Annotated in this window: 47 protein-coding genes and 4 tRNA genes (1 of these 51 running past the window's edge); 25 read left to right on the top strand and 26 right to left on the bottom strand. The window is 71.3% G+C overall.

The genetic code is table 11. The features are described 5' to 3' along the window. The coding region (locus tag IEX31_RS09050) for a hypothetical protein (protein WP_229662217.1) at window positions 1-607 on the top strand (607 nt) is incomplete at its 5' end. Window position 608: 1 nt separating this feature from the next. Here IEX31_RS09050 and IEX31_RS09045 read toward each other — a convergent pair. The 5 genes from IEX31_RS09045 to IEX31_RS09025 all read right to left on the bottom strand — a co-directional run bounded on the left by IEX31_RS09045 (window position 609) and on the right by IEX31_RS09025 (window position 3343). After that, window positions 609-1253: a hypothetical protein gene (locus IEX31_RS09045; protein WP_188743096.1), complete on the bottom strand. Its 645-nt coding sequence runs from the start codon at window positions 1251-1253 to the stop codon at window positions 609-611. A gap of 1 nt (window position 1254) precedes the next feature. After that, window positions 1255-1620 carry a helix-turn-helix domain-containing protein gene (locus IEX31_RS09040; protein ID WP_188743095.1) on the bottom strand — a complete coding sequence of 122 codons (366 nt, stop codon included), beginning with the start codon at window positions 1618-1620 and terminating at the stop codon, window positions 1255-1257. Between the two features lie 48 nt (window positions 1621-1668). After that, entirely contained in the window at window positions 1669-2853 is a 1185-nt protein-coding gene (locus IEX31_RS09035; protein WP_188743094.1) for a tyrosine-type recombinase/integrase, read from the bottom strand. A 4-nt stretch (window positions 2854-2857) separates the two neighbouring features. Continuing rightward, complete coding sequence (locus IEX31_RS09030; protein WP_229662216.1) at window positions 2858-3037, bottom strand: helix-turn-helix transcriptional regulator; 180 nt, start codon at window positions 3035-3037, stop codon at window positions 2858-2860. A gap of 229 nt (window positions 3038-3266) precedes the next feature. Continuing rightward, window positions 3267-3343 (bottom strand) — tRNA-Pro (locus IEX31_RS09025). 192 nt (window positions 3344-3535) lie between these two features. Between IEX31_RS09025 and IEX31_RS09020 the strand changes: the two genes are divergently transcribed. Further along, window positions 3536-7270, top strand: a complete 3735-nt coding sequence (locus IEX31_RS09020; protein WP_188743093.1) for an SCO7613 C-terminal domain-containing membrane protein — start codon at window positions 3536-3538, stop codon at window positions 7268-7270. A gap of 34 nt (window positions 7271-7304) precedes the next feature. Here IEX31_RS09020 and IEX31_RS09015 read toward each other — a convergent pair whose 3' ends face one another. Next, window positions 7305-7646, bottom strand: a complete 342-nt coding sequence (locus tag IEX31_RS09015) for a nuclear transport factor 2 family protein (protein ID WP_268236973.1) — start codon at window positions 7644-7646, stop codon at window positions 7305-7307. A 124-nt stretch (window positions 7647-7770) separates the two neighbouring features. Between IEX31_RS09015 and IEX31_RS09010 the strand changes: the two genes are divergently transcribed. From IEX31_RS09010 to IEX31_RS08995, 4 genes are all read left to right on the top strand, one after another. Further along, window positions 7771-7844, top strand: a tRNA-Gly gene (locus IEX31_RS09010). A gap of 233 nt (window positions 7845-8077) precedes the next feature. Continuing rightward, window positions 8078-8275, top strand: a complete 198-nt coding sequence (locus tag IEX31_RS09005) for a hypothetical protein (RefSeq protein ID WP_188743091.1) — start codon at window positions 8078-8080, stop codon at window positions 8273-8275. A gap of 116 nt (window positions 8276-8391) precedes the next feature. Further along, window positions 8392-8916, top strand: coding sequence for a Dps family protein (locus IEX31_RS09000; protein ID WP_188743090.1), 525 nt, complete (start codon window positions 8392-8394; stop codon window positions 8914-8916). 36 nt (window positions 8917-8952) lie between these two features. Beyond that, a complete protein-coding gene (locus tag IEX31_RS08995) occupies window positions 8953-9198 on the top strand; it encodes a hypothetical protein (RefSeq protein WP_188743089.1) in 246 nt (81 codons plus the stop codon). 53 nt (window positions 9199-9251) lie between these two features. On the opposite strand, the gene IEX31_RS08990 is transcribed toward IEX31_RS08995, so the two are convergent. From IEX31_RS08990 to IEX31_RS08970, 5 genes are all read right to left on the bottom strand, one after another. Beyond that, window positions 9252-9914: a response regulator transcription factor gene (locus tag IEX31_RS08990; protein ID WP_188743088.1), complete on the bottom strand. Its 663-nt coding sequence runs from the start codon at window positions 9912-9914 to the stop codon at window positions 9252-9254. Between the two features lie 23 nt (window positions 9915-9937). Then, on the bottom strand, window positions 9938-11320 hold the full coding sequence (locus IEX31_RS08985) for a sensor histidine kinase (RefSeq protein ID WP_188743087.1): 1383 nt from the start codon (window positions 11318-11320) through the stop codon (window positions 9938-9940). Between the two features lie 19 nt (window positions 11321-11339). Beyond that, window positions 11340-12776: a multicopper oxidase family protein gene (locus tag IEX31_RS08980; RefSeq protein ID WP_229662221.1), complete on the bottom strand. Its 1437-nt coding sequence runs from the start codon at window positions 12774-12776 to the stop codon at window positions 11340-11342. Window positions 12777-13007: 231 nt separating this feature from the next. Next, window positions 13008-14540, bottom strand: coding sequence for an amidohydrolase (locus IEX31_RS08975; protein WP_188743086.1), 1533 nt, complete (start codon window positions 14538-14540; stop codon window positions 13008-13010). Next, window positions 14537-15181 carry an FMN-binding negative transcriptional regulator gene (locus IEX31_RS08970; protein ID WP_188743085.1) on the bottom strand — a complete coding sequence of 215 codons (645 nt, stop codon included), beginning with the start codon at window positions 15179-15181 and terminating at the stop codon, window positions 14537-14539. Before IEX31_RS08970 ends, IEX31_RS08975 begins: the two co-directional genes overlap by 4 nt. Before the next feature lie 74 nt (window positions 15182-15255). Here IEX31_RS08970 and IEX31_RS08965 point away from each other — a divergent pair, with 74 nt between their 5' ends. Then, window positions 15256-16710: an MFS transporter gene (locus tag IEX31_RS08965; protein ID WP_188743084.1), complete on the top strand. Its 1455-nt coding sequence runs from the start codon at window positions 15256-15258 to the stop codon at window positions 16708-16710. 39 nt (window positions 16711-16749) lie between these two features. Here the strand turns inward: IEX31_RS08965 and IEX31_RS08960 are convergent, their stop codons facing one another. The 3 genes from IEX31_RS08960 to IEX31_RS08950 are packed head-to-tail and all read right to left on the bottom strand — an operon-like array spanning window position 16750 to window position 19271. After that, window positions 16750-17754 carry an Fpg/Nei family DNA glycosylase gene (locus tag IEX31_RS08960; protein ID WP_188743083.1) on the bottom strand — a complete coding sequence of 335 codons (1005 nt, stop codon included), beginning with the start codon at window positions 17752-17754 and terminating at the stop codon, window positions 16750-16752. An 8-nt stretch (window positions 17755-17762) separates the two neighbouring features. Further along, window positions 17763-18275, bottom strand: coding sequence for a ribose-5-phosphate isomerase (locus IEX31_RS08955; RefSeq protein WP_188743082.1), 513 nt, complete (start codon window positions 18273-18275; stop codon window positions 17763-17765). Between the two features lie 9 nt (window positions 18276-18284). Beyond that, entirely contained in the window at window positions 18285-19271 is a 987-nt protein-coding gene (locus tag IEX31_RS08950; RefSeq protein ID WP_229662215.1) for a DUF2332 domain-containing protein, read from the bottom strand. Window positions 19272-19360: 89 nt separating this feature from the next. Here IEX31_RS08950 and pepN (IEX31_RS08945) point away from each other — a divergent pair, with 89 nt between their 5' ends. The 5 genes from pepN (IEX31_RS08945) to IEX31_RS08925 all read left to right on the top strand — a co-directional run bounded on the left by pepN (IEX31_RS08945) (window position 19361) and on the right by IEX31_RS08925 (window position 27995). Continuing rightward, a complete protein-coding gene (gene pepN / locus IEX31_RS08945) occupies window positions 19361-21925 on the top strand; it encodes an aminopeptidase N (protein WP_188743081.1) in 2565 nt (854 codons plus the stop codon). Between the two features lie 273 nt (window positions 21926-22198). Next, entirely contained in the window at window positions 22199-24769 is a 2571-nt protein-coding gene (gene pepN, locus IEX31_RS08940) for an aminopeptidase N (protein ID WP_188743080.1), read from the top strand. An 11-nt stretch (window positions 24770-24780) separates the two neighbouring features. Beyond that, window positions 24781-25854, top strand: a complete 1074-nt coding sequence (locus IEX31_RS08935; protein ID WP_188743079.1) for a mechanosensitive ion channel family protein — start codon at window positions 24781-24783, stop codon at window positions 25852-25854. Next, complete coding sequence (locus IEX31_RS08930) at window positions 25851-26246, top strand: globin (protein WP_188743078.1); 396 nt, start codon at window positions 25851-25853, stop codon at window positions 26244-26246. Before IEX31_RS08935 ends, IEX31_RS08930 begins: the two co-directional genes overlap by 4 nt. A gap of 81 nt (window positions 26247-26327) precedes the next feature. Further along, a complete protein-coding gene (locus IEX31_RS08925; protein ID WP_188743077.1) occupies window positions 26328-27995 on the top strand; it encodes an FAD-binding dehydrogenase in 1668 nt (555 codons plus the stop codon). Window positions 27996-28019: 24 nt separating this feature from the next. On the opposite strand, the gene IEX31_RS08920 is transcribed toward IEX31_RS08925, so the two are convergent. Next, window positions 28020-28700, bottom strand: coding sequence for a DUF8185 domain-containing protein (locus IEX31_RS08920; protein ID WP_188743076.1), 681 nt, complete (start codon window positions 28698-28700; stop codon window positions 28020-28022). Window positions 28701-28793: 93 nt separating this feature from the next. Here IEX31_RS08920 and IEX31_RS08915 point away from each other — a divergent pair, with 93 nt between their 5' ends. The 3 genes from IEX31_RS08915 (at window position 28794) to IEX31_RS08905 (ending at window position 30789) form a co-directional block, all read left to right on the top strand. Continuing rightward, complete coding sequence (locus IEX31_RS08915; protein ID WP_188743075.1) at window positions 28794-29675, top strand: acyl-CoA thioesterase; 882 nt, start codon at window positions 28794-28796, stop codon at window positions 29673-29675. A gap of 98 nt (window positions 29676-29773) precedes the next feature. After that, the gene (locus IEX31_RS08910; RefSeq protein ID WP_188743074.1) at window positions 29774-30262 is read left to right on the top strand and encodes a QcrA and Rieske domain-containing protein; all 489 of its coding nucleotides are present in this window, start codon (window positions 29774-29776) and stop codon (window positions 30260-30262) included. Between the two features lie 2 nt (window positions 30263-30264). Next, window positions 30265-30789 carry a hypothetical protein gene (locus tag IEX31_RS08905; protein ID WP_188743073.1) on the top strand — a complete coding sequence of 175 codons (525 nt, stop codon included), beginning with the start codon at window positions 30265-30267 and terminating at the stop codon, window positions 30787-30789. Between the two features lie 9 nt (window positions 30790-30798). Here the strand turns inward: IEX31_RS08905 and IEX31_RS08900 are convergent, their stop codons facing one another. The 5 genes from IEX31_RS08900 to msrA all read right to left on the bottom strand — a co-directional run bounded on the left by IEX31_RS08900 (window position 30799) and on the right by msrA (window position 34854). Further along, the gene (locus IEX31_RS08900; protein ID WP_188743072.1) at window positions 30799-31275 is read right to left on the bottom strand and encodes an acyl-CoA thioesterase; all 477 of its coding nucleotides are present in this window, start codon (window positions 31273-31275) and stop codon (window positions 30799-30801) included. 1 nt (window position 31276) lies between these two features. Further along, complete coding sequence (gene ettA / locus IEX31_RS08895; protein ID WP_188743071.1) at window positions 31277-32959, bottom strand: energy-dependent translational throttle protein EttA; 1683 nt, start codon at window positions 32957-32959, stop codon at window positions 31277-31279. Window positions 32960-33027: 68 nt separating this feature from the next. Then, on the bottom strand, window positions 33028-33540 hold the full coding sequence (locus IEX31_RS08890; RefSeq protein WP_188743070.1) for a DUF6993 domain-containing protein: 513 nt from the start codon (window positions 33538-33540) through the stop codon (window positions 33028-33030). 85 nt (window positions 33541-33625) lie between these two features. Beyond that, window positions 33626-34147, bottom strand: a complete 522-nt coding sequence (ssb, locus tag IEX31_RS08885; protein ID WP_188743069.1) for a single-stranded DNA-binding protein — start codon at window positions 34145-34147, stop codon at window positions 33626-33628. Window positions 34148-34329: 182 nt separating this feature from the next. After that, entirely contained in the window at window positions 34330-34854 is a 525-nt protein-coding gene (msrA, locus tag IEX31_RS08880; protein ID WP_188743068.1) for a peptide-methionine (S)-S-oxide reductase MsrA, read from the bottom strand. Between the two features lie 17 nt (window positions 34855-34871). Here msrA and IEX31_RS08875 point away from each other — a divergent pair, with 17 nt between their 5' ends. The 4 genes from IEX31_RS08875 to IEX31_RS08860 all read left to right on the top strand — a co-directional run bounded on the left by IEX31_RS08875 (window position 34872) and on the right by IEX31_RS08860 (window position 37934). After that, on the top strand, window positions 34872-35879 hold the full coding sequence (locus IEX31_RS08875; RefSeq protein ID WP_188743067.1) for an aldo/keto reductase: 1008 nt from the start codon (window positions 34872-34874) through the stop codon (window positions 35877-35879). After that, window positions 35880-36836, top strand: coding sequence for an EamA family transporter (locus tag IEX31_RS08870; RefSeq protein ID WP_188743066.1), 957 nt, complete (start codon window positions 35880-35882; stop codon window positions 36834-36836). Between the two features lie 98 nt (window positions 36837-36934). Beyond that, a complete protein-coding gene (locus IEX31_RS08865; RefSeq protein WP_188743065.1) occupies window positions 36935-37186 on the top strand; it encodes a hypothetical protein in 252 nt (83 codons plus the stop codon). A gap of 79 nt (window positions 37187-37265) precedes the next feature. Then, on the top strand, window positions 37266-37934 hold the full coding sequence (locus IEX31_RS08860) for a hypothetical protein (RefSeq protein ID WP_188743064.1): 669 nt from the start codon (window positions 37266-37268) through the stop codon (window positions 37932-37934). A 29-nt stretch (window positions 37935-37963) separates the two neighbouring features. Here the strand turns inward: IEX31_RS08860 and nadE are convergent, their stop codons facing one another. After that, window positions 37964-38785 (bottom strand): NAD(+) synthase, encoded by an 822-nt coding sequence (nadE, locus tag IEX31_RS08855; RefSeq protein ID WP_188743063.1) that lies wholly within the window; start codon window positions 38783-38785, stop codon window positions 37964-37966. A 128-nt stretch (window positions 38786-38913) separates the two neighbouring features. Here nadE and IEX31_RS08850 point away from each other — a divergent pair, with 128 nt between their 5' ends. The 6 genes from IEX31_RS08850 to IEX31_RS08825 all read left to right on the top strand — a co-directional run bounded on the left by IEX31_RS08850 (window position 38914) and on the right by IEX31_RS08825 (window position 42703). Further along, window positions 38914-40131, top strand: a complete 1218-nt coding sequence (locus IEX31_RS08850; RefSeq protein ID WP_229662214.1) for a cation:proton antiporter — start codon at window positions 38914-38916, stop codon at window positions 40129-40131. Window positions 40132-40183: 52 nt separating this feature from the next. After that, window positions 40184-40256: transfer RNA gene (locus IEX31_RS08845), tRNA-Arg, on the top strand. 55 nt (window positions 40257-40311) lie between these two features. After that, window positions 40312-40932, top strand: coding sequence for an oligoribonuclease (gene orn / locus IEX31_RS08840; protein WP_188743061.1), 621 nt, complete (start codon window positions 40312-40314; stop codon window positions 40930-40932). A 43-nt stretch (window positions 40933-40975) separates the two neighbouring features. Further along, window positions 40976-41051: transfer RNA gene (locus IEX31_RS08835), tRNA-His, on the top strand. Window positions 41052-41074: 23 nt separating this feature from the next. After that, window positions 41075-41422, top strand: a complete 348-nt coding sequence (locus IEX31_RS08830) for a metallopeptidase family protein (protein ID WP_188743060.1) — start codon at window positions 41075-41077, stop codon at window positions 41420-41422. Between the two features lie 24 nt (window positions 41423-41446). Continuing rightward, window positions 41447-42703 (top strand): serine hydrolase family protein, encoded by a 1257-nt coding sequence (locus IEX31_RS08825; RefSeq protein ID WP_188743059.1) that lies wholly within the window; start codon window positions 41447-41449, stop codon window positions 42701-42703. 42 nt (window positions 42704-42745) lie between these two features. On the opposite strand, the gene IEX31_RS08820 is transcribed toward IEX31_RS08825, so the two are convergent. The 5 genes in view from IEX31_RS08820 to IEX31_RS08800 are tightly spaced (at most 9 nt apart) and all read right to left on the bottom strand, a layout consistent with a single transcriptional unit that may run on beyond the window. Beyond that, window positions 42746-43006, bottom strand: a complete 261-nt coding sequence (locus IEX31_RS08820; protein ID WP_188743058.1) for a hypothetical protein — start codon at window positions 43004-43006, stop codon at window positions 42746-42748. A 9-nt stretch (window positions 43007-43015) separates the two neighbouring features. Further along, window positions 43016-43603: a nucleoside/nucleotide kinase family protein gene (locus IEX31_RS08815; RefSeq protein WP_229662213.1), complete on the bottom strand. Its 588-nt coding sequence runs from the start codon at window positions 43601-43603 to the stop codon at window positions 43016-43018. Next, a complete protein-coding gene (locus IEX31_RS08810) occupies window positions 43590-44369 on the bottom strand; it encodes an energy-coupling factor transporter transmembrane component T family protein (RefSeq protein ID WP_188743057.1) in 780 nt (259 codons plus the stop codon). Before IEX31_RS08810 ends, IEX31_RS08815 begins: the two co-directional genes overlap by 14 nt. After that, the gene (locus tag IEX31_RS08805) at window positions 44366-45886 is read right to left on the bottom strand and encodes an ABC transporter ATP-binding protein (RefSeq protein WP_229662212.1); all 1521 of its coding nucleotides are present in this window, start codon (window positions 45884-45886) and stop codon (window positions 44366-44368) included. Before IEX31_RS08805 ends, IEX31_RS08810 begins: the two co-directional genes overlap by 4 nt. 1 nt (window position 45887) lies before the next feature. After that, window positions 45888-46141, bottom strand: partial view of an ECF transporter S component gene (locus IEX31_RS08800; RefSeq protein WP_229662211.1) — the 3' end only. The gene runs 373 nt beyond the window's last position; 254 of the gene's 627 nt are visible here — the last part of the coding sequence; its start codon lies off the right edge, out of view — the gene reads right to left on this strand; its stop codon occupies window positions 45888-45890.

Here is a 46141-nt window from a genome sequence, read left to right as displayed (position 1 = left end):
CGCCGCCGAGATCAGAAGACCAGAACAAGCGCGGGAGTACCAACTAGCCAGAACCTCGGTACCAGGTCGCTGGACTATCGGTACCGAGAAGCGCTACGCGCCATCCGGCTTCGACATCCACGTCGAGGCCCGCTCCGGGCTCGCCGCCCTCGATGTGACCGTCTCTCTGCCCGAGGTGCCCCGCTCGGGCTTCACGATGCCGAAGGAGTCGTTCCTGGAAGCAGGTCTCGGGCTCGTCCAGCGCATCGAGAACCGCGTCAGCGGCATCCCCTCCCTCCTCGACCAGGCCCGCACCGACCTGGAGGAAGCCGAGCAGACCGTCGCCGACACCCAGCAGCGCCTCGGCCAGCCCTTCCGCCACGCCCAGGCCCTTTCCGACGCGGAGGAAGACCTCGCCCGCGTCGAATCCCAGCTCGCCTCGATGCAGGACGAACCTGGCCCTGAGCCTGCGGCGCCGGAGTCGGAGCGGGTCGAGCTGACCATCGAGGCCGTGCGGGCCTACGAGCCGAACCTGGGATCGCGGGAGACCGCGGGGCGAGAGCTCGCAGCGCCGTTCATCCCCGCAACGCCCGCGCCTACGTCGCCGAGCAACGCCCCGAGGCTGTAGCTCAGCGGCACTCCGGGCCGAGCCCGTCGATGATCGCAGTCGGGTCGGCGACGATCCGCTCACAGCGCAGGCAGCGCGTGCCGCGGAAGATGACAGCGGGTTCCGAATGCACGCCCCGCTCGGGCGCGATGTCGTAGAGGTCGGCGTGCGCGGCGAACAGGCGCGGGTGCTGCTTGGCGATGGCGGCATGGAACTGCGCGGGCGTCGTCGGTGGATTCACCTGGAGTTCCACGAACCGCAGGATGACCACGCCGTATGCCTCGCGCGTCAGCCGCTCGGCGAGGAACAGATCAGGGTTCACCGCCGAGATGCCGCCGCTGGCAAGGTCTGCCAGTCCGTAGTCGTCCACGTCCTCGGTGATGAGGAACCGTGCACCGGCGGCTTCGGCGTCGGCGAGGAGCTGCCGGTCCTTGGGCTCGGTGGCCTCGAACCGTCCGGCCATTTCCCCGGTCGGCGTGAGTTCACCGCCGTAGCGCCTGCGCACGTCCGCGGGCGTGGTCGCCCGCTGACGCATGTGGCGTGCGGCTTCCGCCTCGGCTGTCGCGCTCCATCCGACGGAGAGCCCGCTGCGGGCCGCGCCGACCATCAGGATGGTGCGGGTGACGGGCTTGGCGACAACGTTGGCGTCGAGGAAGACGAAGGTCACGTCAGCGCGTGCCGAAGAGGTCTTCCCGGAGGTCATCGCGCACCAGTTCCACAACGTCGCCCATCGCCTGATCCCACCACCGCATGTACTCGTCGAACGGGATTCGGTTGCGGTTGCCGACCTTGACGGCGTGGATCTCGCCCGCCTTGATCTTGCGGGAGATGGTCGAGCGCGACACCCCGGTGAGCGCGGCGACCTGCTCGGGCGTGAGCATCCGCTGCTTCGCGGTAAGCGTGACCGTCTCGCCCTCGGAGGCGGCGCGCTGGACGTACTCCGCGACCTTCTCCAGCCAGGCCGGGCGCGCCGAGGCGTCGCGCGCGCTGGCGCGCACGTCCTCGGGGTCGATGGTCAGGGTTGCCGGTGTCATGGTCACATTCTACCTCCCCTTGCACAGTCATCCAAGCGTATCTGTGCATCACGATCCTTCCTTGGCCAGCACTCGGTCGAGCAGCTCGGCCGTGGCGGGATTCACCATCTCGTTGCGGCGGATGTAGTGCTGGATCGTGATCTTCGTGTTGGTGTGCCCCAGCAGCTCCGCGGCGAGGTCAACGCCCGCCTGCTCATTGATGACCGTGGCGACGGTGCGGCGGAACATGTGCGGGGTGACCCCGGTGATGCCCGCGAGCTTCAAGACGTGTCGGAGCTGGCGGCGCACGCTGTTGGTCGTCAGCGGGTTTCCCTCGCGCGTGGTGAAAAGTAGCGCGTCGAGGGAGGGGTTATTCACGCACACCAGGCGCTTGCGAACAGCCTCTGCGGTGAAGGTCGGGATTGCCACCGTGCGCCGGGACTTCGCGGTCTTGGGGTGATCCTGCCGCGAGGTCGCCTCGCCCTTGTGACTGACGATGGTGCCCGCGATGCGGATCGACGGGGTGGCGCTGGTGATATCGATGTCGCGGCGGCGGATCGCCAGCACCTCCCCGATGCGCGCGGACGTGCCGAGCATGACCTCCACGATCACGCCGAGCTGCCCGTCTGGCTTCGGCCCCGAGACGGCACGCCCCGCCTCCCACGCGGCGATGGCAAGGCGGATCGCGTTCACCTCCACGGGCGTGAGCGCATCCGGCGTGTGCGGAGGACGGTGAAGGCGCGACACCGAATCGACCGGGTTACGCGGCAGCACCTCATGCCGCACTGCGAGGGCCAGCGCCAGGCGCAGCACGAGCCGCGCCTGCCGCGCCCGACTGTAGCTCTTCTTCGCCATCTGCTTCAGGAAGTGGTCGCAGCGCGCGACGCCGATCTCGCGGAGCGTGAGATTCTCGAACGCGGGCAGCACGAGCGTGCGCATGTTCCGCTCGTACAGCAGCCTCGTCGTCCGCGAGAGCCGGTCTTCCAGGTCGAGGTCTTCCAGCCAGTACGCGACCAGCTCACCGAACGGGCTGTCGGGGCTCAGCGCGGTCGAGGAAGGCTGGAACAGGGCTCGGCTCGTGAGCTTCTGCTTGAGCGCCTGAGTCGCGGCCTTGCTCGCGTCCGCGGTCGCCTCGACGAGCCGGGTCTTGCCGTCCCAGTCACGGTAGCGAGCGCGGGCGGTGTGCCTCCCGCCGGGCGTGCGCACGACGCCGATGTCGCCGAACGTGCCGATAGCCAGGCGCGGGCGGCTCATCGGGTCACCTCCCCGCCTGCTCGGGCGTGTCGAATTCGCGCTGCTGCTCGATCCAGATGCGCACATCCGAGACCGCGAACTTCAGGTGCTTCCCGAAACGGTACGCCCGCGGCCCGAGGCCGCGGGTGCGCCAGTCGTAGACGGTCGAGACCGGCACGCCGCGGTACGCGGCCAGCTCGCCCACGTCGAGCAGCGGCTCCAGCCCCCAGGGGTTCGATGCGGTGTCGGCTCCCTACCGAACAGGTACGACGGCACCGCCGGGGCAACGAGAGCTATCCCGAAACAACCTGGCGCTGCCGGAGCGCCGGGTTGCCAACGCGGTCCGGCAGCAGCCATTGAGATGGGTTTTCGATGACTGGATCAAGATCCACGACCTTTCGAGTCATGGAAACCCTTGATATTCCGGGTGAAACTGGTCGGGGCGACAGGATTCGAACCTGCGGCCTCCCGCTCCCAAAGCGGGCGCTCTACCAAGCTGAGCTACGCCCCGAGTCGCTGACTCAACTCGTCGAACCATCCCGCACGGGCACGCCGAAGCAGACCGAAGCACGGATGGACCCCCGAAAGTCTACTGCACGGCCGACCCCGCCGATGCGGCAGGACGCCGACAACAGCGATGGCCCCCGAATCGGCACGGTGGATGATGCGTCACGGCGACACCCGCACGTGGGAGAGTGTGCCCATGACCAACCGTCTCCCTCGCGACGGGGCCGGGGACCTCCGTCGCTGGCCGTCCGATCCGGCGTGGTTCGTAGACACCACGCGCTGCCCCGCGTGCTTCGCCACCCTGTACTCCTCGCGCTGCATCGAGTGCGGACTCGACCTCCGAGTGCCCGAGTCGGCGGACCTGCTCGCGGCGTCCAGGAGGGTCTTCGAGGCGGAGGCGGCGAGGCAGCAGCTCATCACGCGCATGCGCGAGGCGCAGGCGGAACGTGAGTCGCGCCAGGTGCCGACATCCGAGTCGATCGCTGCCATGGCCATGGCCGTGGCAGCGGCCGCGCCGGCCTCGAGCGCCGATCCGGCCGTCGCTCCAGCGCGCCCCGGTGCCGTCACCCCGCCTCCGGCGCCGGCTGCCGAAGTCGGCACGCCACAGACGCCGCCGGAGACGCCGCAGCCGATGACACCGCCGGCACGACGCCGCTCGGGCGTGCAGGTCTTCCTCCTCACGCTCGGCGTGGTGCTCATCTCGGTGGCGGCGATCGTATTCCTCTTCGTCGCATACCTCGTGGCCACCCTCGAGGTGCGGTCGGCGATCATCGCGGTCGCCAGCGTGGTGGTGCTCGGCGTCGCATGGCTCCTTCGCGCACGCCGTCTCCCGGGCACCGCCGAGGGCGTGGCCTCCGTCGCCGTCGTGCTGCTCCTGCTCGACGTGTGGATCGTGCGCGCGAACCGGCTCTTCGGCACCGAGGCACTCGACCCAGCTGCGTATACCGGCTTGTCGTTCGCGATCGTCGCCGCCGTGCTGGCCGCGACGCGCGTGGCGAGCGACATCCGTGTTCCGGGCCTCGCGGCAGCGGCGCTCGCGCCGACCGCAGCGTTCCTGCTGGGGTACGCGATCGACCCCCAGACCGCGACGGGCGTGTGGCTCGGCGGGTTGGCGGCGCTGGTCGTCGGTGCGGCGGCGATCGCCACGGCGCCGCGGTCGCTCGAGCGCGCGATCATGGCATCGGCCGGGTTCGCCGGCGGGGTCGCCTCGCTCGGGGCCGCCTTCTGGGCCCTACCCGATCTGCGATGGGGCGAATCCTGGACCCTCCTCGCGGTCGCCGCGGGGGGCATCCTCGTGATCGTCACGACGCGCCTCGCTCGGGAGGAGATCCCGCCCGAATGGGGTGCCGCTGCGGCGATCGGCGTCGGGATCGCCGCGACCCTCGTCCCGGCGGCAGGCATCGCCGCGGAGCTCGACCGAGGGCTCGCGATCTGGCTCGCTCCCGCCGCATCCGGCGTGATCGCGGCGCTTGCGGCGGGCGTCGTGCGTCGTCCCGCCCCGCTCCGCGCCGAAGCCCGCGCCGCGTTCATCTCGTCGGCGGCGGTGGCCGCGGTCGCGGCGGTGCCGGGCCTGCTCGCCGGCGTCGCCTCGATCGGCTGGCGGGTGATGGCGAGCGTCCCCGCCTGGCACGTGGAGCCGGATGCTCGCGTGGCGCGGATGCCCGCGGAGCTCGACCTCGGCACGATGCTGGTGCCGTTCGTCGTCGCGGCGGGCACGTGCGTGGTGTCCCTCATCCTGGGTCGGGTGCGTCGGTTCGCCGCCGTCGAGATCGCCGCCGTGATGGCCGGGATGCTCGTGATCGGGGCGACGCTTCCCGGTGCGGCGGCGCCGGCAGCGATCTTCATCGCGATTACGCTGTGCGGCCTTCTGGTGGCGTCGACGCGGTTTCCCGCGCACCTGCCGGGACTGACGCCGACCCTCGCCGTGCTCGGCGTCGGCGGCGCCGCCCTGGCGGTGCTGGCCGCGTATTCGAACGCGATGGTCTGGCCGTGGGCGTTCGCTGCGGTCCTCGCCGTCACCGTCACCGGCCGGCTGCTCGCGCCGCGCCTCCCGACGGCCGGCGCGGCCCAGGGCTTGGGCGTGGCTCACCTCGTCGTGGCGGTGCTCATGGTGGCCGCGGCGTCACTCAGCCTTCCGAGCTGGTTCGTCGCGTCGGGGACGCCCGTCGCGCCGCCGTGGGACTCCCCGTGGATGTGGCTCGGCACGGTCGGCGCGGCGCTGCTCGCGGTTCCACTGTTCGCCCCCCGACTCTCCGACGTGGATCGCCTCGGGCTGTTCCTGCCGGCCCTTGCCGCGACGATGACCGGTGCGGGCGCCGTGGCGCTCGTCGGGTCCGATTCGCTGCGGTGGCTGCCCGCCGCCGCCGCGACCGTGGTCATCCTGCCCGCGCTGCGCCGGCCGCTCCCCACGCTCGTCCGCGTGCTGTCGGCCGCGGCCGGTCCGATCCTGCTCGTCATCGCGCTGGAACGCATCGTCGCCGACATTCCCGAGGCGCCGCCCTCGATCCTCGGTGCGGCGGCCGCCGTGCTGGTCGCCGCCGCCATCACCCCGGTCGTGATCGGCCGCGGTGAGCGCGCCGCGCGACTCGCGTGGTGCGCCGCTCTCGGCATCGCCGGTCTCATCACCCTGATGGCCGCCCCCGCCGCCGGCGACCAGGTGTGGCTGCTCCTCCTGATGCTCACCCCGGTGCCGTTGCTCGTCGCCGCACTCGACGGGGACCCCATCGGCGGCTCGTCGCCCGGCCGGCATCTGTCCTGGCTGAGCCTGGTGCTCGCGATCGCGACCGTCTGGACCCGGCTCGTGGGCGATGGCGTGGACGACATCGAGGCCTACACGCTGCCCCTTGCGGTGGGACTCGCCGCCACGGCCGCGCTCATCACCTGGCGCCGCACCGCACCTGCAGCGGCGGCCGGCGGACGCACCGCGCTCGTCGCGTCCGCGGCGGCTGCCGCCGTGCTGCCGAGCGTCGGGTCGAGCGCCGACTCCGAGCTGCGCACGCTCGTGCTCGTGGCGACGGGCGCGGTGATCGCGATCGCGTCGGTCTTCCTCCCCGAGGCGGCACGCGGTGTGCCCATCCGCGTCCTCGGCGTGGCGACCGGCTGGGTCGCGTTCACCGGCGCCGCGCTGGTGCGCGGGTCGGCCGTCGCGGCGGGCGAGCGCAGCGCGCTGCCCATCGAGTTCTGGCCGGTGCTCGCGCTGGGAGCCGGAGTCGTGACCGCCGTGGCATGGGCTCAGACCGGGTCGCGGCCCGCCGTCGTCGCGGAGACGATGCTCGCGGCATCCGTCGTCTCGGTCTCGATCCCCACGACCATCGCGATCGTCCTCGGCGACGAGCCGACACTGCGCGCCGCTGTGCTCTTCCCGTTGCTGGCGGTCCTGCACGTGGCCGCGGTGGCGCTCAGCGTGCGGCCGATCGCCGGGCCGATCCTCGGATGGAGCACCCTCGGCGTGCTCGTGCTCGGCGGCATCATCGTGCTCGTGGCGAGCAGCGTCGAGCCGTTCGACGTCGTGACCGTGCCGGTCGGTGCCGCCCTCATCGGCGCTGGGGCGTTCCGGATGCTGCGGTCCCCCGCCCTGCCGAGTTGGCCGGCGCTGGGACCTGGTCTCGCGGTGCTCCTCCTGCCCGCCCTCATCGCGGACTTCACCGATCCCGTGCTGTGGCGGCTCATCGCGCTCGGGATCGTCGCCGCGGCGGCCGTGGTGGTGGGTGCGGTACGCCGCCTGCAGGCCCCGTTGCTCCTCGGCGGCGTCGTGCTGCTCGTGCACGCGGTCGACCAGCTCTGGCCGTGGATCACGGGGCTCTACGAGGCGGTGTGGTGGTGGCTGTGGCTCGGGATCGCGGGCGTCATCCTCGTGGCGCTCGCGGCGACCTACGAGCGACAGCTGCGCCTGGCGCGCAGGGTTGCGCGCTCGATCGCCGAGCTGCGGTAGCGACTCGATCAGCGCGGTTGCCTCACCGCACCCGTCAGGTGCGCTCGACCCACTGGGCACGCCAGTCGGGCGCCGGGAACGGTTGCGACCAGTACGCCGTCTCCTTGGCGATCTCCCCGTCGCGCATCTCGAAGATGAACACGGTCTGGTAGATCGCGCCGTCACCGTAGTCGAGGTCCGCCTCCGCGACCCAGAGGTCGCCTTCTGCGATCACACGATGCGGCGTGATCTTCGGCAGCCGCGGAAAGGCGTGACAGACACCTCGCCGGTTGTCGCCGCCGACGATGCGTTCGCCCGACTGGGGCCATTCCATGACGGCGTCCTCGTGGAACACGGCATCCATGCCGTCGATGTCTCCGGCGTTCAGCGTTGCGATCAGCGCCTCGACCGTCTCCCCCCGTTCATGTGGCTGGTCCTTCGAAGGGACGCCGCGTACGTACCGTGACGGGACCGACCCCTGCCGTGTACTACGATGATCCAGTGCCCGAACGCGGGCGCTCGCGGATGTAGCTCAATGGTAGAGCCTCAGTCTTCCAAACTGATTACGCGGGTTCGATTCCCGTCATCCGCTCCACGTGAACCCGCCCCGTTCTCGATCGGGAGTGTCCAACGAGTGCCGAGGCATGCGTTCCCGGTGAGAGACCCGCTACGGTGCAGGTGTGACGTCATCCGTGAGCAGCCACGCGAACATGCTCACCGAGCTCCGAGCTCCCGGCCCGCATCCCGACCACCACGCGGCGGTCATGCAGTTCGGCCAGTTCGTGGGCACCTGGGTGGGCTGCGCCGCTGGCCGGCAACTTCATCGTCATGGAATCGGAATCCGCGGTCGGCGACATCCGGATCACGGGGCTCGACATGGACGGCAGCCACCTCGAGTGGGCGTTCACCGACGTCACTGCCGACTCGTTCACCTGGACGGGACGAACATCGACCGATGGAGTCTCGCACTGGCGGGTCGAACAGCGGATGCAGGGCCGGCGCCGCATTCCCGAGCCCGACGCCTGAGGCATCCGTACGTCGTCGCTGTCAACCCCGACCCAGTCGACCCTTCCCTTCCTTGAAATATGCAGGCGCCCGCGTAGCGTTACCAGAGGACAGACGCTCCGGGGAAGGTGGACAGGATGACCGACACGAAGACCGCACCGAAGAAGACCACGAAGGCGGCCGACGCGCCCAAGGCCACCAAGGGCTCGAGCGCGGATGTCGCGGCCGGCGTCGCCCAGTACCTCACGCCCGTCGTGCAGGAGCTCGTCGCGCTCGCCGTGAACGGCAAGCAGGCGCACTGGCACGTGCGGGGCGTCAACTTCATCGCCGTGCACGAGCTGCTCGACGAGGTCGTGGCCCACGCACAGGGATGGGCCGACGAAGCCGCCGAGCGGGTCGTCGCCCTCGGGCTGCCCGTCGACGGCCGACTGAAGTCGGTTGCCGACAGGAGCGGCGCCGTGAACCCGAAGCTCGGCTTCCAGCCGTACGACGAGGCGATCGCCGACGTGATCGCGCAGATGGACGTCGCCACCGAGAAGGTCAACGACGCGATCGAGGGCCTCGAGGAGCTCGACCCCGCCAGCCAGGACGTCGCGATCGAGATCCGTCGCGGCCTCGACAAGGACCGGTGGTTCCTCTTCTCGCACGTCGCGGTGAAGTAGTCGCCGAGACCGGCGATTCGACGCCGCACGGGGGTCATGCCAGAATCGCGGCACGACCCCGCCGCGTTCCTCGCCTTCTGCGGATTGGCGCTCATGACGACGCTGCCTGGCGCGACGCTGACGGCGGTCGGCGGAATGTACCTGGTGCTGCTCGCCCTGGTCGCCGCGAAGGCCAACGCGTGGTTGAACCGGCCGCGCGTGAGCCGCAACCTCGAACGCACGTCGGGCGGCGTCCTCGCGGCCCTCGGCGTCGGCACGATCGCGTCCGCGGCGCAGCTCTGACGCCGCACGACCACCGGCGCCGCCGTCAGGCCGAGGCCCGACACCGCCGGCGCCTACCGCTGCAGCCAGGTGAGCACCGCCAGCACGCGCCGGTGGTCGGTGCCCGAGTCCTCGAGTCCGAGCTTCTGGAAGATCGACGTCACGTTCTTCTCCACGGCGCCGACGCCGATGTAGAGCTGCTTCGCGATGCCCGCGTTGGTGCGCCCTTCGGCCATGAGCGCCATGACCTCGCGCTCGCGCGGCGTCAGGGTCGCGAGCGGGTCGCTGCGGCGTGACAGGAGCTCAGCGACCACCTGCGGGTCGAGCACCGTGCCGCCCTGGCTCACCCGCTCCACGGCGTCCTCGAGCTCGTCGAGCGAGGCCACGCGATCCTTCAGGAGGTAGCCCATGCCGCCGTCGCCCGACGAGAGCAGCTCCTGCGCGTAGGTGCCCTCGACGTACTGGCTGAGCAGGAGCACGCCGAGCCGCGGCATCCGACGTCGCAGTTCGATCGCCGCACGCACGCCCTCGTCGCGGAACGTCGGCGACATGCGCACGTCGAGCACCGCGACGTCGGGCCTCCCCGCGTCGATACCGGCGAGCAGCGACTCGGCGTCGCCGTACGAGCCGACCGTCTCGAACCCGGCCTCGTCGAACAGCCGCACGAGCCCCTCGCGCAGCAGCACCGAGTCCTCGGCGAGCACGATGCGCAAGGGGCGGCGCGCGGCATCCGTCATGCCGTCCAGACTATCGACGGACGTCAGGCGGTGCCGGGTGTCGCGAGCGGCACGAACGGCACGTGCGCGCCGATGGAGGTCGGCCCGCCGGCCGGGCTGTCGATCACGAGCATGCCGCGCAGGCCGCGGACGCGTTCGTCGAGCCCGGCGAGTCCGTGACCCGGCACGGCGGATGCCCCGCCGCGTCCGTTGTCGGTGACCCACACGTCGATCCAGTGACCCGCGGCGCCCTCGTCGCGCGTGCCCACCCGCAGCCGGATCGCGCTCGCCTCGGCGTGCCTGGTCGCGTTGGTGAGGAGCTCGGCGGCGATGAAGTACACGTTGCGCTCGATGGGCGCGGGCAGCGTGACGTCGTCGAGGTCGACCTCGACCGTCACGGGGACGGGGCTGCGCAGCGCGAGCGACTCGAGCGCGACGGCGAGGCCGCGATCCTGCAGGATCGGTGGCGCGAAGCCGCGCGACAGTGCACGCAGCTCGTCGAGGGTCTCGCGGGCCTGGTCTCGGGCTTCGCCGAGGAGTTCGCGCGCTGCCTCGGGGTCGCGCTCGAGCTTGCGCTCGATGGCGGCGAGGTCCATCTGCAGACGTACGAGCCGCTGCTGCGGGCCGTCGTGGATGTCGCGCTCGAGTCGGCGCAGCGAAGCGTCCTCGGCCTGCACGGCGGCGCCTCGGGAGGCGGCGAGCTGGGCCACCTCGACCTCGAGGGCCTCCGATCGCCACGAACCGAGCAGGCCCCGGGCGATGACGTCGTGCAGGAGCGTGAGGCCGCGGAACACGAACGGCAGCAGCACGAGGAAGAGGAGGCCGAGGACGAACTCGAACACGCGCTCGCCGACGATCGGGTCGATCTCGAACGTGTTGCCGGGGAATACCCAGTCGAGGACGACCTCGTGAAGCCAGAAGTCGCGGTCGTTCTCGGGGATGAAGCGCTGCCAGATCCAGCCGGTCATGCCGCCGAGCGCGACCGACGTCCAGGCGACGGTGACGGCCCACGTGACGATGCTCACGATCGGATTGATGACCATGCCGTGCAGGAGGTACAGCCAGTAGTGGCCGTCGACGAACGGCGCGAGCACCGTGCGCCAGAAGCCCTGCTCGCCGCCGGCTCGCTGCCAGCGCGGCGGGGTGATCGCCGGCCGGCCGGCCCACCGCAGCCGCACGAGCTCGAGCGTGCCGAACCCGCGGGCCGCGAAGAGCGCCCCCACGATGAAGAAGACGCCGAAGACGATGAAGATGCCGCCGAGGCCCGTGAAGAACACGGTCGACAACACCGCCAGCGAGATGATCGCGATCGGCATCGTGAGGATGAGGAACCCGAACTCGCGTGGCACGCTCGCCCAGAGGGCGCCGTAGCCGCGACGCCGCGGCGGGGCATCCGCTCGCTCGGTGGTGGTGGTGTCGCCGGTCATGCGATCGATGCTCGAGCTCTCAGTGCTCATGGTGGGTGGTACCTTCTGTCATGGTGGCAGACGAACCCGGTTCGACGACGGCGAACTGGCCCATCATGCCCTGGTCCTCGTGCCACAGCAGGTGGCAGTGGTACATGTACGGGCTGTCGGGATCGGCGTAGTCCTCGAAGCGGAGGATCAGCTCGAACTCGGTCTCGGGAGCGGCGAAGATGGTGTCCTTCCAGCCCGCGAGGTGCGGCGGCGGCGGGGAGCCGTCGATCGACGCGATGCGGAACTGCACGTCGTGCACGTGGAAGCTGTGCGGCATCTGGCTCGTGTTCTCGACGACCCAGCGCTCGGTCGTGTCGACCGTGACGGTCTCGTCTATGCGACCCATCTCCATCTGGTGGCCGTTGACCTCGAAGCCGTCGAGCGTGAACCGGCGCGTCGCGGCGACCTCGCCGGCATCCACCGGCGGCAGCTCGGCGAGCTGGTCCGGCACCTCGGCCGACGCGTCGAGCTCGTCGGCGGCACGCAGCTCGAGCACGTCGAACGAGTCGGTTCTGCCGTTCATCGCGGCGATCGAGCCGATCATGCCCGCGGCCTCGGCGGTCATCTCGGAGCGAAGCACGAGCCGCTCGCCCGGCGTCACCCGTACGAGCACCTCGGCGCGCTCACCGGGCGACAGCATGACGAGGTCGAGTTCGACGGATGCCTCGAGCATCCCGCCATCGGTGGCGATGAGCTCGACCGGCCGGCCGTCGCTCCACGTGAAGGCGTAGCTGCGGGCGGTCGACGCGTTGAGGAGGCGAAGTCGCACCACCTCGTCGGAGACCTCGAGGTACGGGCCGCGCATTCCGTTCACGAGGAGCTCGTCGCCGAGCCGGCCCGCGAACCCGCGCTGCGAGCCGTCGCGCACGCCGCCGTCCGAGAACCCCGTGTCCTGCACGATGACGGGCACGTCGTCGACGCCGTACTCCCGCGGCAGCGGCAGCGCCTGCTCGACGTCGTCCTGGATGAGGAACATGCCAGCGAGGCCGCGCGCCACGTGCGACTCGGTCTCGCCGTGCAGGTGCGGGTGGTACCAGAGCGTGGCCGCCTGCTGGTCGATGTCCCACTCGGGCGACCACGTGGCATCCGGGTCGACCATCTGGTGCGGTCCGCCATCCATCTCGGCCGGCAGGTGCATGCCGTGCCAGTGCACCGTCGTCGGCACCTCGAGCGCGTTCGTGACGTCGACGCGCACGTGTTCGCCGAGCTTCGCGACGAGGGTCGGGCCGAGGTACGAACCGTTGAAGCCCCAGGTGTCGCTCGGAGCGCCGGGCGTGAACTCGGTCGTGCCCGACTGCGCCTCGAGCGCGAGACGCGCGTGCCGTCGGGGTCGACCGTCGACTCGGCGAGCGGCGGAATCCTGAGCGGCGTCTCGAAGTCGACCTTGTCGACCGTGGAGACCGGCGTCGGGCCGGCGAGGCCGCAGCCGGCGAAGGACACCGACACCAGGGCTCCCGCGGCGAGCGCGGTGGCGACGGCGCGTGGCCGGCGGATCGGACTTGGGATCGATCCTATGGAAGGCATGGTTCCAGCGTCGCGATGCCGGCGCCGGCGTCCCAGCCGGTGTGCGCCCGGATCGCGGCGGGGGTTTTCCCCCGCCCCGTCCCCCGCCCGTTCGTTGCCCGTTCCCCGGTTGTCCCCCGCGCGTCAGCGCCCGTCAGCGCGTGTCGTGCGTGAGGCGCCCGCCCAGGAGCGTCACCGCGACCGGCATCCTGCGGAGTTCGTCGGCGGATGCCGCGAGCGGATCCCGCTCGATGACGGCGAGGTCGGCCGGACCGCCGACGACGATCGCGGCGCCGTGCCCGCCCGTCGACGCGGCGAGCGCGATCCTCGCCTCGATCGCCTGCTCGGGATGCCACGGCTCGCGCCCGTCGCGGGTGCGCCCCACGGCGGCGGCGATGGCGACCCACGGGTCGAGCGGCGCGACGGGTGCGTCGGAGCCGAGGGCGAGCTCGACGCCGGCCGCGGTGAGCTCGGCGAGCATGAATGCTCGGTCGGTGCGTCCGGCCCAGTACCGGTCGGCGACGTCGCGGTCGTCCATGGCGTGCTCGGGCTGCACACTGGCGACGATCCCGAGCCGGGCGAACCGCGCGACGTCCTCGTGGCGGAGCAGCTGCGCATGCTCGATCGAGCCGCGCCCGTTCCAGCCGGCGGGGGCGACGGCCTCGAAGGCGTCGAGCACCGCGGCGTTGGCACGGTCGCCGATCGCGTGCACCGCGGGCGCGATGCCGGCCCGGTGCGCGCGGCGCATGAGGGGCACGAGCTCGTCGTAGGCCACGGTCGCGAGCCCATACGGGTGCTCGGCCTCGTCGAGGCCCGGATACGGGTCGAAGCACCACGCGGTACGGGTGTTGAGCGACCCGTCGGTGATGACCTTGCAGCCGCCGACGGTGACGAGCCCCTCGGTCCCCGGCACCTCGTCGCCCGTTCGCATGCCCTCGTCGACCGCACGGTCGAGGTGCTGGGTGTACACGCCGAAGGACGCGCGCAGCGTGTCGAGGCCCGAGCCGGCGCGGCGCGCCCAGTCGTCGCGGTTCCAGCGCATCTCGTAGTCGGTGATGCCAACCACGCCCCGCGCGGCCGCCGCGGATGCCGCCTCGGCGACCCACGCGTCGAGCACGTCGTCGGCGACGTCGTCGAGCTCACGCGTGAGCCGGAAGCAGTCGTCTTCGCGCAGCACGCCGCTGTCGCCGGCGAGGTACTCGACCCCGTGGCGGCGGGCCGCGGCGGTGTTCAGCCAGCACGCATGCAGGTCGCCCGCGATGAGCACGACCGGCACGTCGCCCGACACCGCGTCGAGCAGCGCCCTGCTCGGGGCATCCGGCCAGAGTCCGTCGCGGTAGCCGCCGCCCACGACCTCGGCGTCGCCCCGGCCGACGGCCGCCGCGACGAGCCCCGCGGCCGCGGCGGCCGACTCGACGCCGGCGAGATCGAGGCGGCGCGACCACATCGCCCACTGCGAGAAGTGCACGTGCCGGTCGTGGAGGCCGGGCACGATGAAGCGGCCGTCGAGCTCGATGCGCTCCGCGCCTCCCGATGCCGCCGTGCCGGCCGGCGTGATCGAGGCGATCGTGCCGTGCGCCACGTGCACGTCGACGCGCCCGTCTCGCCCTGGGATCCGCGCGCCGGCGAGGACCATCGGCGCCGCGGCATCCGTCACCCGATCGCCGTCGTGTGCCTTGCCGCTCATGCCCGAGCGGCCCGCAGCGCCTCGTGCGTGCGACGCATCTCGGCGGCGAGCGCGGGGCTTGCGTACGGGCCGTCGCCCTCGAGCTCGGCGATGATGCGGTCGACCGTCTCGGCGGGCCGGTTCTGGCTCATCTTGTTCTTCGCGACGAACCGGGTGATCGGGATGCGGAGGCCGACCGTGCCCACCGCGATGCGGTCGGCGTAGGCCGAGTCCTCGGGTGTGCCGCGCATGCGCCGCGGTTCGGGCATGCGGTCTTCGAAGTGGTCGACGAGCCCCTCGAGCACCCGGAGGTTCTCGGCGTCGGAGAGGAGCTCGGGAGTGCCGTACAGGTGCGCGGTGACGAAGTTCCACGTGGGCACGGCGGGGTTCGCGTCGTACCACCCGGGCGAGATGTAGCCGTGCGGACCCTGCACGATGACCATGAGTTCGTGGCGGCCGAGCTCGTGCACGACCTCGTCGGGGCGGCCCACGTGCGTGAGCAGCACGATGCCGGAGGCATCCTCGTCGAGGAGCACCGGGTAGTGGGATGCCACGAGGCCCGCGGCATCCGCCCGGCTCACGATCGTCGCCCACGGGTGCTCGCGGATCAGGCGCTTCACGCCCTCCTCGCTCGCCATGGAGAAGCTCGGGTTCTGCCGCATCGGCGTCCTTCCGGTCGGATGCCTCCACGCTACCTTCGGCGGGCATGGCACCGGGTGCCGATAGGCTGGCGCCGATGAGCACGCGTGGCGGGGACGAACGGGCGAGCCTCAGCAGAACCCCGCCGACGTGGCCGATCGTCGCCGTGCTCGCGTTCGCGGGCGCGTGCTCGTCGTTCATGTTCACGATCGTCGTGCCGATCCAGGCCGAACTGCCCGAGCTGCTCGGCGAGAGCCGCGAGGCGACCGCCTGGGTCTTGACGGTCACACTGCTGACGGCCGCGGTCACCACCCCGATCGCGGGCCGGCTCGGCGACCTCTACGGCAAGCGGCGCATCGTGCTGGCGCTCATCGCCGTGCTCGTGGTCGGCAGCGTGATCGCCGGCGCGTCGCAGTCGCTCCCGGTGCTGCTCGTCGGCCGGGCGCTGCAGGGCGCCGTGGTCGGCGTCATCCCGCTCGGCATCGCCATCCTCCGTGACCACCTGCACGAGGACCAGATCGGCGGCGCGGTCGCCCTCGTGAGCGCGACGCTGGGGTTCGGCGGCGCGCTCGGGCTGCCCGTGAGCGCACTCATCGCCGGCAACTCCGACTGGCACCTGCTGTTCTGGATGGCGGCCGCCCTCGGCGTCGTGCTCTTCGCGCTCGTCTCGTGGCTCGTGCCGGTCAGCACTCTCCGTGCGCCCGGCCGGTTCGACCTCCCCGGGGCGATCGGACTGGCGATCGGCCTGTCGGGCCTCCTCGTCGCGCTGTCGCAGGGCGACGCATGGGGGTGGACCTCGGCAGGCACGCTCGGGTTCGGTCTCGGCGGCATCGTCGTGCTCGTCGTGTGGGGGTTGTTCGAGCTCCGGCTCGACGATCCCCTCGTCGACCTGCGCGTCGCGGCCAGGCCGCCCGTGCTCATCACGAACCTCGCGTCGATCGCGATGGGGTTCGCGTTCTTCTCGTCGAACATCACGCTGCCCCAGCTGCTCGAGCTCCCCGCCGGGACCGGCGTTGGGCTCGGCCTCTCACTCCTGGCGGCGAGCCTCGTGGTCATGCCGGCCGGGCTCGTGATGATGGCGATGTCGCCCGTGGCCGCGCGCCTCACCCGTCGCTTCGGCGCGAAGGCGCTCCTCGTCTCGGGCGCGGGCGCCATGGTCGTGGCCTACACCGTCGCGGTCGTCGCCTCGTCGGAGGTGTGGCAGATCGCGCTCGTCAACGCCCTGATCGGCGTGGGCATCGGGCTCGGCTACGCCGCCATGCCGATCCTCATCATGCACGCGGTGCCCGCCACCGAGACCGGCGCGGCCAACGGGCTCAACGCCCTCATGCGCTCGCTCGGCACGAGCATGGCCGCGGCCGTAATGGGCGCCGTGCTCGCGGCCACCGCCGTCGACGTCGACGGCGTGCTGGTGCCGACCCGGGCGGCCTTCGACCTCACGTTCCTGATCGGCCTGGCCGCCGCGATCGTGGCGGGCGGGCTCGGCCTCGCCATCCCGAAGCCGCGACGCCTCCCCGGCGAGCACCCGTCACTGCCCGACGACGTCGCCTGACTCGCCGGCCTCGGTACGCCTGCTCCTCGGCGGACGAGTTCAGGCTTGGCAGTACGGGCACCAGTACAGCTTCCGGCCGCCCAGTTCCTCGACCACGATGTTCGTACCGCACACCCGGCACGGCAGCCCCTCGCGCTTGTACACCCAGTGCCGGTCGGCGCGGTTCGCCATCGCGGCCCTCCACGCGTCGTCGTCGAGATCGTCCATGGTCATCATCTGGCCGGTCTCGACGCCGATGCGCAGCAGCTTCGCCCAGTCCCGCCACAGATGCCGCGCGTGCTCCTCTGGCACCAGCCGACCGGGCGTGTGCGGGTTCTGCCGGGCGCGGAACAGCAGCTCGGCGCGATAGACGTTCCCGATGCCGGCCACGACGCCCTGGTCCATGAGCAGCAGTCCGATCGGGGTGGACTTCCTCCCGACGGATGCCGCGAAGCGGTCTTCCGCCCCCTGTCCGGGGTCGATGAGCGGGTCGGGACCGAGCTTCGAGACGACGGCCTCGACCTGGGCGGGGTCGAGCACCTCGCACGCCGTCGGACCGCGCAGGTCGGCGACGACCGCGTCGGTGAGCAGGCGCACGCGCACCTGCCCGATCGGCTCGGGCGGAAACGTGTCGATCCCGCCGCCCTCCTTCTCGGACTCGGACATGCGCAGCCGGGTGCGCCGGGGCGCGCCGATCGAGGCGAGCGAGTTCTCGTCCGCCGAGTCGAAGACCACGGCGTCGGGGTTCGGCCCCTCGAGGAAGGTGCCGCGCTGGTTCGTCTGGCCCATGCGGCCGTTCGCCGAGGCGATCGTGGCATCCATCAGGATGTCTCCCGCGAAGTCCCACGCGCCGTACATGCCGAGGTGCACCCGCAGCCAGCGGTCGCCTTCGAAGCCGAGGAACATCTGCTTGCCCACGGCGCGGGCGTCCGTCATCCGTCGCCCGTCGAGGTCGGCCGCACCCGCGGCAAACCGGCCCTGGGGGCTGGAGGCACGCACGACGTGCCCGACGAAGTTGCGTTCGAACTGCCGGGTGATGCGGTGGACGGAGTGACCCTCGGGCACCGCGGCTCCTACGCCTGGTCGGCCGCGGGCGGCTCGACGTCGACGCCCCTGCCCGCGATGTCGCCCGTGGTCTCGTATTCGCCGAGCTGGGCGATGCGCCGCACGTGCCGCTCGTCGCCCGAGAACGGCTCGGCGATGAACGCGTCGATGTAGCGGATCGCCTCCTCGACGGTGTGCTGGCGCGCGCCGATAGAGATGACGTTGGCGTCGTTGTGCTGCCGGGCGAGGATCGCGGTGTCCATGCTCCAGACCAGGGCCGCGCGGATGCCGCGCACCTTGTTCGCGGCGATCTGCTCGCCGTTGCCCGAGCCGCCGAACACCACGCCGAGCGTCTTCACGCCCGCGGCGTGGTCGCGCGCGACGCCGAGCGCCGCGTTGATGCAGAACGCCGGGTAGTCGTCGAGCGGGTCGTACTCGACGGGTCCGTGGTCGACGACCTCGTGACCGCCGTTGGTCAGGTGGCCTGCGAGCGTGCGGCTGAACTCGAGGCCGGCGTGGTCGGTCGCGATGTGGATGCGCATGCGCCAAGTCTAGGGATCCGGCACCCACCGGATGGCGCGTCCGTGCGGCTGCGCCCACGCGAGCTGTACCCCGTCGAGCGCGAGCACGAGGTCGGAGCCGTCGTTCGGCACGTCGTCGCGCACCCGGATCGCCGGGAGCACCGAGCGCGGTTCGACCGACAGCCAGTGACCCGGAAGCGCCTGCACCGTCTCGGCGAACCGGTCGCGCTCGGGCTGGTCGAGGTACATCAGCACGACGGTGTGGAAGACCACGAGGGTCGCGCCGTCGGGAAGCTCGGCGGTGAGCGCGACGAGCCGGTCGTTCAGGTCGCCCGTCACGATGCGCGGCGGGTCCGCCGCGACGATGGCGGCCGCCGCTCGAAGGCGAGCCCTGCGGTCGTCGTGCTCTGGCCACACGAGCGCGTCGAGCCACGCCAGGTCGTCGGGATGGCGCACGTCGAGCGGGTTCAGGTCGATGCCGCCGCGCCAGACGACCTCGGGCAGGCGGTCGGGCACCGGCACCGGTCCGCTCGCCGTGCAGTCGATCACCACCGGGCTGGGACCGGTGGCGGGGTCGAGCTGCGGGTGCCCGCCATAGCGGTAGCTGTACCGATCGGGGTAGAGGCACAGACCCGCGGATGCCCCGACCTCGAGCAGCGCGATCGGGCCCTCGGGTCCCGCGAGCGCGGGCACGTGCAACGCGCACCTTGCCGCCTCGTTGGTCTGCGTGGCGTGCGTGAGAGCCGTCGCCCGCACCTCGACCCAGTGCGCGCGCAGCCACTCGCGGAACACGTGATATGGCCCCATCGGCGCGCCCTGGCACCGGGCGGCCGAGAACACGAGGTTCGGCTGGCGCTTCGGCGACGGCAGCTCGTCGATGAGCGCGATCGTGCCGGGATCGCCGGCGACGCCGAGCGCCCACGTCTCATAGGCGGCCGACATGCCGTGCGCCTCGACGTCGGCGAACACCCGGTACCGTTCGGCGGTCGGGGCACCGGAATCGACGCTCATACTCATGTCGTCACGGTAGGCCCGAGGACTAGGCTGGTCAATCGTGCGACGCGCCACGAGCGCCCACCCAACGCTCACTTGAGAGGAAGACCAAGTTGCCAGGAGAGAACCTCACGAGGCTCGAAGCCGAGGAGCGCGCCGCGCTCGTCACGGTGCACGACTACGACGTCGTGCTCGACGTGACGGCCGGCCCCGACGTGTTCCGGAGCACCTCCACGGTGCGGTTCGCCGCAGCCGAGGGCGCCTCCACGTTCATCGATGCGATCATCGCCGCGGTGCACTCGGTCACGCTGAACGGCGTGGCCCTCGACCCGGCCGAGGTGAGCGACGGCGTGCGCATCCAGCTGCCGAACCTCGCCGCCGAGAACGAGCTCGTCGTCGTCGCCGACGGCCGCTACATGCATACCGGTGAGGGCCTGCACCGGTTCGTCGATCCCGTCGACGGCGAGGCGTACCTCTACACTCAGTTCGAGGTGCCCGACTCGCGCCGCATGTTCGCGGTGTTCGAGCAGCCCGACCTCAAAGCCTCGTTCCGGTTCACGGTGACCGCCCCCGCGCACTGGGAGGTGGTCTCCAACTCGCCCACGCCCGAGCCGGTCGACGCCGTCGCCGGTGACGGCAGTGACGCCCCCGCGAAGACCTGGGCGTTCGAGCCGACGCCCCGCATCTCGAGCTATATCACGGCCCTGATCGCGGGCCCCTACGCCGTGGTGCGCGACGAGCTCACGTCGGCCGACGGCCGCGTCATCCCGCTCGGCGTGTTCAGCCGCAAGACCCTCTCCGAGTTCCTCGACGCCGACTACGTCTTCGAGAAGACGAAGCAGGGCTTCGAGTACTTCGAGCGCAAGTTCGGCGTGCCCTACCCGTTCGCGAAGTACGACCAGCTGTTCGTGCCCGAGTACAACGCCGGCGCCATGGAGAACGCGGGCGCGGTGACGTTCACCGAGTCCTACGTGTTCCGGTCGAAGGTGGCCGACGCCGTGCGCGAGCGCCGCGTCGTCACGATCCTCCACGAACTCGCCCACATGTGGTTCGGCGACCTCGTCACCATGAAGTGGTGGAACGACCTGTGGCTCAACGAGTCGTTCGCCGAGTGGGCATCCACCATCGCCGCGGCCGAGGCCACCGAGTGGACGGAGGCGTGGACGACCTTCAACGCGATGGAGAAGAGCTGGGCGTACCGTCAGGACCAGCTCCCGTCCACGCATCCGGTGGTCGCCACCATCAACGACCTCGAGGACGTGCAGGTCAACTTCGACGGCATCACCTACGCGAAGGGCGGCTCGGTGCTGAAGCAGCTGGTCGCCTGGGTGGGCGTCGATGCGTTCTTCGCGGGCGTGTCCGCGTACTTCCAGAAGCACGCGTGGGGCAACACGACCCTCGCCGACCTGCTCGCCGAGCTCGAGGTCGCGAGCGGACGCGACCTCTCCGACTGGTCGGGCCTGTGGCTCGAGACCGCAGGCGTCAACACGCTGCGCCCCGAGCTCGAGTCGGATGACACGGGCACGATCACCTCGTTCTCGGTGCTGCAGTCCGCCATCGAGGAGCACCCGACGATCCGCCCGCACCGCCTAGCCATCGGGTTCTACAACCTGCACGACGGCAAGCTCATGCGCGACCACCGGGTCGAGCTCGACGTGGCCGACGAGCGCACCTCCGTGCCCGAGCTGATCGGCCTCGCGCGGCCCGACCTCGTGCTGCTCAACGACGACGACCTCGCCTACGCCAAGATCCGGCTCGACGAGCCCTCGCACGGCGTCGCCCTCGCCAACCTCTCCGAGATCGCCGACCCGCTCGCGCGAGCCCTCGTGTGGAGTTCGGTCTGGGATGCCACGCGCGACGCCGAGACCCGCGCAAGCGACTACCTCGCCCTCGTGCTCGGCAACATCGCGAGCGAGACCGAGTCGACGACGCTGCGCATCGTGCTCGCGAACGCCGTGCTCGCCGCGAGCGCCTACACCGCCCCCGAGCGCCGCGCCGAGGCGCGCCGCAGCCTCTCCGACGGGTTCTGGCGACTCGCCCAGGAGGCCGAGCCCGGCAGCGACGCGCAGTTCCAGTTCGTCACGAACTTCGCGGGTCTCGCCGAGGCCGGCAGCCACGTCGACGAGCTCGAGGCGCTGCATGACGGGTCGCTCCGCCTCGAGGGCCTCGAGATCGACACCGACCTCGGCTGGGAGCTGCTCATCGCGCTCGTCGCCGCGGGCCGAGCGGGCGATGCCGAGATCGATGCACGCCTCGCCACCGACAACACCGCCACCGGGCAGCAGTCGGCCGCGAATGCCCGCGCCGCCATCCAGACGCTGGAGGCGAAGGAACGGGCCTGGTCGTCGCTCGTCGACGTCGACACGGCGACGAACACGATCGTGCGCGAGACCGCCGAGGGCTTCCTTCGGGCGAGCGACCCCGCCCTCCTCGAGGCATTCGTCGACCGATACTTCGCGATGCTCGAGCGCGTGTGGGACGAGCGCAGCTACGCCATCGCCGAGAAGCTCGTCGACGGTCTCTACCCGTCGCCGCTCGCGAACCGCGCCCTCGCCGACGCCAGCCGCGCCTGGCTCGACTCGCACCCCGACGTCCCGGCCCTGCGTCGCCTCGTGGTCGAGCGGCTGGCGGGCATCGACCGGGCGCTCGCCGCGCAGGAGCGCGACGCGCAGCAGTAGCCCGACCGGCCTTCACGGGGCAACCATGCCACCGTCCGATTCGCGGCGGACGCGGCATCCGTGGCGTCGAAGACATGATCACCGCAGAAGGACTCGCCAAGCGCTACGGCGCCAAGACCGCCGTCGACGGACTCGGCTTCACCGTGCACCCGGGACGCGTCACCTGATCGCGTGCATCTCGAGATCCTCGCCAACGAGCACGGCCTCATGTCGGCGGGTCCGACCGGCGACCGTCGGTAGGCTGGCCGGGCACATCACTCGAAGGGTTCCTCCATGCCTGCTGCCAACCTCACGCGCCTCGAGGCGGTGGAGCGCGCCGCCGTCGTGCGCGCCCCGTCGTACGAGGTCGCCCTCGACCTCGCCCGAGGCGGGGAGACGTTCCGCAGCGAGACGGTCGCGCGGTTCACCGCGGTCGCGGGCGGCTCGACCTTCATCGAGGCGTGCACGGACGCCATCCACGAACTGACCCTGAACGGCCGGCCGCTCGACCCGGCCGCCGTGAGCGACGGCACGCGCATCCGGCTCGACGACCTCGCCGCCGAGAACGAGGTGCACGTCGTCGCCGACGCCCGGTACACGAACACGGGCGAGGGCCTGCATCGTTTCGTCGACCCCGTCGACGGCGAGACCTACCTGTACACCGAGTTCGCCGTGGCGGAGGCGAATCGCGTCTTCGCAGTGTTCGACCAGCCCGACCTCAAGGCGTCGGTGCGCTTCACGGTGACCGCACCGGCGCACTGGAGCGTGCTGAGCAACGCGCCCGCCCCCGACCCCGAGCGCGCGCCAGGCGCGGCATCCGCCACCTGGTCGTTCGAGCCCGGACCCGTGATCTCGAGCTACATCGTCGCCATCATCGCCGGGCCGTACGCGGCCTGGCACGGCTCGGCGCGCAGCGTCGACGGACGCGACGTGCCGCTCGGGCTCTTCACGCGTGCCTCGCTCGCGCAGTACGCCGAGCCCGACGTCATGTTCGAGACGGTACAGTCCGGACTCGAGTTCTACGAGACCACGTTCGGCGTGCCCTACCCGTACGGAAAGTACGACCAGGTCTTCGTGCCCGAGTACAACTGGGGCGCCATGGAGAACGTCGGCGCGGTCACCTTCAACGAGAGCTACCTGTTCCGGGCGCGCGTCTCGGACGCCCGCCGCGAGCAGCGCACGATCGTCGTGCTGCACGAGCTCAGCCACATGTGGTTCGGCAACTCCGTGACGATGAAGTGGTGGAACGACCTCTGGCTCAACGAGTCGTTCGCCACGTGGGCGTCGACCCTCGCCACGGCCGCGGTCACCGAGTTCACGGGCGTGTGGGCCACGTTCGCGAGCGACGAGAAGACGCACGCGGCTGAGCAGGACCAGCTGCCCTCGACGCACCCCGTCGTCGCCGAGATCCGCGACCTCGCCGACGTCGAGGTGAACTTCGACAAGATCACCTACGACAAGGGCGCGTCGGTGCTGAAGCAGTTGGTCGCGTGGGTGGGGCTGGACGCCTTCCAGCGCGGCGTGGGCGCGTACCTCACGGCGTACGCGGGCGGCAACGCCACGCTGCGCGATCTCCTCGACGAACTCGAGCGGGCGAGCGGGCGCGACCTCACCCGCTGGTCGGAGCTGTGGCTCGAGGCCGCGGGCGTGAACACCCTGCGGGCGATCGTGGAGACGGATGCCTCGGGCACGATCACCGCGACTCGCGTCGAGCAGTCGGCGGCCCCGACGCATCCGATCCTCCGCCCCCATCGGCTCGCGATCGGCTGCTACTCGGGTGACGAGCACGGCGCGCTCGTGCGCACGCACCGCATCGAGCTCGACGTGGCCGGCGCGTCGACCGACGTGCGCGAGCTCGTCGGGCTCGCCCGCCCCGACCTGCTGCTCGTCAACGACGACGACCTCACCTATGCGAAGGTGCGGCTCGACGACCCGTCGTTCGCCACGGCCGTGGCGCAGCTCGCGGACCTCCCCGACCCCGTCGCGCGGGCGGTCGTGCTCGGCTCGGCGTGGGACGCCGTGCGCGACGCGGAGCTGCCCGCAGGCGACTTCGTGCGGCTGGTGCTCGGCAGCATCGGCCACGAGACGCAATCGGCGGCGCGTGGCCTCACGCTCGGCCGGCTCGAGCTCGCCCTCTCGCGCTACCTCGCCGTCGATCATCGCGACGCGCTCTCGGTCGAGGCCGGTGATGCCGTGTGGGCGCTCGCCGAGCTGGCGGGCACCGGATCCGACGCGCAGCTGCAGTTCGTCAAGGCGTTCACGCGCATCGCCGCGAGCCAGGCGCACGCCGATGTGCTCGGGAGCCTCCTCGACGGCTCGATCAAGCTGGCCGGACTCGAGGTCGACCTCGACCTGCGGTGGGAGCTCGTGATCGCGCGCGCCGCCCTCGGTGCGGCATCCGACGCCGAGATCGACGGCGCGCTCGAACTCGACGACACCGCGAAGGGGCGCCAGCTGGCCGAGACCGCGCGCGCCGCGCGCCCCGACCAGGCGGTGAAGGATGCCGCGTGGCGGCGCGTCGCGACCGACACGGGCCTCCCGAACGACCTGGCCCGTGCGATCGCCGAGGGCTGGCGGCGCACGACGCTGCCCGAGCTGCTCGCCTCGACGGCGACGGACTACTTCGCGATGCTGCAGGACGTGTGGGCGACCCGGAGCTTCACCATGGCCTCCCTCGTCGTGTCGCGACTCTTCCCGTCGCCGCTCGTCGACGAGGAGCTCGCGGCCATGGCGCGTTCGTGGCTCGACGCGAACCCCGGGCCGGCACCGCTGCACCGCCTCGTGTCGGAGCAGCTCGACGAGCTCGAGCGGGCCCTGGCGGCGCGTGAGCGGGATGCCGACGACCTCACGGGCGCCGCTGAGTAGACTGTCGAACCATGCTCCGATTCGAGCCCGCCCCCGACGAGACCACCCTGTGGGAGCAACTCGACGCATTCTGGGCGACCCCGTGGGGCTCGATCGTCGGCAAGCTGGTGGCGATCGCCCTGATCATCGCGGTCGCGTTCCTCGTCAGCTGGGTGCTGCACTTCGTGATCGAGCGCGTCGTCACGCGCATCGTGACCGGCGTGAAGCAGAAGCAGCAGGTAACCGACACGCAGGCTCTGCAGGCCTCACCGCTCGCGGCGGTGCGGATCGTGCAGCGCACCCGCACGCTCGGTTCGCTGCTGCGGAACGTCGTGAACGTGACGCTCGTCATCATCTTGACGCTCCTGATCGTGAACGTCATCGATCCGAGCATCCTCGGCTCCTTCGCGCTCCTGTCGGCCGCGATCGGCGCCGGCCTCGGCTTCGGCGCGCAGAACATCGTGAAGGACGTGCTGAACGGCCTGTTCATGGTGGGCGAGGACCAGCTCGGCGTCGGCGACGTCGTCGACCTCGGCCCGGCGACGGGCATCGTCGAAGACGTGCAGATCCGCATCACCAAGGTTCGCGACGTGAACGGCACGCTGTGGTTCGTGCGCAACGGCGAGATCCTGCGCGTCGGCAACATGTCGCAGGGCTGGGCCCGCGTCATCCTCGACCTCGCGGTACCCTACGACGCCGACGTCGACGCCGTCGAGGCCGAGATGTTGCGCACGGCCGTCGAGCTCTCGCAGTCGGGCAAGTGGCGCTCGCGCATCCTCGAGAAGCCCGAGGTGTGGGGGCTGGAATCGATCTCGAACGACGCGATGGTGATCCGCATCGTCATGAAGGTGCGCACCTCGTCGAAGGACGACGTCGCGCGCGAGTTGCGCATGCGCCTGAAGCGTACGCTCGACGCCATGGACGTGAAGCTGCCGAGCCTGTCGAGCGTCGTGCTCTCCGGGTTCGACGGCGCCACCCGCGTCAAGGGCGCGAAACCGCCGAAGACCGCGCCCAACCCGACGGTCGAGGACGCCTCGGCACGCGCCGCGAAGAAGAACCGGGCGCCTCGCGCGCCCACACCACCCACCACGGGAGACACACCATGACGGATGCCGCATTCGGGCCCTCGTTCTACGAGACCGTCGGCGGGCGCGCCACGTTCGAACGGCTCGTGGCCGAGTTCTACCGCGGTGTCGCCGACGACCCGGTGCTGCGCCCCATGTACCCCGAGGAGGACCTCGGGCCCGCCGCCGAGCGTCTCACGGGGTTCCTCGAGCAGTACTGGGGCGGACCGGGCACCTACAGCGAGCAGCGCGGGCACCCGCGGCTGCGCCTGCGTCATCAGCCGTTCAAGGTGAACCCCGACGCCCGCGACCGCTGGCTCGCACACATGCGCCGGGCCCTCGACTCGCTCGAGCTCCCGCCGCTCGCCGAGGAGACCCTCTGGGACTACCTGCAGCGGGCCGCGTTCGCGATGGTCAACACGTTCGAGGACTGAACTCCGACCCCGCAGCATCCGCTGCCGCTGCACCACCCGCCTGCCCCGCCCCGCCGCCCCACCCGAGACGAAGGAGTCCACGTGGCCGCCTCCCCCGCACCCCGCACCGAATCCGACGCGATCATCGTCGGGGCCGGCCTCTCCGGCCTCGTCGCGGCCGCCGAGCTCGTCGACGCCGGAAAGCACGTCGTGATCGTCGACCAGGAGCCCGAGGCGAGCCTCGGCGGGCAGGCCTGGTGGTCGTTCGGCGGCCTGTTCCTCGTCGACTCGCCCGAGCAGCGGCGCATGGGTGTGCACGACTCGCTGGAACTCGCCCGGCAGGACTGGGCCGGCACCGCCGGCTTCGACCGCGACGAGGACGAGTGGGGTCGCCGCTGGGCAGAGGCCTACCTCGAGTTCGCCGCCGGCGAGAAGCGCGCCTGGCTGCGCGAGAAGGGCGTGCGTCTCTTCCCCGTCGTGGGCTGGGCCGAACGCGGGGGCTACGGTGCGATCGGCCACGGCAACTCGGTGCCGCGTTTCCACATCACGTGGGGCACCGGGCCCGGCGTGCTCGCCCCGTTCATCGCGCGCGTGCAGGCCGGCGCCGCCGCGGGGCTCGTCGAGCTCCGGCACCGGCACCGCGTCGACGAGCTCGTCGTCGATTCGGGCGCCGTGGTCGGCGTGCGCGGCACGGTGCTCGCCGACGACCCGGCGAAGCGCGGCGAGCCCAGCAACCGCGACGCCGCGGGCGAGTTCGAGCTGCGCGCCGCGGCGGTGGTCGTGGCCTCCGGTGGCATCGGCGGTGACCACGACCTCGTTCGGCAGTACTGGCCCGAGCGCATGGGGACGGCACCGACGGCGATGCTCTCGGGGGTGCCGGCGCATGTCGACGGGCGGATGCTCGGCATCGCGGAGCAGGCCGGCGCGCGGCTCGTGAACCTCGACCGCATGTGGCACTACACCGAGGGCATCGCGAACTGGGACTCCGTGTGGCCCCTGCACGGCATCCGCATCCTGCCCGGCCCGTCGTCGCTGTGGTTCGACGCCGAGGGACGTCGGCTGCCCGCGCCGCTCTTCCCCGGGTTCGACACGCTGGGAACGCTCGAGCACATCGTCGCGACCGGCCACGCACACTCGTGGTTCGTGCTCACCCAGAAGATCATCGAGAAGGAGTTCGCGCTCTCGGGCAGCGAGCAGAACCCCGACCTCACCGGCAGGGACCTCAAGCTCCTCGCCGACCGCCTCGGCTCCGGGGCGCCCGGCCCTGTCGAGGCGTTCAAGGAGCACGGGGTCGACTTCGTGGTCGCCGACACCCTGCCTGAGCTCTTCGACGGCATGCGCGCCCTCTCCCCCGACGTGCCGCTCGACACCGAGAACATCGAGCGCGAGATCGTCGCCCGCGACCGCGAGCTCGACAACGAGTTCTCGAAGGACCTCCAGCTCATCGCCGTGCGCGGTGCGCGCAGGTACCGCGGCGACAAGCTCATCCGGGTCGCGACGCCGCACCGAATCCTCGATCCGAAGGCGGGTCCGCTCATCGCCGTGAAGCTGCACCTCCTCACGCGCAAGACCCTCGGCGGCATCCAGACCGACCTCGCCTCTCGTGCTCTGGGCGCCGAGGGCACTCCGGTGCCCGGCCTCTACGCGGTCGGCGAGGCCGCGGGCTTCGGCGGCGGCGGCATGCACGGGTATCGCTCGCTCGAGGGCACCTTCCTCGGCGGATGCCTCTTCACCGGCCGTGCGGCCGGACGCGCCATCGCCCGGGGCTGACGGCGGCGGGCGACGCCGGGGCGACTACGCCTTGAGGGTCCAGGGCTTCCGCCGCACGAGCACGTGGCCGCGTCTCGACGAGAGCCGCGTCCAGGGGCCTGTCTCGAAGAGCCGGATGGGGTCGTCGCCGAGGAAGCCGAGGCTGAAGGCCGCGAACGCGGCGCCCGCGGGCACGTACTCGAGCCCCTCGATGCCGCGGCCCCACACCTCGGAGCGCACGCGCTGCACGAGCTGCTCGCCGGTGCCCTCGGGGATCGCGGCGGCGACCTCCTCGATGCCGCCGCGGGCCGCGCGCTCGAGGGTCGCCGAGTCCGTCTCGCCGAGCGGTCGCCATCCGCCGCGCGGCGGCGAGATGCCCGCCCAGGTCACGGTGTTCACCTCGGGCGGCCGGGTCATGGTGACCGGACGCGACTCGTCGTCCTCTCCGAGTTGCCCCCTTGCCCGCACGATCCGGTCGACGACCGAGCGCATGGGCACCACGACATCGAAGTCGTCGGTCTCCCACAACTGGAAGGTGCGCAGGCCCAGCACGGTTGGGCTCTCGTCGAGGATGCCACGCGGGTACAGGATCGCCGTGTACACCGCGAGGATGCCCGAGCCCGCCACGAGCCGCACGGAACCGTCCTCGACGCGCCCGGCGCGCTGCAGGTAGGTGTGCAGGTCGCCGAGCGAAAGGCTGTCCGCGAGCGTGAATTGCTGAACCATCTACTGTCTAAACTACCAAGGGAGCGCCGCCGCCCCGGCGGACCGCCCTTCCGCCGGTGTCGGGCGGCCTCGCCCCACTGACTCGGAGGAACGATGAACGGTCCCATCGACGGCCTGCTCAGCACCCTGCACCTCACCGACACTGGTGCACGCACGACCGAGGACATCTTCACGGGGCCGTCGCAGTGGATGCCCCACGGTCGCGTGTTCGGCGGCCAGGTGCTCGCCCAGTCGCTCATCGCCGCGATGCACACGGTGCCGAGCGACCGCACCATCCACTCGGCGCACGGCTACTTCCTGCGCCCGGGCGACGTAACGCATCCGATCACCTTCTCGGTCGACCGGCTCTACGACGGGCGCTCGTTCTCGACGCGGCGCACGCACGCCTTCCAGAACGGGGTGCCGATCCTCTCGCTCATCGCGTCGTTCCAGCACGGCGACGACGGACTCGAGCACCAGGTCGACATGCCCGACGGCATCCCCGATCCCGAAGGGCTGCCGACCGCCGCCGAGGTGCTCGGCGAGGTCGATCACGACGTCGCACGCCACATGTCGAACGAGCGCGCGTTCGACATGCGGCACATCCCGTCCGCGATCTACCTGTCCGCCGACGGCGACCGCGAACCGCGGCAGGCCGTATGGATGAAGGCCTTCGGGCGGTTGCCCGACGACCCCAAGCAGCACCGCGCGGCCCTCGCCTACGCGAGCGACTACGCGATCCTCGAGCCGGTGCTTCGGGCGCACGGCGTGGCGTGGGCGACCCCGGGCCTGAGGGTCGCGAGCCTCGACCACGCGATGTGGTGGCACCGCGACGCGCGGGTCGACGAGTGGCTGCTGTACGTGCAGGAGTCGCCCTCGGCGAGCGGCGGCCGCGGGCTCTCTCTGGGGCGCATCTACACCCGTGACGGCGTGCTCGTGGCGAGCGTCGCCCAGGAGGGCATGATCCGCGTTCCCCACGTCGATGCATTCGACTGAATGAATTCTGTGGGTTCGCGCCCACGCGGCTCGGCGTCCTCCAGGACGGGGCTGGACGCGCACGGGGCGCGAGCGAGGCGAACGAAGGAGCTCAGGGTGTGACGGATCCCACGGGCCTCACGAGGCGCACGATGCTGGCGCTCGGGTCGGTCGGCGTCGTGGGCGGCGCGCTGACCCTGGCGGGCTGTGCTACGGATGCCCCGTCCGGAACGGATTCCCCCGGTTCGCCCACCCCCTCCCTCACCGACGAGCCTGGCACCGGTCCCGGTGCCGCTCCCGACGCGCCCGCCGTCGGCGGCGACATCGCGGCACTCGCCGACGTCCCCGTCGGCGGCAGCATCGACGCGACCATCAACGGTGAGCCGGCGCTCATCGCGCAGCCGACCGCCGGCCAGGTCGTCGCGTTCAGCGCGATCTGCACCCACCAGCAGTGCGTCGTCGCGGCGGCGGGCGACGAGTTCCACTGCCCGTGCCACGCGTCGAGGTTCGACGCGGCGACGGGCGACGTGATCCGGGGACCCGCGCTCGAGGCGCTCGCCGAGATCCCCGTCGCCATCTCGGGCGACCGCATCGTCGCGGCATCCTGACGATGGACTACACGTTCGCCGGCCTGCCGCTGCACGTCCTCCTCGTGCACGCAGTGCTCGTCCTCACGCCCCTCGTGACCCTGGCGCTCGTCCTCGTCGCGGGGTGGCCCGCTGCCCGCCGCATCCTCTGGATTCCGGCGTTCACTGCGGCGGCGCTCCTGCTCCCGCTCGGACTCGTCACGATCGAGGCCGGCAAGTGGCTCGAGCAGCGCGTGCCGCCGGCACCGCTCATCCAGGAGCACACGGCGCAGGGCGAGGACATCGTGCCGTGGCTCTACGGGATCGTCGTGCTGGCCGTCGTGATCGCCGCCTGGGCGGTCGTCGAGCTCGTCGCGGCGCGACGCGACGCGGGGGCCGGCGCCACCGCACGCCCAGGCCGCGCGGTGCGCATCGTCGTGGGCATGGTGCTCACGCTCGCCGCGCTCGGCGTCGCCGCGGGCACGACCTGGACGCTCGTGCAGATCGGCGAGGCGGGCAGCCGGGCGGTCTGGGAGGGTTCCTTCAGCGACGAGCCCCTGGAGCGCTGAGCGGGCGCGTCAGCGCCGGCGGAAGGCGAGCCGCTCGCCGAGGTACGGCTCCCACGCGGCCCGCTCGGCGTCGCTGATGCGGCGCGGGCGCTCGGATGCCGCGTCGACCAGCACGATGGTCGTGGTCGCGCGCGTGTACAGGGTGCGCGGTTCGACGCCGGCCGGCGAGAACACCTCGTAGCAGACGTCGAGGCTGGCCCCGCCCATGCGGCCGATCCACAGCTCGATGTCGAGCGGCTGACGATGGTACGGGATCGGCGCGAGGTACTCGATCTCCTGCCGTGCGATCAGCGTGATGGTGTCGGAGCCCGACGTCGCATCGATCACGGCGGTCGTGGCGCCGACCGCATGCTCCGACGTGTCGTCGCTGGCCCAGAACGCCTGGATGCGAGCCTCCTCGAGGAGGCTCAGCATCCGGGCGTTGTTCACGTGACCGTAGGCGTCGAGGTCGGACCACCGAAGCGGCGTTGGCACGTGCAGGCGCATGTCAGTCCCTCGTGAGCTTGCGGTACGCGGAACGATGCGGCTTCGCCGCCTCGGGACCGAGACGCTCGATCTTGTTCGCCTCGTACGCCTCGAAGTTGCCCTCGAACCAGTGCCAGTACGACGGGTTCTCGTCGGTGCCCTCGTAGGCGAGGATGTGCGTCGCGATGCGGTCGAGGAACCACCGGTCGTGCGTGATGACCACGGCGCAACCGGGGAACTCGAGGAGCGCGTTCTCGAGGCTCGAGAGTGTCTCCACATCGAGGTCGTTGGTCGGCTCGTCGAGGAGCAGCAGGTTGCCGCCCTGCTTGAGGGTGAGCGCGAGGTTGAGCCGGTTGCGCTCGCCGCCGGAGAGCACGCCGGCGGGCTTCTGCTGGTCGGGACCCTTGAAGCCGAACGTGGACACGTAGGCGCGGCTCGGCACCTCGGTCCTGCCGACCTGGATGTAGTCGAGCCCGTCGGACACGACCTCCCACAGCGTCTTCTTGGGGTCGATGCCGCCGCGGGACTGGTCGACGTACGAGATCTTCACGGTCTCGCCGATCTTCAGGTCGCCGTCGTCGAGCGGCTCCATGCCGACGATCGTCTTGAAGAGCGTGGTCTTCCCGACGCCGTTCGGCCCGATGATGCCGACGATGCCGTTGCGAGGCAGCGTGAAGCTGAGGCCGTCGATGAGCGTGCGGTCGCCGAACCCCTTCTCGAGCTTCTTCGCCTCGAGCACGACGTTGCCGAGTCGAGGCCCGGGCGGGATCTGGATCTCCTCGAAGTCGAGCTTCCTCGTACGCTCGGCCTCGGCGGCCATCTCCTCGTACCGCGCGAGGCGGGCCTTCGACTTGGCCTGACGCCCCTTCGCGTTGGACCGCACCCAGTCGAGCTCGTCGGCGAGTCGCTTGGCGAGCTTGGCGTCCTTCCTGCCCTGAACGGTGAGCCGCTCCTGCTTCTTCTCGAGGTAGGTCGAGTAGTTGCCCTCGTATGGGTAGAGGCGACCTCGGTCCACCTCGCAGATCCACTCCGCGACGTGGTCGAGGAAGTACCGGTCGTGGGTCACGGCGAGCACGGCGCCGTGGTACTTGGCGAGGTGCTGTTCGAGCCACAGCACGCTCTCGGCATCGAGGTGGTTGGTGGGCTCGTCGAGCAGGAGCAGGTCGGGCTTCTGGAGCAGCAGCTTGCAGAGCGCGACGCGACGCTTCTCACCGCCCGAGAGCACCGACACCTTCTCGTCGCCGGGCGGGCAGCGCAGGGCGTCCATGGCCTGCTCGACCTGGGAGTCGAGATCCCACGCGTCGGCCGCGTCGATGTCCTCCTGGAGGCTGCCCATCTCGGCGAGGAGCGCATCGAAGTCGGCGTCGGGCTCGGCCATGGCCAACGAGATCTCGTTGAACCGGTCGACCTTCGCCTTGATCGGGCCGACACCCTCCTGCACGTTCTCGAGCACCGTCTTCGTCTCGTCGAGCTCGGGCTCCTGCATGAGGATACCGACCGAGTATCCGGGCGTGAGTCTGGCATCGCCGTTGGACGGCTGGTCGAGGCCGGCCATGATCTTCAGGATCGTCGACTTTCCGGCGCCGTTCGGGCCGACGACGCCGATCTTCGCGCCGGGGAGGAACGCCATCGTCACGTCGTCGAGAATGACCTTGTCGCCGACCGCCTTGCGGGCGCGGACCATCGAGTAAATGTAGTCAGCCATATCCGTACCAGTCTATGGGCGTCCCGGATGCCTCCCTCACCGCCGGGCGCCTCACCACGCGGCACGCCCTAGCTGTCGATGGGCCGCGTCTGGCCGATGAGGTATCCACCCGTTCCGAGCGGCGGCCGGACCGCGCTCTGGTATCCGTCGGAGCCGGAACCGTGCTGCCCGATCAGGCACTCGCCCTGGAAGAATACGGCGAACTGCACGGAGTCGGGCTGCAGGGCGACGGTCGTGCGATCGTGCGTGACCTGCATCTGGGACTTGTCGAAGCCGGCGGCCACGCGCGCGTCGATGAAGTCGCGTCCGCCGGCCGAGGAGCTCGCCGCCACCACGGCCAGGTTCACGGCGGAGAAGTAGGCGAGGCTCTCCTCGGCCGACAGCGTGGGTCGCAGGATCGGCGGTGCGCTCGGTGCGGGCGTGGCCGACCCCGACGCCGGCGCCGAGGACGGCGATGCGGACGCCGTGAGCTCGGGATGGCGGGTGGGAACCGGCGATGTGGCGGTGCATCCGGCGGTGCCGAAGCCGATCGCGGCGCCGGCGAGCGCCAGGACCGCGGTGCTGCCGAGACGGCTGGTCATCACTCCCCTTTCGGCGGGTGGCGACCGCCCGAGGCGAGTCCATGCCGCAGCGCAGGCCGGGTCGGGCGGTCGACCCGCGGTCCGATCAGAGGACGACCTCGAGCCTCGCCTCTTCGAGGTCGGCCCCCTCCTGGGCAGTCGTCGAGTCGACGCCGGGCCAGTCGCCGATGCCGGCCGCACCGTTGCCCTCGTGGCTCACCAGGTCGCCGTCGCGCGCCGGCTGGCCCTCGCTCCCCGACGACTCGCGCGCGAGGCGCACCTTGGTGAGCTCCGTGGTGCCCCAGGTGAGGTCGTGGCCGATCGCGTCGGCCTCGATCTCGACGGCCGTGCCGGACTTCTCGCCGTTCTCCCACGCGCGGAGCCGCAGCCGGCCGTGCACCACGACCCGTTCGCCCTTCTTGATGGACGCCAGTGTGTTGTGCGCGAGCTGCCGGAACGTCGAGACGGTGTACCAGTTGGTCTCGCCGTCCTCCCAGCTGCCCTTGGCCCGGTCGAAGTACCGCTTCGTCGATGCGAGACGGAACGAGGTGATCGCAAGTCCTTGCGTGGTCACGTGCAGACTGGGGTCGGTGCCCACCACGCCCGTGACGGTGATGCTGTCGGTCATTTCCACTCCTCGGCTCGTGCGCCGCCGCGGATCGGCGGCTCGCGGCATCCGGAGCTGCTCGTGCCGGACCAGGCCCCGGATGCCGCGTCGCACCAGCATCCCGAGCGAGGGTGGCGCAGCGGATGGCAGAGTGCATCACTGTGCACGATCCGCGCCACGAGGCCGTTGGCGAGGACGAGTCGTCAGGCGAGCACGTAGTCGGCGTACGAGCGCCGGATCTTGTTCACCTTCGGCAGCGCCACCGCGAGGCAGTACCCCTGGCCGGGATTCTTCGCGAAGAAGTCCTGGTGGTACTCCTCGGCGCGGAAGAAGTCTCCGAGCGGATCGATCGCAGTCACGATCTCACCCGGCCACCAGTCGGCCGCGCGAGCGCGAGCGGCCTCGAAGGCCTCGCGCTGCGCGTCGTCGGCGTAGAACATCGCCGAGCGGTACTGGGTGCCGACATCCGCGCCCTGGCGGTTCAACTGCGTCGGATCGTGCAGCGTGAAGAACACGTCGAGGATGACCTCGCGCGGGATCACGTCGGGGTCGAAGTCGACGCGAACCGCCTCGGCGTGGCCGGTGAGGCCGGTGCAGACGGCCTCGTAGCTCGGATTCGCCACCGACCCGCCCGTGTAGCCCGAGACGACGTCGGCGACCCCTCGGAGGGTTCGATACACGGCGTCCAGGCACCAGAAGCAGCCGCCGGCCAGAACGTAGCTTTCCATCGCCATAGAGTAGCCGCATGACCTTCGTCGCCTCTCAGGATCGCTATGACCGCATGCGCTTCAACCGGGTCGGACGCAGTGGCCTGAAGCTCCCGGCGCTCGCGCTCGGCCTCTGGCACAACTTCGGGCACGGGCGCCCGCTCGACACGCAGCGCGCGATCGTACGGCGAGCATTCGACCTCGGCGTCACGCACTTCGACCTTGCGAACAACTACGGCCCGCCCGCCGGAAGCGCCGAGGAGAACTTCGGCCGGCTGCTCGCCGCCGACCTCGCGCCGTACCGCGACGAGCTCATCATCTCGTCGAAGGCCGGGTACGGGATGTGGTCCGGCCCGTACGGAGACTTCGGGTCGCGCAAGCACCTGCTCGCCTCGCTCGACCAGAGCCTCGGCCGGCTCGGACTCGACTACGTGGACGTCTTCTACTCGCACCGACCCGACCCCGAGACGCCCGTCGAGGAGACCATGGGCGCGCTCGCGCACGCGGTGCGCCAGGGCAAGGCGCGCTACGTCGGCATCTCCAACTACGACCCCCAGCAGACCCGCGCGGCCGCTGCGGCGCTCGAGGCCGAGGGCCTGCCGCTCACGATCCACCAGCCGCGCTACTCGATGTTCGACCGCCACATCGAGGACGGCCTGTTCCCGGTGCTCGAGGAGGCCGGCGCGGCGAGCATCGTCTTCTCGCCGCTCGCGCAGGGCCTGCTCACCGATCGCTACCTCTCGGGCGACGTGCCCGCGGATTCGCGTGCGGCGACCAGCCGGTTCCTCTCGGCGGATCGCATCAGCCCCGACTACCTCGAGCGCGTGCGCGGCCTCGACGCGATCGCGAAGGAGCGCGGGCAGACGATCGCCCAGCTCGCCCTCTCGTGGGTGCTGCGCGAGCCGCTCGTCGTGAGTGCGCTCATCGGCGCCTCGAGCGTCGCCCAGCTCGAGCAGAACGTCGCCGCCCTCGACGCGCCGGCTCTCACCGACGACGAGATCTCACGCATCGAACCGTTCGCCGCGCGTGACGCAGTGCTCGTCTGAGTGGGCTACCTCTTCGCGCTCCTCGCCGCGCTCCTGTTCGGCACGAACGGGAGCGTCACGAAGGTCATCATCGAGGCGGGGCTGACGCCCACGCAGCTGACCTTCTTCCGCGTGGTCTCGGTATGCCTGATCGCGGGCGTGTGGCTGGCGATCGGCAACCGGGCCGCGTTCCGCATCTCGGGGCGCCAGCTGGCGGTCATGGCGCTCCTCGGCGTCGCGGGCGTCGCGCTCCTGCAGTGGACGTATGCCGTCGCGATCAGCCTGCTGCCCGTCGGGATCGCCCTGCTCCTCGAGTACCTGGCCGTGCTCGCGGTGGCGGTGATCGCGCGCGTCTTCTTCGCGGAACGCGTGAAGCCCCGCCTCTGGGTCGCGATCGGGCTCGTGCTCGTGGGACTCGCGCTGGTCGCCCAACTGGGCGCCGGCGGCGACCTCTCGGTGCCGGGCGTGCTCTTCGGGCTGGCCGCAGCGGCCACCCTGACGATCTACTTCATCGTCGGCGAGCGGCAGGTCACGGCGACGTCGCCGATGGCCGTCGCGTTCTGGTCGATGGGGTTCGCCGCGCTCTTCTGGGCGATGTCCAGCGGCTGGTGGCAGGTCGACCCGGTCCTCCTCGTCGAGCCCGTCTCCCTCGGCGGCTCGCTCGAGGCGATCGTCGTGCCGTTGTGGGTGCTCCTCGCGTGGAACGGCGTGCTCGGTTCGTTCGCACCGTTCCTGCTCTCCTTCCTCGCGCTCAAGCACCTGCGCGCCACCGCGGCGGGCATCGCGGCGTCGGCCGAGGTGCTCTTCGCTTTCGCGGTCGCCTGGTTGTGGCTCGGCGAGGGGCTCGACGCACTCCAGCTGGCGGGCGCGGCCCTCGTGCTCGTCGCGATCGTGCTGGCGCAGACCGCTCGGCCGGCCGGCGCCGTCGACGCCGACCTCGCGAGCCAGGAGATGGCCAGGCGCGAGTCGCTCCCGTGAATCGGCTGCACTTCGGTGCCTTGGACAGCGTCGGATGTCGGTGGGTCCGCCTACCGTCGATCAGACGCAGGGCCGGCTGCACGAGGAGAGGAGCGACGATGTCCGCCACCACGCTCGCACGGCCCCGCGAGAGCTTCCCCGCCCGCGTGCCCGGGCTCACGATCACACCGGTCGCGGCGTCCCTCTGGCGCGTCTCACGCCCTGGCGGCGCCGTGCTGGGGCACATCGAACGCCACGAGCTCGGCGGGCTCGAGCGCTGGTCGGCGCGCCGACTCATGAGCGGCGGCATCCGGTCGATGCCTCTCGGCGAGTTCTGGTCGGCGTCGGACGCGGCCGAGTGCTTCCGCTGAAGCGCCCGCCCCCGCGCATCATGCGGGCACGCCGTGCCGTATCGTTCGCGCGGGGCATCCGCGACGATAGCCTTCGCGCATGGACCTGTGGAACGACCTCATCTCGTGGCTCACGTCTCACGCCGCGCGCCCGACCGTCTTCGCCGCGGCCGTGCTCTTCGTCGCGGTGCTCGCGTCGGGACTCCTCGCGGCGTGGATCGCCGGCGCGGCGATCCGCCGGGTCCTTGCGCAGCGCGACCGCGAGGCGAGGAGCGCGGCGATCGCGGCGCTCGTCGACGCCGCGACCGAGGCCTCGGTGTGGAACTCACTCACCCCGCAGGAGCAGGTGCTCGCCGACCGCATGGTCGGGCAGGCGGACATCCAGGTGCGGCTGCTGCCGATGCGCGGGTCGGATGTCGCCGCCAACTGGGCGGCCCACCAACTGCATGAGCTGAAGCGCGCGTCCGCGACGTTCGGCTACCAGCTCGACCCCGCCGTCGTCGAGTTCCGCGACCGGCTGCTCGAGTGGGAGCGCCATCCGGCTCGTACCCGCAAGCAGTTCCAGAACGACCTCGTGCGGTGGCGCACGCAACGACAGGAGCCCGAGCAGGCCGCGGTCGAGGCGCAGGACGCCTGGGTCGCAGAACAGCACCGCGCGCGCTACCAGGGCGCGGCCACGATCGAGCCGCCGCCTCGGGCGGGCATGGAGTCGGCGCACGGGCCGAACGACACCGCCCCGACACCGACATTCGACGACGCGCGCGCCTGAGCGACGCGCGCGCCTGGCGGCTCAGGCGGTCAGATCCACCAGTCGTCGAACATCGAGACGGGCACCGCCCGCTTGTGCCGCGTCTGCAGGAAGCGCGCCTCAATGCGATCGGCGATCCCCGCGTCGATCTCCTCACCCTCGAGGTAGGCGTCGATGTCGTGGTACTTCAGGCCGAGGTTCGCCTCGTCGGCCTGACCGGGATCGTGGTCGAGAAGATCGGCCGTGGGCACCTTCAGGTAGATCCGCTCGGGCGCGCCGAGGTGCTGGAGCAGGGCGCGCCCCTGGCGCTTCGTGAGACCCGTGAGCGGCAGGATGTCGGCGCCGCCGTCGCCGTACTTCGTGAAGAAGCCCGTGACCGCCTCGGCCGCGTGGTCGGTGCCCACCACGAGCAGGCGGCCCTCGCCGGCGATCGCGTACTGGGCGATCATGCGCATGCGGGCCTTGACGTTGCCCTTGCCGAAGTCGGTGAGGGCGACGCCGGTCGCCTCGGCGACCTCCTCGGCGAGTTCGTCGACGGGCTCGATGATGTTGAAGACCATGGTCTCGGCCGGCTGGATGAAATCGAGCGCCAGTTGCGCGTCGGCCTCGTCGTGCTGCACGCCATGGGGCAGACGCACTGCGACGAAGCGCGCCGGGTCACCCTCGGCGGCGAGTTCCTCGACCGCGAGCTGGCAGAGCCGGCCGGCGAGCGAGGAGTCCTGCCCGCCGCTGATGCCGAGGACGAAGCCCGCCGCACCACTGGTGCGCAGGTAGGTCTTCAGGAAGTCGATCCGGGCACGGACCTGCTCGGCTGGGTCGATGCCCGGGCTGACATTGAGTTCTTCGATGATTCTCGCCTGCAGGTCGCGCATCCCACGACGATACCGCTGCGATGTTTCACGCACGAAACGCGTGGGCCAGACACCGGCATCCCGGCTCGGACGCTCCGATAGCATCGCGGCAGGCGCACGTGAGTGCGTGCGAGATCCGGGGGTGCGCGGTGGACTACTCGATCGGGACACTGGTGCTGTTCCCCGCCGTCGCGGTCGCGGCACCGCCGCTGGTGCGTCTGCTGTCCCGGTGGGTCGCGATCCCACTCGTCGTGTTCGAGATCCTGCTGGGCCTCGTGCTCGGTCCGGCCGTGCTCGGCTGGATCGTGCCCGACGACCTGACGGCGTTCTTCGCGGATTTCGGCCTCGCAATGCTCTTCTTCCTCGCCGGCAACGAGATCGACTTCCACGCCATCCGGGGCCGGCCGCTCACCAGGGCGGCGATCGGCTGGATCATCTCGCTCGCCGCCGGACTCGGCATCGCCACGCTGTTCGCCCACGATCTCGCGGCCGCCGGCTTCATCGGCATCGCGCTCACGTCGACGGCGCTCGGCACGATCATGCCCGTGCTCCGCGACTCCGGCGACCTGCGCACGCCGTTCGGCGTCTCGGTGGTCGCGATCGGCGCCATCGGCGAGTTCGGCCCGCTGCTGGCGATCTCGCTCTTCCTCAGCGGGCGTTCACCACTCACGGCCGCGCTCGTGCTCGTCGCCTTCGCCGTGATCGCCGGCGCCGCCATCTGGCTCGCCGCACGCGGCGAGGGGCGCCGCCTGCACCGGATCATCAATGCCACGCTGCACACGAGCGGCCAGTTCGGCGTGCGCCTGGTCGTGCTCGTGCTGGTGGCGCTCGTCGCGCTCAGCGTCGAGCTCGACCTCGACATGCTGCTCGGTGCGTTCACGGCTGGCGTGCTCTACCGCCTCATCCTGTCGGGCGCCCCCGAGCACGACGTCGAGGTCATCGAGGGCAAGGTCGAAGCGCTCGGTTACGGGTTCCTGGTGCCGATCTTCTTCATCGCCACGGGCGTCACGTTCGACCTCGAGGCACTCGTGAACGACATCCGCACCCTCGTGCTCCTGCCGGTCTTCGTGGTGCTGTTCCTCGTCGTGCGCGGCGTGCCGTCGATGCTCGCGGCACCGCGCGGGTCGAGCCGCCGCGATCTCGCCGCGACGGCGCTGTTCGGCGCCACCGGCCTGCCGATCATCGTCGCCGTCACGGCGATCGGCGTCGACCGGGGCGAGCTCTCGAGTGGCCTCGCGGCCGCGCTCGTCGGCGCCGGCATGCTCTCGGTGCTCCTGTTCCCCCTCACTGCGCTCGCGCTGCACCGGCGATCGGCGGACGCCGCGAGTCGCCGCGCCGACGACGAGCACGTGCCCGCCGAGGGTTGACGACGGCGCTCCGCCACCCCGGTCGATATGCTGTCAGTGCGTCGCTCCACCACCCCCCGTAGCTCAGTGGACAGAGCAGGTGGTTTCTACCCACTTGGTCGGGAGTTCGAATCTCTCCGGGGGGACCGCCGCCTCGGTGACCACGGCGGCCGTGTCCGACCGCCCCGGTAGACTCGCCGCATGGCAACCTCGAGCGACCGACTGGTCTGGATCGACTGCGAGATGACCGGGCTCGACCTCGAGGTCGATGAGCTCGTCGAGATCGCGGTCGTCATCACGGACTACGACCTCAACCCCGTCGATGCGGGCCTCAGCATCGTCATCAAGCCCGACGCGAGTGCCCTCGAGTCGATGGGCGAGTTCGTGCGCGCCATGCACACCGAGTCAGGGCTCATCGAGGAGATCCCCAACGGCGTGAGTGTCGCCGAGGCGGAGTACGAGGTGCTCGAGTACGTGCTGAAGCACGTGCCCGACGAGCAGCGGGCCCCGATCGCGGGCAACTCGATCGGCACCGACCGGGCGTTCCTCGCCAAGTTCATGCCGCGACTCGACGGGCACCTGCATTACCGTAGTGTCGACGTGTCCTCGATCAAGGAGCTCGCCAAGCGCTGGTACCCGCGCGCGTACTTCAACTCCCCCGCGAAGAACGGCGGTCACCGCGCGCTCGCCGACATCCTCGAGTCCATTCGTGAGTTGCAGTACTACCGCCGCGCGGTGTTCGTGGCCGAGCCCGGCCCGTCGAGCCAGGAGCTCCAGACGCTCGCCGCCGCCGTCGTGGACGAGTTCGAAGCCAAGGTGTAGTACTCTTTTTGGGTTGCCCGATCGCTCCGGCGGTCGACGCATGGTGGGTATAGCTCAGTTGGTAGAGCGCCTGGTTGTGGTCCAGGAGGTCGCGGGTTCAAGCCCCGTTACTCACCCCAATTCACTCAGCGATCGGAATCTCGTGCACCTCGATGCCGAAGCGTTCGAGGCCATCGTGGTGGACGAGCTCGATAGGCTGCCCGACGACATGGTCGACGGACTCGAGAACGTCGTCTTCGTCGTCGAAGATCGACCAGAGGACGGCTCGCTCGACCTGCTCGGCCTCTACGACGGATTCGCCCTCACGGAACGCGATCGGTACGGTCTCGGCGAGATGCCCGACCGGATCATCCTCTACCGCGAGCCGCTGCTCGCGATCGCCGACGACGAGGCGGAGCTCCGCGATGAGATCCACGTCACGCTCGTGCACGAGATCGCGCACTTCTACGGCATCGACGACGACCGGCTGCACGACCTGGGCTGGGCGTGAAGCGCGCCGCGTTACGCTGATGCCATGACCTCCCCCGGCCGCATCGTCGGCATCGTCGTCGGCGCGCTGGCCATCCTCGTCGTGGGCGTGTACGGCCCCGCGATGCTGCTGGGCCCCCTCCCCGAGGTCGACGTACGTCTCGAGCCGGCGGCGACCGCGACATCCGAGGTCCCAGCACTCCTGCTGCCCGAGACGGGCGCCAGCGCGCTGGCGGTGCTGGCCGACGACGGCACCGCCGAGACCGTCGCGATCGCCGGCGAAACCGCTGCCGTGCCGATCGGCGGCGCGGCGAAGCTCGTGACGCTGCTCGTGACCCTCGACTCGCTCCCACTTCCCGCCGAGGGTGCCGGTCCCGACATCCCCATCGGACCTGCGGATTACACCGACTACCTGCGATACTCGGGCGAGGGATCCCGCGTGCTCCAGGTCTCCCCCGGCGAGACCTGGAGCCAGCGCGACGTGGTGCGTGCCGTGCTGCTCGCGTCCAGCAACAACCACGCCGACACGCTCGTGCGGTGGGCGTTCGGCGCCGTGGCGCAGTACGTCGACGAGGCCAACGCGTGGCTCGAGGAGCACGGATTCACCGCGACCCGCGTCGGTGACGCGACCGGTCTCTCAGGCGACAACGTCGGCACCGCCGACGAGCTCGCCCGGCTCGCGGGACTCGTGCTGGCTGATCCGGCGCTCGCGGCGATGCTCGACGACCCCGATGAGACGCCGTCCGGCGCCCGCCGCGTACCCGACGTGGTCGACCGGTCGGAGAGCGGAGGCGTCCGCGCCATCACCCGCAGCTTCACCGACCAGGCGGCGCTGAGCTATGTGCTCACGACCGAACTGCCGGTCACCGAGGGCGCCGAGGGCGGGCCGACGCGCATCACGGGCGCCATGCTCCTGATGCCCGACTACGAGACGCTCGACCCCGCCGTCACCGCCGCGGTCGAGTCGGCGATCGCCGCGTCCGCACCGGTCGCCGTCATCGAGGCCGGCACGCGGTATGCCCGAGTCATTGCGCCATGGGGCGACCGTGCCGACGTGGTCGCATCGGTGAGTCGAATGGATGCCGCGTGGGGCAACGCGTTCGGCGAGGCATCCGTCGACGTCGACGCATTCTCGACCGCCCCCGACGGCCGCGACGTGGGCCGCGTGACTGTCGCGACCTCGACCGGGGAGCTGGCGTCGCCGCTGATGCTGTCGGGCGACATCCGCGACCCAGGTCCGGTGTGGCGGCTCACGAACCCCGCGCCGCTCATCGGCGCGTTCCTCGCCGGCCAGGACGGCTGACGGGGCGCGTCCGGGTCACGACGCGCAGGCGACGTGTGTTCGTCAGTCGTTGTCGTCCTGGTCGAACTCCACCGGGTCGGAGTCGTCGGCGTCGAACTTGAAGCGCACCCGCATCTGGCCGTTGACCTCGCGCTGCTCGACGGCGTCGTACCAGAAGAGGGACTCGAGGCCGTCGACCGCCGCCATCATGCCGACACGGGTCTCGGGCTTGCCGCCGACGAGGGCCCGATGCTCGAAGTCACCCTCGAGGGGGCCGTCGATGAACTCGGCGACGTAGTCGGTCCTTGCCGTGTCTGCGCTCATGCGTCTACGTTAGCGCGGCGGCGCGTCGGGCACCGCACGCACGCGCACGTCGGCGCGGCGCTCGGGCGACGTCCGGTGCACGTACCGCCGCCACTGGTGCTCCCAGAGCTCCCAGAACGCGTCGTACGCGCCGTCGTCGCGGTCGAGGGCCCGCCGCTTGCGCAACGCGTCGGGCGCGTCGACCCAGACGCGCACGACCTCGGGCGCCCCGTCGCCGACGACGAACGCGCCGCAACCCTCCACGATGAGCGGCCCGCCGGGGCGGAGCCGCTCGAGCGCGCCCGGCCTGGCCCGCGCCCAGTCCCACCGGCGCCAGCGGCCCACCCCGCCGCGGCGCACGGGCGGCACGAGGGTGCGGGCCAGCACGGCGCCTGCCCGTTCGAGGCCCGACCAACCCGGATACACGTCGTCGAGGCGCACGAGCCGCGGCGCGCTGCCCGGCCATGCCACGCGCACCGCGTCGGCGAGGGTGCTCTTGCCCGCTCCGCTCGGCCCGTCGATGAGCACGAGCGGACGGCGGACGCCCCGGACCTGCTCGAGCACGGCGCCCACCGACGCCGTCGCGACCCGATCGACGCCGACCTCACGCCCAGACAACGTTCCAGCTTCCCGCGAGGACGGCCGCCGTCGCCGCGATCGCCGCGACGAGGCATCCGACCGCGATGACCGCCCACTCGGCCGCGCCGAACCGTGCGACCCTCGCCCAGGTGCGTTCCCCCGGCGCGCCGAAGCCCCGGGCCTCCATCGCGGTCGCGAGCGTGGAGCCGCGACGGATCGCGAGCACGAGCAGCGCGAATGCCTGCCCGAGCCCGCGCCGGACGACGCCGTGGTCGGCGACACCCCTGGCACGCCGCGCGAGCCGGAGCGTGCGCCAGTCGTCCACGCTCGAGCCGACGAGGCGGAGCCCCGCGAGCGCCCCGAGCACGAAGCGAGCCGGCAGGTGCAGCGTCTGCGCGAGCCCGTCGGCGAGGTCGGTGGGGTCGATCGTGAGGAACAGGACCACGGCGGGAAGTGCGATCGCAATGACGCGCGTCATGGTGGCGAGGCCGATGAGGAGCGACCCCTCGGTGACGAGGATGACGCCGAACTCCCAGTACGTCTCGCCCGACGGGGCGCCGTAGAGCACCATGCTGAGACCGGTGAGCGGTGCGGCGATCCAGATCGGCAGCGTCCGGGGCGACCACAGGAGCGGGCCGAATCCGACGAGCGTGAAGACCAGCAGTTCGCAGGCGATGGCGACGGCGGCCGAGACCGGATCGAGCGTGAGCACGAGCACGATGCTGAGCGGCACCGTGGCGGCGACTTTCGCGACCGGGTTCACGGCCGCGAGCGGCAGCCCGGGCCGCACCGAGGCGATGCTCATCGAGGAGCCTCCACCGAGCTCGTTCCCGCGGGCGTGTCCGATTCGTCGACCATCGTGCGGTGCAGCTCGAGGCGACGGTCGGCGACGGCCTCGACGAATGCCTCGTCATGCGTCATCGCGACCACCCCGACGCCGTCGTCCCGCAGGGCGACGATGAGCCGCGCGAGTTCGCGCCACGTGTTCGCGTCCTGGCCGAACGTGGGTTCGTCGAGCACGAGCATCCGCGGCCTCGTCGCGAGCGCGGTGGCGACCGAGAGCCGCCGTTTCTCGCCGCCCGACAGGGTGAACGGGTTCGCGGCGGCGAGCCGCTCGAGGCGCAGCGACTGGAGCAGCGCGTCGGTGCGGGCGTCGCGCTCGGCCGGAGGAAGCTTCAGCGCGCGCGGGCCGACCTCGAGTTCGGCACGCACCGTGCCCGCGATGAACTGGTGCTCGGGGCTCTGGAAGACCGTGCCGATGCGGGTGAGGAGTTCGCGCGATCGCCAACGCCACGGTTCCCCGCGCGCCCCCTTCGCGAGCTCGGGATCCGCGATGAGCCGGCCGGCCTCCGGACGCAGGAGCCCCGCGAGCGTCAGGGCGAGCGTGGTCTTGCCCACACCGTTCGGCCCCGTCACGGCGAGGATCCCGCCACCCACGACCTGCGCGTCCACGCCCCGGAGCACGGGCCTGCCGTGAACGCGGGCGACGTCGAGACGGTCGGCGGTGAGCAGCGGATGCCTCGCCGCGACGTCGGGGGCGGGCGCGTGCCACGGCACCTCCGAGGGCAGCCACACGCCGGCGGCGCGCAACTCCGCGGCGTGCGCGTCGAGCACGCCGGCCGGCGCCCCATCGGCGAGGAGCGCGCCGCCCGCGCCGAGCACGATCACGCGGTCGACCACCGGAAGCCACGTGGACACCAGGTGCTCGATCACGACGAACGTCGCGCCCGACTCGTCGGCCACTCGGGCGACGGCGTCGCGGACCTCCAGCACGCCGGCGGGATCGAGGTTCGCCGTCGGCTCGTCGAGCAGGATCAACCCGGGACGCATGGCGAGCACGCCCGCGAGCGCGAGCCGCTGGCGTTGTCCGCCCGAGAGCTCCGCGGTGGAGTGGTCGCGCGGCAGGTCGAGTCCCACCGCGTCCAGCGCGGCGTCGACGCGCGACCAGATCTCCTCGCGTGCGACGCCGAGGTTCTCGAGGCCGAACGCCACGTCGTCGCCGACGCGAGCCATGACGACCTGCGCGTCGGGGTCCTGCAGCACCAGCCCCGACCGGCCCCGGGCCGCCGCGGCCGGCCGACCGTCGATGAGCAGCCGGCCGGTCGCATCGCCGTCGTCGTCGTCGCCCAGGACGCCGGCCAGGCCGTGCAGCAGCGTGGACTTGCCGGATCCGGACGCGCCGAGTAGGAGCACCCGCTCGCCGGGCGCGATCTCTAGGTCGAGGTCGTGCACGGCGGGCGTGCGCCGCCCGCCGTGCCGCCAGCCCCAGCCCCGCGCGGAGATCGCTGCCGGACGGGTGCGGGGGGCCTCGTGCGGAGGCACGTCAGACCGACCGGAGCTCGCGTCCCGCGGCGAACCGATCGAGCGCGCCCGTCCGCGCGAGCCCGCGCACGGCGAGCCACGACAACCCGCCCGCGATGAGCGCACCGCCGGTGACCGCCGAGATGACGTACACGATCGCGAAGGTCGGCGCGGCGCCCACGTACCAGAGGATCAGGTCGTTGACCGCCATGCCGAGACCGGCGACGGCACCGGCGAGCAGGGCCACCGGCAGGCGCCAGTTCCGGTAGAGGAAGA

Origin of the sequence: Agromyces bauzanensis (assembly GCF_014645655.1) — a bacterium.
GTDB lineage: Bacteria > Actinomycetota > Actinomycetes > Actinomycetales > Microbacteriaceae > Agromyces > Agromyces bauzanensis.
Note: the sequence above shows the minus strand (reverse complement) of the source record. Positions and strands in the feature narration are given on the sequence as shown.

Bases quoted from the DNA above. Each gene is read 5' to 3' on its own strand.
- IEX31_RS08930 (WP_188743078.1), top strand. From the start codon at position 25,851: ATGACGGATGCCGCATTCGGGCCCTCGTTCTACGAGACCGTCGGCGGG.
- IEX31_RS09035 (WP_188743094.1), bottom strand. From the start codon at position 2,853: ATGAGCCGCCCGCGCCTGGCTATCGGCACGTTCGGCGACATCGGCGTC.
- IEX31_RS08965 (WP_188743084.1), top strand. From the start codon at position 15,256: ATGAGCACGCGTGGCGGGGACGAACGGGCGAGCCTCAGCAGAACCCCG.
- nadE (WP_188743063.1), bottom strand. From the start codon at position 38,785: ATGCGCGACCTGCAGGCGAGAATCATCGAAGAACTCAATGTCAGCCCG.
- IEX31_RS08995 (WP_188743089.1), top strand. From the start codon at position 8,953: ATGCCAGAATCGCGGCACGACCCCGCCGCGTTCCTCGCCTTCTGCGGA.
- pepN (WP_188743080.1), top strand. From the start codon at position 22,199: ATGCCTGCTGCCAACCTCACGCGCCTCGAGGCGGTGGAGCGCGCCGCC.
- IEX31_RS08810 (WP_188743057.1), bottom strand. From the start codon at position 44,369: ATGAGCATCGCCTCGGTGCGGCCCGGGCTGCCGCTCGCGGCCGTGAAC.
- IEX31_RS08920 (WP_188743076.1), bottom strand. From the start codon at position 28,700: ATGGTTCAGCAATTCACGCTCGCGGACAGCCTTTCGCTCGGCGACCTG.
- IEX31_RS08950 (WP_229662215.1), bottom strand. From the start codon at position 19,271: ATGAGTATGAGCGTCGATTCCGGTGCCCCGACCGCCGAACGGTACCGG.
- IEX31_RS08875 (WP_188743067.1), top strand. From the start codon at position 34,872: ATGACCTTCGTCGCCTCTCAGGATCGCTATGACCGCATGCGCTTCAAC.
- IEX31_RS08915 (WP_188743075.1), top strand. From the start codon at position 28,794: ATGAACGGTCCCATCGACGGCCTGCTCAGCACCCTGCACCTCACCGAC.
- IEX31_RS08985 (WP_188743087.1), bottom strand. From the start codon at position 11,320: ATGACCGGCGACACCACCACCACCGAGCGAGCGGATGCCCCGCCGCGG.
- IEX31_RS09005 (WP_188743091.1), top strand. From the start codon at position 8,078: ATGGAATCGGAATCCGCGGTCGGCGACATCCGGATCACGGGGCTCGAC.
- IEX31_RS08905 (WP_188743073.1), top strand. From the start codon at position 30,265: ATGGACTACACGTTCGCCGGCCTGCCGCTGCACGTCCTCCTCGTGCAC.
- IEX31_RS08890 (WP_188743070.1), bottom strand. From the start codon at position 33,540: ATGACCAGCCGTCTCGGCAGCACCGCGGTCCTGGCGCTCGCCGGCGCC.
- IEX31_RS08990 (WP_188743088.1), bottom strand. From the start codon at position 9,914: ATGACGGATGCCGCGCGCCGCCCCTTGCGCATCGTGCTCGCCGAGGAC.
- IEX31_RS09000 (WP_188743090.1), top strand. From the start codon at position 8,392: ATGACCGACACGAAGACCGCACCGAAGAAGACCACGAAGGCGGCCGAC.
- IEX31_RS08970 (WP_188743085.1), bottom strand. From the start codon at position 15,181: ATGCGGCAGAACCCGAGCTTCTCCATGGCGAGCGAGGAGGGCGTGAAG.
- IEX31_RS08825 (WP_188743059.1), top strand. From the start codon at position 41,447: ATGACCTCCCCCGGCCGCATCGTCGGCATCGTCGTCGGCGCGCTGGCC.
- IEX31_RS08935 (WP_188743079.1), top strand. From the start codon at position 24,781: ATGCTCCGATTCGAGCCCGCCCCCGACGAGACCACCCTGTGGGAGCAA.
- IEX31_RS08820 (WP_188743058.1), bottom strand. From the start codon at position 43,006: ATGAGCGCAGACACGGCAAGGACCGACTACGTCGCCGAGTTCATCGAC.
- IEX31_RS08860 (WP_188743064.1), top strand. From the start codon at position 37,266: ATGGACCTGTGGAACGACCTCATCTCGTGGCTCACGTCTCACGCCGCG.
- IEX31_RS08975 (WP_188743086.1), bottom strand. From the start codon at position 14,540: ATGAGCGGCAAGGCACACGACGGCGATCGGGTGACGGATGCCGCGGCG.
- IEX31_RS08900 (WP_188743072.1), bottom strand. From the start codon at position 31,275: ATGCGCCTGCACGTGCCAACGCCGCTTCGGTGGTCCGACCTCGACGCC.
- ettA (WP_188743071.1), bottom strand. From the start codon at position 32,959: ATGGCTGACTACATTTACTCGATGGTCCGCGCCCGCAAGGCGGTCGGC.
- IEX31_RS09040 (WP_188743095.1), bottom strand. From the start codon at position 1,620: ATGACACCGGCAACCCTGACCATCGACCCCGAGGACGTGCGCGCCAGC.
- orn (WP_188743061.1), top strand. From the start codon at position 40,312: ATGGCAACCTCGAGCGACCGACTGGTCTGGATCGACTGCGAGATGACC.
- IEX31_RS09020 (WP_188743093.1), top strand. From the start codon at position 3,536: ATGACCAACCGTCTCCCTCGCGACGGGGCCGGGGACCTCCGTCGCTGG.
- ssb (WP_188743069.1), bottom strand. From the start codon at position 34,147: ATGACCGACAGCATCACCGTCACGGGCGTGGTGGGCACCGACCCCAGT.
- msrA (WP_188743068.1), bottom strand. From the start codon at position 34,854: ATGGAAAGCTACGTTCTGGCCGGCGGCTGCTTCTGGTGCCTGGACGCC.
- IEX31_RS08955 (WP_188743082.1), bottom strand. From the start codon at position 18,275: ATGCGCATCCACATCGCGACCGACCACGCCGGCCTCGAGTTCAGCCGC.
- IEX31_RS08865 (WP_188743065.1), top strand. From the start codon at position 36,935: ATGTCCGCCACCACGCTCGCACGGCCCCGCGAGAGCTTCCCCGCCCGC.